The organism is Paenibacillus canaveralius (assembly GCF_047238265.1).
GTDB lineage: Bacteria > Bacillota > Bacilli > Paenibacillales > NBRC-103111 > Paenibacillus_F.
Genome location: NZ_JBDFMM010000003.1, coordinates 1 through 55,059, shown reverse-complemented (window position 1 = coordinate 55,059; position 55,059 = coordinate 1). Strand labels below are relative to the sequence as shown.

The window sequence follows — 55,059 nt, the reverse complement described above, 5'->3', positions numbered from 1 at the left end:
AGCGGCAATGAGCGGAATGCCTTAGGTTTTGAGGAGCAGATCTGCCGCCGGCTTGCCATCGTGTAGCATATGGAGTTTTCAAAGAGCAGAACATCCGTATTTCGAAGTGGTCAAAGCCACGATTAACCTCACCGGTTCTTGAAGTGCAAAGGTCTGCCGGATTGTTCCGGATGGACTTCTCGAAAGAGAAGTCCACCTTTGCGCGGAGAGGTTCGGTGTGGTTGGCTGACATGACCAATTCGAAAAAATCCGGATGTGATCGTAGAAAACAATAGGAGCGAAACTGCAGCATGGCCATACTTCTGCGAGGCAATCCGTTGGTTTTTAAGGAATTTAGTAGTTTGATTTTGTTCTTTCGAGAGGGTTTGCTTCGATGAACGAGCTTCGCGGCCGTAGCATAGCGGAGGCCACAGGTGAATCAGAAGTCACCGCCCCGCGGCGGTGACTTCCATAAGGCGCAAAAAAAAGAGCTGCGGCTGCAGCTCTTTCTTGTTAGCGATGGTACCGATCTTTTATCTTCCCGGTTAGCTGTAGAAAAGCTGCTGGTAAAAGTAAAAGTACCATTTTAGGGGACACGTAAAATGATCGCCAGACAAATATTTTTTTCTCTATCCAAGGGAATGAACGGGACAGTTCTGCCTTTCCTACATAGTCCCCTTCAACCGTAATTGCACGGTCTGCTGGCCGTATGCGAAGTTTCTCGATTGGAAACACGGATAACGGTAAAACGACTTTGTAGAATCTGGGCGTTGCCTCGGACCAATGAGAAAACCAAAATGATCTCATTGTTGGTTCCTCCGAACCCTTATGCTCAGAAAGATGAAACCAGATGAATTTTTTGGAACGGTCTTTCCGGGGCATGGAATAATTTGATTCCCGGCTGCCGTTTGCGATAAGATGAACCGTTCCCGTCTGTTCTTGGTTCAAAGCGTCATGATCGGAAAGGTAATCTGTGTAATGAATGAGATTATGGCCAGCATACTTACTATATTCATCAACTGTCATTGGCCGAATGTAGTAAGCGCCGCGGTGTATATAAAGCAGAGCACCCATAATGATATAAGCGAGAAAAAGAAATACCGTACCAAGAACAAACCAAACAACTCCGTAGAGACTATAGAGCAACTGGAGATTGAAGCAAATCCAATAACTGCAAACCATACAAATGATTAAGATGATAAATAGGTTAGTGAATATACCTAACCCCATCAATAAGTTTCGAACAACCCCTACTCCACCTCGAAGCTTTTTTTGTCTTTTCCTCTCCGTTTCGATTGCACTTTCCCCCTTACTTTTTATTACTATATAACGGTCATTTCGGTGAATTTATAGAGAGTTCGTTTGGGGACTGATCAATGGCTGCCAAGGATAAATATGCTCTCGGCAGCCAACGGCTTACATTCGTTTAAATGGCAAATGCAGCTTGTCCATCTGCCATCAGCACATTTTCCTCTAATCGTTTGTTCTGATTTGACCTAGTCGTCAAAAAAAGTCTTGGATATCTCCCCAGCAAGATTAGCATATTTTCGCTCATCCCTCTTTCGGGGCCGGAGACGAGCCGGCCCTGTATTTAGTTGCCCATTTGTTTGCAAAATTCCGGATCAAGAAGACGAAGACGACGAATCGCATTGTCGAGCGCAACCCTTGGCATCCGCAGTCTGATACCCAAAACGACCGGCTGCCTTCAGTTCATCCAAGCGATTTAAGCGAAAAATATAATTATTCCACGCGTTTTCCCAGGTTTCGACCGGTGAACTCACGCGGACGGTGGTTTTCTTTTGTCTTGGGATCCTAATCACTTCCTATCTTGGTTTTGTTGGCTTCGCGGGCTTCACAGACAGCCCCCAATCGGGGAAGGGGCCCCGGTTGGGGGCCGCGCTTCCTCGCCGGTTACGCTGCATCTTCAAAAGTCACGCCCAGTTTATAATCAGCGGCCTTTTGTGCCTGGCTGGCCGCCTGCACAATGAACCGGTTATCATCCTTCAGCTTTCGGAGCCAGCTGGCCACGTAGGCAGCGCTATTGTCGATCGTGCTGTTGTCGATGCCGGCTAAGCCGCACAGCATCGCCGCGCCGATTTCCGCGACTAGCTCTTCTTTGCTGTAATTCTCGTCCCCGAATTGACCGAACTCCGTAATTCCAGGCCGTTTTAAACGCGTGGCATGGCCGGTACTATGCACGAGTTCGTGGAAGAGCGTAGAATAATATTCCTCGGCCTTCGGGTAGTCACAGATCGGCGGCACGCTTACAAAATCCTGCGAAGGCCGGTAGAAGGCACGTCCGGACGCAAAGCGTACCGGCGGCGCACCGGGATAGCTCTTGCAAATGCGCTCGGCTGCCTCAATCGGGTCATGCTCGAAAGTCGTATCGCCTCGTTTACTTGTCAGTCCCTCGCACTGCTTATTGATTTCGAACACGGTGTAATAGCGCAAGAACGGGATTTTTTCTAGCTCCCCCGTTTTCTCATCCTCCTTCTCGATCCAGGTCCAGAAAACAACCATATGCCCTTTTTCACCCTTTTTTACTTTGCCGCCGGCCTCCGTTACTTGCTTGAATGAAGCATACTCGCCCGGTTCCAACAAAATCGTATTGATTCCGCGGTACGGCTTTTGGGATTTCCAATTTACCGCACCGCCGACTGCCCACGGCCTACGCCACGGAACAACGCCTTGTTCTAAAAGGTGAATCATACGGGATGTAATGATGTCGTAAATTTTTTCGCTCATATGGTAGTTCCTCCTGGTCGTCAGATGATGTATGATGGAGGGGCGAAGGCTCCAAAATCTTCGCCCCGGCCGGATTGCTCCCAATTAGCAGCCCGGCCTTTTAATAATCTTCAGGAAGTAAAAATGTGGTTACGCTCCGGTCAGCTTCCGTAATGATCCAAAACTTTACACCCGAAGCGCTGGTATAGGACGACAGAATCCGATATCCTTCCTCTAAGGCTTCGTTGTTGCTTTCCCTATCCTCGGGCGTTACATCGCCCCAATCGCCGTTATGATGCCGTGTAAGAGCTGAAATGCGGTCATCTTCGGTCGTCTTTTCCATTGCACCCGGTGTACTAACAATGATTCCAAGAGGAAATTTTCCGATAAATGTATGAGTCATGCGTTTACTCGCTCCTTCGTGTAGGTATTTAGCAAACCATCCAACTTTTGCGATTGCGCAATCACCTGCGGCGCGGCCGGCCCGTACAGGCTGGCCAGCGCGTTCAGCTTGGCACGTTCAATCTCGATTTGCTCTAAAAGATTTTTCATCCATGCAATCCCTCCCTCATGCTTTTTTGATTGTTCAATCCGCATGGCATTGTGTCCCGAAAAGGCGAAAAAGCGATCCAATAAAAAAGAACCGGCCCCGGTCGGTTCTATCCATCTTCAATCTTTTGTTTGGCTTCGGAACGCAAAGGAGGAAAAGAGGACCAATGGAACGTACCGGGACTTGGCTGGGCCGGTCTTGCCCAGGTTAGTCCCGGTCGGTCGCTTGGTCCTCCCGACTGAACGAGCTGGGGGATCCAAAGTATCTTGAAATAATGCCTTGAACATGCCTGGAAGAACCATGTACATCTTGCTGCTGAAGCCAGGAAGAAGGTATGCTGATCTCAAAAGAGAAAAAAGGAGGATCATCCTTATGGACGAAGAAATGAAGGACATACCAGGCTACGAAGGGTTGTACGCGGTGACGGAAAGTGGCCGCATTTACAGCCACTCGAAGAAAAACTTTAAAATCAGAAACGGAAGTCCCTATGGCTTTAAGCATGTGCATCTGTACAAAGCCGGTAAAAAGAAGCTGTTTAAAACAGGGTTGCTCTGGGAATCCCTTTTTAAGAATTTACCAAAAATCGCCTACAAGGGTATGTGACGGCAAATAAGGCAGCTCTTCCATTGAAGAGTTGCCTTTCGTCGTGAATAAGAAAAGAATCCGTGTATTTGTGATCTGTTAAAACTTGGACTACTGACACTCCGGTCTCCCTCCTGAAACAAATGTTTAGTATCCATCCCTTTCTATTTGGATTCGGATAGGTACATTAATAAACTAATGCAAGCTCTATCTGAGACGCGGACTCGTTCCATTCTTCATACTGACTTTGAAACCTGGCGTTGTAGGCAATGCAGTCATCGCCGTTCCATCCTTGGGGAGCTTTGACTTGCTTCGGCGTTGTAAGAATCTTAAACTTCCGTCCCAGCAACCAGGTTGATGAATCCGAACTAAAGAATGGGAACTCAAGGATCAGCGGGGAGCCGCATCCCAGCAAGTGAAACAACTGGCCAGGAAAACGGTCAAACAACTCCGTGAAATACTCCCTTTTTTTCTTTTCGGAAAGCCCAACTGTCCCTCCAATCCCGATAACTTCTTGATCTGCAGATACCATTTTTTTCAGCTCAGACCAATCGCTTCCGTAGTGAAACACCTCAATAGGACTAAAACCCTTGGCTCGTAAATATTCGGTGTTTTCTCTGGAAGCATCGGCATTCCCGATTACGTCAAGCGTAAAAGCACCATAAATTAAGTGTTGGAAGCGATCAAGGAAGGATGCATATTCCTCGACTAGCAACAATGGCACGTCTTTCCCTTTCTTTATCGCTTGGTCAACGGTGTATGCCCCACTATCGATAAGTAGCTTAATTCCGTAGAGCTTGGCAAGCTTTTCGAAATGAGCGTACCAGTTCTTCCGGAATCGTACATGTGCATAAGACACCAGGAAAAAGCGGGCACCGTTGGCTACTGCCAGATGCAAATCCTTTGGAGATCTCACAGCGCCACTAAAAAAATGCCGAACCGATTTTAACGTAATTCGCATTAACCCACCTTTCGTTGCTTTATGAATTCGAGACATATTTATGAATATTGCACGCAATAAACCAAGCATCGCGCTATTAAATTTGCACTTGAACATTGTTGCCAGCTCTTTTCGGGTTACTGTACGGCGATAAAACAAAAAGGTCATTGCCTTTCTCAGCATGCTACGTTTGATACGCTGAGGTGCTTTACTTTTTTTCGTCAAAAATAAAACTTCCGAACGGGTAACCTCTACAATTACATTCTTCATCCCTCGCCCGGTCAGGTACTCTCGGTTATGCAGTTTTCGAAAAAAAGCTCTTTCCTTCTTGGCTGCTTTTATCGCATAGTGATTCATATGTTCCTCCGTTCGCTTGGGTTGATTAAAATCCGGCTTCGTGTGCTGGTCTAGCCTAAGCGGCGATGAGCGGATTGCTTCGGGACTTGAAGAGCAGATCTGCCACCAGCTGGGCCAGAGTGTGTCACATAGAGTTTTCAAAGAGCAGGAACATCCGTATTTCGGAGCCGTCATAGCCATGTTTGACCGTGCCGGTTCTCGCAGCGCATTGGTTTGCCCGGCGGAGCCGGGATGGCGTTCTCAAGGAGAACGACCACCATTGCGCGGAGAGGTTCGACATGGTTGGCTAGGATGACGGATACGAAATACGAACGGATGTGGCTCGATGAAAACGACAGAAGCGAAGCGCCAGTGCTGCAGACACTCTGCGAATGAAGTCCGTTGCTTTTTCTTCCTGATTTCACTAACAAGGGTTGGTTAGGTTTTATCTTTCGAGAGGGTTTTCTTCGTGGAGATACATCGCACGGCCAGAAGGCCCGAGTGGGCGCGTGTAATGCGGCCGCCGGGCCTGCCGGCCACATAATAATCAGAAGGCACCGCCCGGGGCGGTGGCATCCTTTAGCCGGTTTTTGGCTAGGAGCCGCACATCAATGCAGCTCCGGACGCAAGTCTAATCCAAATAAAAAGAGCCCTCACCTAGGGCTCTTCATTGGATCATTTTTTAAAAGTCAGGAAAATAGTAATGTGTTTCAAGGTCCAGCTTGCTCCAGCCTTCTTTATATTTCTCAAGTTTAGCCGCCGCCAGCTTGTTCAGGCGCTCAGATCCGATTTTATCATTACGGGAGTACAAGTCCCCCTTTGAATACAGGATAATTATTTTGTCACTGTGGTAGGTTGGGATTTCAAAAACGCGGCAGAAAGCTTCATTTTCTTCAAAGTCAATGAAGATTACCGCGTTGCCGCACCAATTATTAAACTCTAACCGAGCTGTTTCAAGGCCGACGAATGTTTCAGTCATGTTCATTCTCCTTCTCCTTTATACGGGGATTCGGTTGATTGCGAACGATGACCCAGTCCCTGCCTATTTTGCTGGCCTGGATCTTTCCGGAAGAGCAAAGGTTCTTCACGGATCCAGGGTTTTCGTAACCCCAGAGTTTAGCTGCTTCCTCAACACTCATGATGTTATGTAATGTATTCTGCTGGCTGTAATAGCTATGCAGGTAATTGTCTTTTAAAGGTTCGTCCGTGAATTGTTCGATATCCATATTCGCAAGGATCTCCCCGAACATGTCCATCAAGTGCACTTCAGTTTCCCCGAACTTGTGAGCATACTCCATCAGCTCTTCATGTATTTTTTGAAAGGTCTTGGCGGGCGATCGTCTGTATCGCTCCAGGTATTTCGACGTGATATTAGGCTTGTCTCTTTCAAATAGTCGCTCCCCGAGTACATTGGCGATGGCTAGAAGCCGACCAAAGGAAACGTCGCGGTTAGTGGTCATCTTAATCGTTCCCTCCTTGATATGCGCATGCGCATCTTCTACTATAAATATACCATATGCGCATGCGCATATCAAGAATAATTTCTAGTTTCTAGGAGGATAATCCGTATGCGCGGAGTACGTCCCTCCGTTGAATAAAAAAAGAAACCCTGTTAGGGGTTGTCATGACATTTTTCTCTTATCCATAAGCCGGGGTCCATGTATCACTTATTTTGTTTTGATTAGGGCCGAGTGGGCGGCGTGTAATGCGGCCGCAGCTCCTTCCGGCCACATAATAATTCAGAGGCACTGCCCCGGCGGTTGCCCTCCTTTTGGCAGGTTTTTGGGCTGAAAAATAGGAGCCGCACAATGGTGCAGCTCCTGACTTTTTCAACTTGTTTTAAACCTTGACTAATTTCTCCATGCAGTCCTCCAACTTTTCTTCACCATTACAGCAGTAGGACCAGATAATCTGATGATACTCGCTTGCTGGCACTCCCGTTTTTAGTTTCATTATCGTGCATTGTCCATGATCCGAGTATTTTTCAGGAAGGGAGGGAACTTTCCAAGCATCATGACTATCCAAGAATGCTCTGGTAGTTCTTTTTGCATACTCAATGATCTCTTCCAAGTCTGAACTGATCAATACACTTTCGACGTTAAGATTCTCAAGATAGAAAAGATATTGATATTCTTCCTTCTGAACTTCCACATTCGCTATTTTGTTCATGCTAATCCTCCAGTCGCGTAATGTCTTCAATTGCCGTTCCACAAAGTCGATTCCGATCATATTCGATGAGTTCTGCACCAGTCATAATGCGGACTTCACTCCGCCAGATCCCAAAAAAACAATGAGTGATTTCTACCTGGTAGCGCTCGGTTCTACCCACGATATCTATATCCTCCTTACTCCGGAACAATGATTTTAAAAGCGCAGGATGCACAGCAATAAATCTCAGCCGCTTGATCATCTGGTAATTCCCTGATGTCCCCCATTGATTCGCATTCGATAATTCTAGTGTCTTTCTCATGCTTCATTTCGGTTTGGCAATTTGGACACTCGATTTTAATTCCCACTATTTCTACACCTCACGAACATATTGTCATTGCTTTACAAAAGCTGTTTTGCCGGGGAGCCCCCGGCTTTTGTGGTAGAGTCACATGACCATAAAATTCTCATTAATCACGCCATACTGCCCCGAATCTTCGATGTAATACACATACCTCCGATTGGCTGTCGAGCCATACGAAGCCATTGAGAGATCAGCACTCGTAATATAATTTTCTTGCACAGAGTGGATGTTAATATCTTTAAGGCTAAAAGGTAGTTCTTCATTTACAGAGTAATTGCTACAAGTAAAAGTCTGCACATATTCAGAAATTGTACTAAAAAGATCTACGACCTGTGCAAGAACTAACCAATCAGAAAATGTAATTCGTTTAGGTACGATTCGTTCAGTATCCCAAAAAGTAGATACAGTAAATGCCCGATCCTCAGCAGGTTGACCAGCCACAAGTATGTCATCGACATACTTCAACCCTTCGTATGGTGTACCTTTTAGAAGAGCGTTGATGACAATTTTTGTCGTCAACTCATACATGTCTTCGCTTTTGTTATCCCACAAGAAAATATCAAGTACTGACACTCAAACCAACTCCTTATATTAAATTTGTGGCGCTGGTGGCTTAAAGCCACCACGCGCATCTTCCAGCCGTAAAGATCATTTCATCGAGAAAAGTTTCATCTTCTCCATCCAATTCAGGCAATTCAATAACGGGTTCTTTCTCTAACGATTCATTATTCATAGCTGATTCATCACCTTCTGATAATTTTTTGGTTGATTTTTTGCCTTAATCGAACATCCGGCTTCGCGTGCCGGTCTAGCCCGAGCGGCGATGAGCGGAATGCTTTAGGACTTGATGAGCAGATCCGCTGCCAGCTGGCCAGCGTGTAGCGTATGGAGTTTTCAAAGAGCAGAACATCCGTATTTCGGAGCCGTCATAGCCACGTTTAACCATGCCGGTTCTCGCAGCGCAATGGTCTGCCCGGCAGAGCCGGGATGGCGTTCTCGAAGAGAACGACCACCATTGCGCGGAGAGGTTCGACATGGTTGGCTAGGATGACGGAACCGAAATACACACGGATGTGGCTCGATGAAAACGACAGAAGCGAAACGCCAGTGCTGCAGACACTCTGCGAAAGAAGTCCGTTGCCCTTTCTTCCTGATTGGACTAACAAGGGTTTACGGTTCGGTTTTGTCTTTCGAGAGGGTTTTCTTCGTGGAGTTACTTCGCACGGCCAGAAGGGCCGAGTGGCCGCGTGTAATGCGGCCGCCGGTCCTGCCGGCCACAAACATTCCGAAGGCACCGCCACGCGGCGGTGACATCCATTAAAAAGTTTTGGACCGGTTCAAAGGGCTTGCTTATCTTCGAATATTTTGAGCCAGCGATTTTTAGGTTATGTTATAATTTGTTAAAAACGTCTATGGGAGTTGCTACTGTTTGCTATTTCACAGAATCCTCAAGGAATCATTTCCTGTCTCTTTCCTACAGCTCCATCCATATGATGTACTTGAGAATATGAAGGAATGGGACAACGCATTCAATTGGACGGTTTATTTTGGCTTAACTGGCTTCGAAGTGTATAAGATGGTCATTAAGGGTAATGATGATATACAAGGGGCCATCGCATTGGAGCGAAAGGAAGATCATGTGTTTGTGCATCTGATAGAAAGTGCCCCTCGTAATCGCTTCGATAAGGTATTTGAGCGTGTAGGTCTTAATCTCGTGGCTTTTGCCTGCAAGCGGAGTAAGGAGCTTGGACATGAGGGTTTTGTATTGTTTCAATCCAAGACAAAACTTATTCAATACTATGAGAAAAATATGTTTGCTCAACATATTGGAGGAGGCAACATGATTATATCCGATGTTGCCGCTAATCGATTGATTGAGTTATACTTAACGGAGGGGTGATGCACAATGATTAAAAAGTATCCAGCAGCTGATCTTGATGTAGTTGCCCGCCGGCTCACAAACGGAAATTATGTAGTCCAACCTGGACTGATTCCCGATCCCGCACGTGACAAGATGGTCAGTGATGCCATCGCAAAAATGAAAGCTGAACGTAAAACAGTCGAAGCTCGCCAATGAGGCGGGCTTTTTTTGTATGAGTTTTAAGCTTGACTGCAGTAAGGTCTACTACAAAATGGGTTCAAAAATTGCCTCTTTCGAGAGGGTTTACTTCCGAATTTGCTTCGTACGGACAGAAGGGCCGAGTGGCCTCGTGTAATGCGGCCGCCGTTCCTGCCGGCCACAGGTTAATCCGAAGGCATCGCCACGCGGCGGTGGCATCCATTGTGGTGGGCTTACCATTTATAAAGGAACCGCTGACGTAGCGGTTCCTGATATGAAGGGCGTATTTCTTACACAGAAGGGTATAAGTGCTCGTACAGTTCTTCTAATTCTTCATAGGCGTTATCCCAGCCCTCAAAAACTTCCCAGCGAATAAACCTGTTCTCCAAATAAATACGTACGATAGATTTAAAATTACGCTGATGATCTCGGTAGATAGTGTCATAATAACAATCCTCATTTTTATCATTCCTCGAAAGACCTTCCTTATCAAAATGGTTCTGATTCTGGACCTCAAAGGCTTGGCAATAAGAAAGAAAATCTTGATAGGTTCGTCTCATTTTATAAGGGTCCCATACCTTCCACATTTTTTGCTTAAGACAGCATTTTCTTCACTTGCCCGTAAATATATCCACTCAGAGGTCGTGTAGTCATACTCCAGGAAAAATTCAATTATGGACCTATAGCCGAGCTCAGTAAGTAATTTTCGAAACCAAGGCTTCGTCACTTCAAAGGTTATGCCGAAGTCACTGCCAGTATCCGGATCATACGTACCGTAAGTCCAGATTTCGATTTTGTCCCTCTTTTTAATTTTTTTATGTTTCATCGAAATGCCCTCCTTTTTCCTTACGCGGAGAACGAACCATGAAGCCCTGGCAATGCAAGACTAGACGAAATGAAACAAAGGGATTGATCCGGGCATTGTCCGGATCGCCCCGTCGTGGAATGCTTTTCGGCTACCCCTTTAGGGGCTTGGCCTTGCATTGTAAAAAGGGCGAAGTGGTAAGGTCGGAGCGTAAGGATTAAAAAAGTCGTCAAATCAAAAAAGAGCTGCATGCAGCTCTTCTCCATTGTTTTATAGGTTTAGGGTTTACATCGGAACGCAAAGGAGGAAAAGCAGTCCAATGGAATCTACCGGCTCTTGGGAGCAAAGCTCCTTAGAGCCGGTGAGTCGCTTGGATTGCCCGACTGTACGAGCTGGGGGAACAGAGCCTCCTCGCGTACCGAATCAATTAGCCCAACCCATGAACTCAGTCTTTACATGGGTTGGAGTCGATATGTTAACAAAGAACAAATTAGAGAGTAGGCAACAGCCCAGAAGCGTAAAAAAGCGCTTTGTCCGGATAGGACAATGAAAGGAAACATTTATCACATTAAATCTGATTTATAAAACCAAACAATTTTTGAAACTCCTTCTATTTTAACTCCAACATTTTCTGGCGCTTTCTCTGAGAATTCCTTTACAATTCCAAATTTACTACAGTAACCGTCTTTAGAATTGATCAAGACTATGTCATTTATTTTCATATCGTCATTCCTCCATTACCCAATGGCAAACGGCCCTTAGAAGCGCATTTATGGCCCTTAGATTGCAAGTCATGTCCCATTCTCAAGCTGAATATACTCGGCTAAAATGTTCAATCGTCGGCAGGGTATAGATTTCTTCGATCAATCGATCTTTGTCATACATCAAAATGATATCAGCACCCGGCATCCCTTGATAAAGAGACTCCAGGAGCATACATAGCTCAATGTGATCGCTTCTGTTGTAGTAGCAGCGGTAAAGCTGGCTTCCTTTGCAGGCATAAGGAGGGTCCAAGTAAATCGTTGTCTTGTCGCGCCAGTAATACTCTTCAATTAATTCGCAAGCATCCATGTTATGCAGGGTGATCCGGTCACTTACACGATGGATGCGAGTGATCCGTCTGCACAAGTCATCCGAGTTCCACCTGGATAATAAGTCATTCTTGCTCCCCATTCGGCCACCTAGCGGATTAGCCTTATAAATACCCGAGTAAGCAAGCCGGTTCACAAGCAGCTGCGCCCAGGCTGCATCAAAAATGTTGCAAGAAGCGTAGTCGGACTTCAAGACTGCTTGAGCTGCAAAAAAATCTTCATGAGTAGGTGAAGCACTTTGAATTCTTTGCAGCAGCTCAAAGGGCGCATGCTTGATTGTCCAGAACAACGCGTAGATGCCAAAATCAAGATCATTTAGAATAAGCTCGTCTATAATGCCGGCCATCAACAAAGCCAGCTCCACGCTTGCGCCGCCGGCATATGCACCTACCAACGTCCGTGTGGCCTCCGGTTGTAAAAGAGATAAGATAAGCGGGATGATTTTGGACTTTCCACCTGGATACCGAAGAGGAGACGCCCGCTTGTTCAAACGTATTTTACTTTGAGGCAAGGGGGAATTTTTCCCCTGTCCATCTTCAAGAATGAGTGTGAAACGATGTATGTGAGCCGGTTCCGGATCAAGATAACTGTACCCGTCACAGCAGGAACACCAGAACCCATTATTTATTGGATCATATTCAGCATCGGACGAATCCTCATGATTTTCACAAAAGCGGCAGATAAATAGCAGGGGGCTCTCTCCTTTCAAAACCGGGTACAGCTACTTATTTCAATGAGTGCTGTTTTGCTCGGCCCATGAGCTTAAAAACAAGTGGGGCATGCTTAATTTTCCGCCTCTACGATAAGAATGGTTGATCCAGCATGATCTTCTCCAAGGATATCTATGTCATCCTCCGGACCCTCTATACGGCGTTTTGTATAATCATCGTAGGTAACTCCGGTGTAATCGAGGAAGGCAGCTTTAGCTTTCTCTTCGGCGAGAGGACCCATAAAAGCAGAGACGTCTTGCAAGGAATCTTGATCGAAGCGAAGCATAAGAGCGATTTTCATTAGGTAGATTTCCCCTTTCGGATATCGCCGGGAATTATGGTCCCGGCTGCCGCAAAGCGATGTGCAAGAAAGAAGCTAAACAACGTATTCTATAGTTAATCGATGAAAGGCTTGTGATGCAGCTGCTTTCACTTCGGGATCGTCAGCGTACTCCATAACAGCTCGAAAAGCTGAAATATCATCTACATCGTCTGAAAGGCAATTGAGCTCCCATGAGATATCATGGCGGAAGTTAGGTTCCGGCGCATTATCGGTCCGACATGGAAACCATTTCTTCTTGTAAGCGGAAGTCGCTTGTACGATGGCGTCATCGTAGGAACATGCAAGCATGGGATAGGACTCCAAATTGTTATATCCGTGAAGCCAAATGACATAGATGAACGTTTTATTGCCTTCAGCGGCTGCCGATTGTGTTTGCCGTTTTGTTTGCTCTTCCATTTAAATATCCTCCCACTGTTTACGTCCGCTTTTTTGATCCCACAACTCCCAAAAATCCGAACCCGTCTCTTTTGCTTCAATAAGTGTTTCGATAGCAACTCTGGCCTCGATGGTGGAGCAAAACCAAGTGGCTCCGGGCATGACGTTTACAATACCGTCTGTCACCACGTAACCGCGGCGAATATCATTCCCCCGAACGATCCAATGGAGTTTCCCAAAGTCGAGTTTGGGCTTGATAGTATAGCCCTTATATTCAATACGGATATCCGGAACGTTCATGATTCCGTTGCTGATCAAAGGTGCTTTTTCTTTTTTCATGTCTGGGCACTCTCCTTGTGGTTTTGCCAGCTGGAGCCGGTGAATCCGGCTCTCAGCTGGCCGCATTTCGCAGCTTTATACTCCCCAATAGCTTTTAGCTACCTGGCAGCTGACATCGTAAAGGCAACCTTTCGCATCCGATGCACAAGTAAGCTCCCAGGATAGATCATGCTGGATGATCGGTTCAGGTGTAGCTTCCGGATGATCCGGAAACTGTTCCTCCCGGTATGTACTTATGGCAAGGTTTGCAGCCTCGTCGTAATTAGGTGCAATCTTTGCATAGGACTCCAGTCCATTGAGGCCATCCAGTGTAATGACGAAGAGAAAATTATCTTCCATCGTAGGTCCTCCATTTCTTTTGATTAAACAGAAGCTAAGAGACTGACCAATCATAACTCTGCAAATCTTTAAAGATATCAGCAATGGCATCAAGCAGAATCCATGCACATCCTTTTTTATTTGCGTAGGTTAAGACGGCTTTAAGATCACTGGGGAGGGTTTTTAATAAGGCGGGATCATCTGGAACAGATATGACAAAACTCATATCCCCGGCTCCATAAACCATAAGGCTGAATGGTTTTTGGACTCTACGGCAAAGCTCCAAAAGCTGATAACTTGTCTCTCGCGAAAGATGAAAGAGGGAGACATCGAGCAGCTTGTAAATGGGCAGCTCCTGTGTATCCACAGCAGTGACTTCTAAGTTGGCCTGGCTCACAGGTCTTTCTAGTTGTAAAACCTCGCCGTCCGGACCAGCGGACATTCTTTTTGTTGTCATAACAATTCTCCTTTCTCGGTAAGAAAACCATACTTTTTCTTCTCTTCTTCGCTGGCTTTCAGCAAATAATGATGCGGATTTGTGGGACTATTCTCTCCTGGAATATGGACAATCCTCTTGCAGAAGCAGCATTTATACGGCTTGAGGTTCAATTTTCCTTACTCCTTTCATGACCGAATCCGACGTTGAACATAACTGGGTCATTGCGGCGAAGCCAGCTTCCATATTTGCAGTTATCCGGTATGCGCCCGCCGTTTGACTTCTTCTCATCATCCGACATGCTGAGCTCGTTGAGGTACTGCTCAAACTCTTTTCGGGTCAAAATCGCCTCCGAATGATCCCCTATAGGCTTTCGTACGAATCGGTGAATAGCGCCAGGGCTTCCTTGCGCGTGCTGCCGGAGGCAACCTTTCCTCTCATTTCAAAGATCCCCTGGATCGTTTTCGTTTCCGGGTTGTAATGGCCGACCAGCAACCCACAGCGCGTCTCGACCCGGTATCCGAGCTCTGTATTCAGCTTTTTCGTGATCCGTAATCTGGACATTCAGCACCACTCCCTCCTAAATGGGGTATTGTTCGATATTACCTTCGTAAAAGGGCAAACTCTTGTAGATAGAAGCATCTGTGTCCAGGTTAATCCAATCGCAGCCATAGGCTTTTGCCAACTCGAACACGCGTTTTAAATCCTCCGGAATAACTTTCAACACTTCGTCGTAATCTTCTTGTTCTGCGGGAACGACAATAAAGAAACCGTAAATAAATTTTTCGTAACAAACAATCGGATGGCCCTCCTCAACACAGTTGTCAAGAAACTCCACCGTGTCCGCTGTAACATGGCCCAGCGAGATATCCAACATTTTAAAGATCGTCACGTTATTTTCTGACATACTTTTCCCTCATCTCAGAAGTATTTTTCTGGCCGAAGCAAGGCAACTCCGGCCAGGCTGCTTCAATCGTATGAAAGCTGCTCCCTTGAAAATGGCTCAAAAGCTTCGCCGTGAGTAATCTCGCATTGGTTTAGATGGTCGTCACCCTGAAAGAGATAACGCTGAAACAAGTGACAAACCCGCAAACAAACTTCCGCGAGGCTTATTTGCTCTACTCCTGGCCACGATGAAATCGTAAATTGTATCGTAAAAAAATCCGCGCCGGGTATCGCGTCCGGATGTAGATATAAGGAAACTTGGAAAAAATCATTGTCTGAGTCCTTATAAAAGTAGGCAGTATCTGCAAAAGTACTTTCAAGGATGACGCTGTAAACGTCCTCATTCCCCGCATCTGCAAAAGGCAGATCAGTTTGGGGCATCCACCATTTGGTGATAGTGCCAAGACTCATAAGAAATCACTCCTTGTCTGGTTTTATTGAATATTCGGACGAAGTTATGCAGGTCTAGCCCGAGCGGCAATGAGCGGAAAGTCTTTGTCGGTTTGATGAGCAGTTTCCCCTCTGCGTTGCTGCGGCGTAGCGTATGAGGTTATCAAGGAACAGAACATTCGTGGTCGTTAGCAGTCATAGCCCGTTTAACCATGCCGGTTCTCGCAGCGCAATGGTTTGCCCGGCAAAGCCGGGATGGCGTTCTCAAAGAGAATGCCACCATTGAGCAAAGAGGTTCGGCATGGTTGGCTAGAATGACTGATACCGACCGCGCCCGAATGTGAGCCCGCCGATAACTCAATAGCGAAGCAGCTGCAGACGGTTTAAAATGCGATTCAAGCCGGCGCGCTTTTGAATTTGCCTTTGGGTCCTTGCTTGTATCTTTCGAGAGGATCTTCTACTTCCTTGAATTCGCTTCGCGCGGCCGGAAGGGCCGAGTGGACGCGTGTTAGGCGTCCGCCGGCTCTGCAGGCCACAAGTTAATCCGAAGGCACCGCCACGGGGCGGTGGCATCCTTTGGGCTGCAAAATAAAAAAAGGAACCGCTCAAGTAGCCGGTTCCTTGTAGCGCCTGTCATAACTGGCAAGCGTTATATTTGTTAAATTTCATTTTTGTCCGTTGCTTCTGCAATGTACCTATACAAAAAACAGTTGTCATGATTAACAACGTGTATACCGTCGCGGGTCTTTCTGACTGAGCGCCGCTGTTGTTTGTCACTGATAAATTCGTTTGCGATTGGCTTTTGATCCTCGACCTTGATTTCTCGTATCTCAACACTTTTATCCGTAGTCTTAACGATTTGAAAAGCAGCCCGTATAGTATCGCTTGTACTCCATTTTAAAACTACAACCTCACCAACATTAAACGAATTTGGTTCAGCTTCTTTTTTATCTGTCCATCCCTCGGGTATTTTCATTTCTTGAATTTCGGCGTATGGATAGTAGCAGTAACACCCTTTTAAATGCTGTTCAATGTAATTGCCACTAACCTTCTTCGGATTTGCCTTTAAAACAGTTGCCCAGCGCCCTCTTACTTTTATCAAATAGCCTGCTTTTACAGTATCCTTGTTGTATTCAACACCGCCAATTTCATCCATGCGGTTCTGGAAAAACGCAAGTTTATCGACTTCATATTCCATTTGATCTAACAATCTTTGGAGCCACTCCTCATCATTTCTTTCTTCTGCCTTGACAATATACTTTTCAAGGCTACGAATTTCCTTTTGGCACTCCTCTATCCTATTATTGAGGTAAGGCTTACTATTAAGTTCTGTTTGGTTAGCGGTTGCATGCGCAATTTCTGCTCGTTCCTTGAAATATTCGCTTTTTCGATATTCCTCGAATCCTTTACGGTAACGCTCTAAAACCCTATTTCTTTGATTAGTGAAAGCTCTGCCGCGACTGCTGTTTATATTCGGTTGCGTCACCCATGACCAGTCTTTTCGCAATTCGTTAAACTCTTTTTGCAAACCTTCCGCCCGATTGGCTGCATTATCTGCGTATCCTTCATAGCGTTCCGCCCTACGTTCGGCTTTCTCGACTTTCCGTTCTAGCTGTTCAGCAAATGACAAACGCTCGCCTTCCTGTCCTCCGTTTGTAAAACCTAACTGTTCAGCAACCCGAAGGGCTGAATAATGATTATTCGTTGATTTCGAGACCCAAGCTCCTGCGTGCCTTGACCATGAAAAAAATCGCTTTAACTCTTTTTTCTGCTCTTCTGGCATGGTTTTGTATTCATCCTTAGTAAAGCGCAATTCAATCTTCTGTGTTTCACGATTTAAAACGTATTGATTCGGCATATGTGTTTTCCTCCTGAAATTTTGATCGATTTTGACACTTCACTTCACTTTTGACCTGGTTTAATTGAATATTCGGACGAAGTTATGCAGGTCTAGCCCGAGCGGCAATGAGCGGAAAGTCTTTGTCGGTTTGATGAGCAGTTTCCCCTCTGCGTTGCTGCGGCGTAGCGTATGAGGTTATCAAGGAACAGAACATTCGTGGTCGTTAGCAGTCATAGCCCGTTTAACCATGCCGGTTCTCGCAGCGCAATGGTTTGCCCGGCAAAGCCGGGATGGCGTTCTCAAAGAGAATGCCACCATTGCGCAAAGAGGTTCGGCATGGTTGGCTTGGATGACTGATACCGATCACGCCCGAATGTGAGTCCGCTGATAACCACAATAGCGAAGCAACTGCAGACGGTTTAAAATGCGATTCAAGCCGGCGCGCTTTTGAACTTGCCTTTGGGCCCTTGCCTGTATCTTTCGAGAGGATCTTCTGCTTCCTTGAATACTCTTCGTACGGCCGGAAGGGCCGAGTGGCGCGTATTAGGCGTCCGCCGGCTCTGCAGGCCACAAGTTAATCCGAAGGCACCGCCACGGGGCGGTGACATCCTTTAGGCCGTAAAATAAAAAAGAAACCGCTCACGGTAGCCGGTTTCTTTTGCAGGTACTGATTTCAAAACGGTTTAACTTACATAAAAGGATTTTGAAGCCCTAAATCTTTCGATCATATTACTTAATGTATTTAGACTCACTCTGCCGTTATCGCATGGTTTATAGGAATACTTAAAAAATGCAAGTACTTCAATCCAATCATCAACTTTACGGACATAGCCAACCTCTACACCGTCAACGTACAACGTGTGTAAATTAAACATATTTAACGGTGTTGTTGTTACTCCTTTCAGCTTATTAATCTCCTCAATCATCGTCTTCTCACTCATGCTTAACACACTCCTCATGAAATTAAAAATTTGATCGGTGAGCAGTTCGTCCGCTGCTGTTGTTGCATCGTAGCGTATGAGGTTATCAAGGAACAGTACATTCGTGGTTGTTAGCAGTCATAGCCCGTTTAACCGTGCCGGTTCTTGCAGTACAAGGCTGCCCGAAGGGATGAAAAGTTTTGATGCAATTGCAAACTTTTCACCTTGTACGAAAAGGTTCGGCATGGTTGGCTAGGATGACTGATACCGACCACGGTGAGTCCGCTGATAACCACAATAGCGAAGCAGCTGCAGACGGTTTAAAATGCGATTTATGCCGGCGCGCTTTTGAACGTGCCTTTGGTTTCTTGCCTGTATCTTTCGAGAGGGTTTTCTGCTTCCTTGAATTCGCTTCGCACGGCCGGAAGGGCCGAGTGGATGCGTGTTAGGCGTCCGCCGGCTCTGCTGGCCACAAGTTGATCCGAAGGCACCGCCACGGGGCGGTGGCATCCTTTGGGGGGTTGAGTCTTCTGGGCAATAAAAAAACACCAGGGATTCTCCCTGGTGCTTGTTCCGCGCTATTATTGTTTATCTTCGCTGTAAGCTGCTACCTGATCCATTCCGGCTCTTTGTTCCAGAATAATCTGGGCAACTGCTTCGACCGCCTCATTTAAGCCATAAGTTCGGATGAATTGAAAATCAATTTCAAGCAATTTTTCCGGAAGGATGGAACCGATCGGCTTTTCATCAAACCATTTCCGGCTGGCTGGAAAGGTTTGTCCGATGCTTGCGTAGCTGTCGTGATCTAGCCAAAAATAATTTTCTCTTTCCAAGGGGACAAATGAAGCTTTAATATCCCTGTTTTCCTTTCTAGCCTTGTCTACCTCTGCTTTTGCTGTTGTGATTGGGATGACTACGGCCGTATGATTGCCCAGATCGGGAGAATCATGGTCATGGACCATAATAAACCAATGTTCCCCGCTTAGTACAAAACTGGGCTTTGGAGCCCTCAGATCGTCTTTGAACTCCGGTATGTAACCGCGAAAAACTTCCCCTCGTTTAAACCTTTCCAGAATTATCCCTCCCAGATGCTTAAAAAAAATCCACCAACCTAAAATTAGTGGATGTTTTCCTCTATTTGTTTTGTGGCTATCTTCATGGTTTCTTTCTTCATGGCGCGGGCTACGCGTTCATTCGTTTCTTGTTTATTTCCGGTAAATCCCATGTAATCGCTAAATGAAACGCCCATCCGGGCTTCAATGGCTTTCATCGCTGCAAGCGCCGGGTTTGCTTGTTGAGGGAACGCCAGTACTTTGGCCATGTTCATTCCTCCATTCATGTTACTATCATTTTACCACATTTTTGCAACCATTGCATCACTTCCTTTACATAATCTACGGGGAACCTTTAACCGGCATTTTTATAATAAATCCCCCGTACATGCCGCCGTAGAAACCCTTCTGCCTCCAGCTCTTGCAGCGTTCTTCGAATCGTCGCTTCTGGGGTTTTCGTCTTATAGAGCTTCGAAGGAAACTTGACCTTCACCTCTTCGAATATGCTACCCGGCGTAATTTCCTCCAGTCCCCTTGCGATAACCTTCACAGCTGTTCTCCACGTTATATAAGCATCGCTGTCAATTTTGCGGTATTGTCCGGGTACCAGTACCCACAAATCACCGCCCGGCTTGTAATCGGTTTTGAATAAAATCAAATGTTCCGTGACTACAGGAATGAAGTTGTTGGATCTGTATGTTGTTCGAAAGCTTTTTGCGTTATGCTGTATTTTTGTGAAATGCCGCACCGGAGAACCCACCCACGCCATTTCCCGCTGAATGCTTTTAATATATCCCTTGCCTTTCACGACCATATCCCCAACCAGGACCGCGACATAACGACTATGAGCAGCTGCTTTATAATTCACATGGCTGACAGCCTGAATAAATTCCTTCCATTCCATCCGGCTCATGTCTTTCCCTTGCAGATGAGCCGGCAGGTTATGCGCGTAATCAATCATGTTCCAGTACGGATAATGAAGCATCGTCAGGTCAAAACCTGTGTCATGAAATTCATCGTTAACAACATCGAACCCGTTATGAATGTCATCCCCGATATAAGGAAGCTCCAGGTATTCGCAAACATCCCGGCTTGTTTTCCCTCCCTCCATCGGGTCGTAGATATACGGGTTTTTCATGCCCGTACGGCGAAGGTATGCTACAAGCTTGGTCAACACCTCACCAGCGTAGTTTCCCCGGTAAGAAGCATCCCCAAAGGGGCCACGCTCCGGAACGCTGATAAGGGTAGTCAGATTGTCTTTATAGTGATCGGCACCATGTATCATTGCGTTTTCCTTCCTCCTTAAAATTGGGATGAATCATGATCGGTTTGAGCCATGACATCCTCACGGAAGTCACGCATGCTCTTACCGGCGTAATACAAAACCTGCGAGCAGGTTTTCCGCTCATATTTTTCATAGCTCATCAGCGCGACGATAAACGGTTGATCGTTTGTGTTGTCTGGGAGGTTCATACGGGCGATAACCGATTGGCACATGCTCTCATAGTTTCTCTCGGCTTCCGCAGCTGCCACCGCTTTTTGAAATTCCTCCGGCGGCCATTTAACAACGTCTTGACGGGTATCGGCTGTCCAGAATATGATTTCCTCATCGCGCCACTCTTCGCAGTGGGAGTAACCGCGGTATTGAAGCAAGTGAGATACGCCTTCCGAGTCCCAGACGCGGTAAATTTCATCTGCTCGGAGAGTTTTGTAATTCGTATATTCGTAAATATAAATACCTCCGTATCAAGTTTGAACCAATATAATATGGCTCAACATAAATTTTTATTTAGATCCTTATTCCAAGAAGTTTTTCGTCGATCTCAACATTTGTATCCAAATCATACCATTCCGTTGATTTATCGCATTTTGGGCAGTAATCGTTTGCTTTATCCAAGAAAATTACAATACCGCATGTAAGACATTTGCTTTTGTCAGCGAGAATTTTCACAGTTTCGCCTCCCTATTAAACATGTTTGTCTATACATCAAGGCAAACTTCACCAAGATGCTAGTTCAGCGGCGGCCGTTAGGCCGCCGATTCTTTCTCATTCAGTACTACTTCCAAATCATCAATGAGTTTGACGGCTGCTTTCTGAATAGCCTCTCCGGCTTTGCCGATATGTTCAGCTCCCAGGGAGCCATTCCAGCCTGCTACATAGGAAAAGCTGTATTCGCTCGTATCAAAACCGAAGTAATTCAGTACCACGAATGCCGTACCCTCGGCCTCCACTTCCCTTAACTCCCGGGGTTTATCCGTTTCCGTGTGGAGCATGGCGTGCGCTATTTCATGTATAATCGTCTTACACTTCTGCAACGCGGCCATTCCCTTTTTAATTGAAATAGTTTGCGTTGTGTAATTATAGGAACCTTTCATATTGCCCTTTAAAGTGACTTCCTGTATCGGTGCTGGACTGATCGACTTGGCTATTTCGTAAAATCTGCGTAGGGTCGGCGTATCTTTCGTCAATTCGTATGACAGGGACGGCAATTCCTTGCCGCCTGTCTGGCTGATGTCAAATACAGAGGCTTGATGGAACCCAGTAAGCACCTTTTTTTCTTCTTTCGTTTTCTCGTCTATCTCCCGGCGGTGATTCGGGCCTAGAATCTTAATTGACGTTTCCCCCAGCTTCACATGCCTTCCAAGCTTTTTCCAATCTTCAAATCCGGCTACCTGAGTAGCATGCGGACACTGCATATAAATTAAAAGGGTGTTCCGGAACGAGTACCGATGAAATCGTGCCTGTACCGTTAAAAATTCCTTCCACCGATCCGAAGAGTAAAATTCCTCAACACCCGTTTTAAGCTTCTTGTACAATTCATTGACTTTTTTGTTCAGTTTCATGGTGGGGACACACTCCTAAGATGAGATTTATCAATATATAAGGGCCAATGGCCCGGTTATTAACGGCTAAGAAGCGAACCCTGAACCGTCAGGTTTTTTAAGGCTTGAAGACGAACAATACGGGATTGAGCAATGACCAATTGAGATTTAGACATACAATCAGCTCCTTAAATAATGTTGAGTTCTCCCCTTTTATCCGGATTCGTCTGGGCGGTCTAGCCCGAGCGGCGATGAGCGGAATCTTTTAGGGTTTGAGAACAAAGTTCTTCACTTGCGAAACGTGCTGACTTGCGTATGTAGTTTTCAAAGAGCTTTCATCCGTTTTTCGCTGGCGTCAAAGGCCGATTAATCATGCCGGTTCTTGGAGGGCAAAGGTCTGCCCGGAGGGATAAAAAAAGATTTTGGCGGTCTTGGCCAAAACCTTTTTTTACCTTTGCCCGGAAAGGTTCGGTATGATTGCCTACAATGACGACAGCGAAAAACCGATCGGATGAAAGCGAAAGAAAACTACAGAAGCAAGGCAGCTTCGCACAAAAGAAGGACGTGTGATCAGACCCTTGCTTTTGAACTTTCTTTTGAACTTGTCCTTGAACTTTCTTTTGAACTTGAGGGCCCTTCATGGCCTTGTGAGGATTTTTTCTTTCGAGAGGGGTTTACTTCGGAACGCAAGGAGGAAAAGCAGTCCAATGGAATCTACCGACTCTTAGGAGCACAGCGACTTAGAGCCGGTGAGTCGCTTGGATTGCCCGACTGACGAGCTGGGGGATCCGAAAACATCTTTAAGGGTTTTTATGGATATGCCGTATAATAGTTCCTACAAAGGCAGCAAAAAAAGCCGAGCAAAATTTTTTCGGACAAGTGTTAGTTTTTACCTATCCCGACTGCTATAGGGGTAAGAACAAAAATTGGAGGCTAAGTACAATGAAAAATTTAGCGAACCAAAGCTAAGAAGGTGGAGTCTAAAGATGAGCGAAATGCAAGCGAATCAGCAGAAGAAAAAGTACGCGGACCGATTTACCGATTTACTCGCTTATATGAAGGGCGAGACCAAAGAATTAAGAAAGGAGCGAATTGTTGAGTATGTAGAAATCCTCAAAAGAATGATTCGAAAGCGATGCCCAAAGGCCGCGCCGGAGGATGTACAGTCTATCGTAAACGAGGCATTTGCTGAGGTGCTTGTACAGGTAAGAAGAAACAAAATTCAAGATATTCTAAGTTTTGCTCATTTTGCTGTCAGTCGTGCAGTACAGAAATACCACCAGGAAGCTGAAAAGCGTCATTCGATTGAAATTCCGACTGATTATGATGTCCATCAGCTGGCCGTCACAAAGAGTGCGGAACATTCGGTTTTGAAGCTTGAGCTAGATAAGGAAATCAAGGCAGCAGTCTTAAGCCTGAAAACCGAATACCGCGAAATTATCATACGTTATTACATCGAGAATGAATCGCTGGTGGATATCGCAGCAGCGCTTGGAATACCAGAGAATCAGATGAGTCAGAAACGAAAACGAGCCATTCAGCTCATCCGGGACAAGCTCAACATACAGGTCCCCGAAGTGAACGCGAAAAGCAAGAAGCGAAAATCCATTTAAGAAATAGAACTTGTACTTTCAGACAACTAAATAATTTGATACCTCGCGGGACTCCAGCTGGAGTCCCCCAATAAAACATTGAGTGAGGTTGCGGGGGATAGTATGGATAAATTAAATGATAAATTAAATGATAAATTAAATGATAAATTAAATGATTTAATAAGTTTAGATAGGTATATCAAACATAACAAAGATGACATTTTTGCGGATCTAATTGCTGAAAGAAATCAGATAAACTACTTAAAGTCCTTAATAGATATGCCACTAGATCAGTTGGAAGAAAAGGTGTACGGGGAAAAGAATTACGATCTGCCTGAGGATCGGATACCATTGTGTGATCTACTACAATCAAAGCTTGGTTCAGAAATTGAGGAAGATGCAGAATTAAAAGAAGTTGTATTATGTGAAACCTACATTTGGGAACTAAGTGCAAAGAAAGTTGCTTCACTCTTTAATCGGATCGGCTTGGACGTAAAGGTTGCTGAAGAAAAAATAAAAAGCCAGTTTATCTTCTCGGCACGATCGAACACCGTAATGGCGCGTTCTCATGCCTCCACATCGATTCAAGAAATGGAGGATTCACTAACTGTTTTTCAAATTAAAAAAGAAGAAAATAAAAGAGATCAGTTTTTAAAAGCACTAAAAGAAGAGTTAAATAAAGCCTAGTTGTTGACTATAAACAACATTTTCAAAATCGTTTTATATAATCCGATGTTTTGTAAGCTGGATCGATAACATTTCGTTGCTGACATTAAATACTGCTGCCATAGTTGCAATGTTGCTTAATTCCATCTTTTTTAGTACCTGACTTGGAACTAATAGTTCCGCTGCAAACTCATCTGCTTCCTGTTCGACAGGACTATTTGCCTTATTTCTATTGGATTGAACGTCGTTAAAAGCACCATGGGCATGGCCCAATAGATAGTGCCCCAATTCATGGCCAAGCGTAAAACGCTGCCGCGTAATCGAATGATTGGCATTCACAGCGATAACCTTATCGGTGATATCTGCTAACGCGGAAACTGAATTATCCAAATCAGTCAAATACATGACGGTAAAACCGTAATGCTTCAAAACATCTTCAATCGGGACAGGAATGGTTAAGGATAGTGTTTTGTGACATTTTCGTGCAACTTCCCTTGCAAAACCTATCCTGGCCTTAAACTCAAATTCCATAGGATGTATTCCTTTCATTCTATTAAGGGGGTGGTTGTTTTCTTAACATGCTTTTGTTCATTGTAGTCCGTCGGTATTCAAAAAAAAGACGTAGCATCTGCAAATGCCACGCCTTTTGCCCTTGTAACAAGGGCCGTTGAGGTAATCGAACTGATGCTATTATAGCATGTACCTCCGGCCGAAAGCACATCAAATTATAATATCTGGAGGTCTTTTAAAATGACAACTATCCCTACTCTTACTGTTTCTAACCCGATTGACATTCGCTGGAGCCATGTAAGCTGCACAGTGCTGTCCAGCTCGAAATACGGCCTGGAATACGACCGCGTGAAAGTACTCCATGAAATTGGTCTGAGCTCCCCACTGCCCCAGGACGAAAGCTTCTACGCGCCGCCGGCAAACCGGGCAATCGATGTCCGCACTGTTTTCCCAGATGGGAACATCGTCAGCTTTGTTGGCCAGCGATTCTCGGACCTGCAGGATGAGCTCTCAAAGTACGGACAAGCTGTGGCAGAAGGCAATGTAGCCGAAATGAACCGGATTCATGATTTGATGAAATCGACTACCATGCTCTCCCCGGTGCTTTTTAAAGCCGGCACACAAGTCCTTACGTTCGAATACGAGCTTGCACTTCACCCAACGGAGGGGACGACGTCTGATTTTGAGTTGACTCTTCTGGCCCCGATGCCGTCCTTCCGTCCAAGCGGGCAAAGCCAAATTACCGTACTGGTTGAGCTGCCGAGCTCGAATAACCTGGCGTTTAATGCGCAGGTTCTGGAGGCAGTGGGGTATCAATTCGACCCTACGACCGGTGCGGTAACCGGCGAAGTCCCTAAAATGGTAGACGGAGACTACGGTCTTCGGAGAGTGATTGTCTGGAACTGGCAAGTAGACCCGTTCTTCCGGATTCAGTACCGGTATCAATAATTCAAGAACAAAAAAATCAGCCGCGGAATTTGCGGCTGGTTTTTTTTGTTCCTATTTTTTCTCGATTTCAATTTTCACATGAAATCTCCCCTCTTCCCCTTCAAGCAGGGCAAGAATCGATTTGAATTTTCTCTGCAGAAGGTCTGGATCACCGCTAAATTCAAAGTTGTAATATGTATTGCTGTTTGAGTCTTCGATTGTTTTTCGGCTTGGGGAAGTATCGGGATGTACATGCGCGTCGATGTCGATGACATACGGGCTATATTCTTTCATGACCGGTTCAGACTCTTTAATTTTTTCGTGTTTAGGCTTATTTTCAGTTAGTCCAAGCCTTTGTAAATGGTAATAGTAATTTCCGGTATGCATATTTCCCCAAAATATTCGGATGTCTTTATCGCTGTAGTTTTTTCGCCAATGTCTTAGTAACGCCGCCTTGGTTTCCTTATCTTTATATTTCTTAAACTCATCTATAGACATCAAATTATCTTTATGAGCTTCGAAAAATCGTTGATCCATAGGCTCCTCCTTATTATTCCTCCTGAATTTTGAACAAATCACCGATGCATGTTTCGCACACATATTTTTCTTTGAACTCGTTGATATCTTCTTCACTGCCGCAAAAATGGCAGAATTGCTTATAGGGTTGGATAACAATGTATTCACCTTCAAGATAAACCTCTGCTGGAGTGCCGCTGGACAAACCTAATGATCTGCGCAGCTCCCGCGGCACGGTTACCCGCCCTAATCCATCGGTTGGCCTGACTATGCCGGTGGAAACGATCCTTCTCACTTTTCCCATGACTGATGTAGGGCTCTTAAGCGTTTCAATCAGCTGTAAAATTTGTTCTCGATCTCTCAATCTATCCATATTGTTCAGTGATTTTTCGAGAATAGCTACTATCATAAGCTTCATCGTATGTGCATCCGTTGGGTATAGCGGGCCACTGTTTGAATTGTCTTGGTGCTTCATTGCATAGCCTCCCTCTCAATAACCCGATTATATTCGATCTGAGAAGTCTTGGAAATATTTTTATAAGACTAACATTGGAATAACTACCTGGAGCACGACCGCGGCGATCGCCGCGGCCGCACTGTTTACTCCTCCTGGACGGATCCGGATGACGGTGGCTCTGCCGGACGTGCCTATCCTGCAGCTGATCGCATCGACTGCACCGGCCGGCAAAGAGGCCGGTCCGGCCTGGCATGCCCCGGGACCTCCCGGGCTGCACTCCCCCTGTAGCTGCTCGGGCCGGTTGGCTTCAGCCGGCCGGCCAGCATGAGCTCTGCCCGCGGGGGCACCGCCGCCGTTCTGCTCCTCTACAGGCAGACCGGATGGTGACAGCCTGCCGGATTAGCCTATCCCTGCAGCTGAGGCATAGACTGCATCCCCCAGTGATGGACAGCGATCGCCGCGGTCACAGTTTGCTCCTCCCGGACGGATCCGGATGACGGCGGTTCTGCCGGACTTGCCTATCCCTGCAGCTTCTCGGGCCGGTTGGCCTCGGACGACCAGCATGAGCTCCGCCCGCGGGGGCACCCTCGTCGTTCTACTCCTCCCCAGGCGAATCGGGATGCCCGGGATCTCCCAAGCCGCACCTATCTCTACAGCTGCTCGGACCGGTTGGCCTTAGTCGGCCAGCATGGGCTCTGCCCGCTGGAGTACCGCCGTCGTTCCGTTCCTCCCCGGACGGATCCGGATGCCCGGGATCTCCCGGACTGCATTCTCTCTGCAGCTACTCGGGCCGGTTGGCCTTGGTCGGCCAGCATGGGCTCCGCCCGCCGGAGTACCACCGTCGTTCCGTTCCTCCCCGGGCGGATCCGGATGCCCCGGATCTCCCGAGCCGCATTCTCTCTGCAGCTATTTGAGACGGTTGGCCTCAGCCGGCCAGCATGGGCCCCGCCCGCGGGGAAACCCTCGTCGTTCTGCTCCTCTGCAGGCAGACCGAATGCCCAGAACCTCCCGGGCTGCACTTCCCCTGCAGTTGCTCGGGCCGATTGGCCTTGGCCGGCCAGGTTGAGCTCTGCCCGCGGGGGCACCGCCGCCGTTCTGCTCCTCTGCAGGCAGACCGGATGCCCGGGATCTCTCAGGCCGCACCTCTCTCTGCAGCTGCCCGAGCCGATTGGCCTTGGCGGGCCAGCATGGGCTCCGCCCGCGGGGCACCGCCGTCGTTCTGCTCTTCCCGGGCGGATCCGGATGCCCGGGGTCTCCCAGGCCGCACCTCTCTCTGCAGCTGCCCGGGCCGGTTGGCCTTAGTCGGCCAGCATGGGCTCCGCCCGCCGGAGCACCGCCGTCGTTCTGTTCCTCCCCGGACGGATCCGGATGCCCGGGATCTCCCGGGCCGCATTCTCTCTGCAGCTACTCGGGCCGGTCGGCCTTGGTCGGCCAGCATGGGCTCCGCCCGCGGGGAAACCCTCATCGTTTCGTTCCTCCCCGGGCGAATCCGGATGCCCGGGATCTCCCGGGCCGCATTCTCTCTGCAGCTATTTGAGACGGTTGGCCTTGGTCGGCCAGCATGGGCTCCGCCCGCGGGGAAACCCTCATCGTTTCGTTCCTCCCCGGGCGAATCCGGATGCCCGGGATCTCCCGGGCCGCATTCTCTCTGCAGCTATTTGAGACGGTTGGCCTCAGCCGGCCAGCATGGGCCCCGCCCGCGGGGAAACCCTCGTCGTTCTGCTCCTCTGCAGGCAGACCGAATGCCCAGAACCTCCCGGGCTGCACTTCCCCTGCAGTTGCTCGGGCCGATTGGCCTTGGCCGGCCAGGTTGAGCTCTGCCCGCGGGGGCACCGCCGCCGTTCTGCTCCTCTGCAGGCAGACCGGATGCCCGGGATCTCTCAGGCCGCACCTCTCTCTGCAGCTGCCCGAGCCGATTGGCCTTGGCGGGCCAGCATGGGCTCCGCCCGCGGGGCACCGCCGTCGTTCTGCTCTTCCCGGGCGGATCCGGATGCCCGGGGTCTCCCAGGCCGCACCTCTCTCTGCAGCTGCCCGGGCCGGTTGGCCTTAGTCGGCCAGCATGGGCTCCGCCCGCCGGAGCACCGCCGTCGTTCTGTTCCTCCCCGGACGGATCCGGATGCCCGGGATCTCCCGGGCCGCATTCTCTCTGCAGCTACTCGGGCCGGTCGGCCTTGGTCGGCCAGCATGGGCTCCGCCCGCGGGGAAACCCTCATCGTTTCGTTCCTCCCCGGGCGAATCCGGATGCCCGGGATCTCCCGGGCCGCATTCTCTCTGCAGCTATTTGAGACGGTTGGCCTTGGTCGGCCAGCATGGGCTCCGCCCGCGGGGAAACCCTCATCGTTTCGTTCCTCCCCGGGCGAATCCGGATGCCCGGGATCTCCCGGGCCGCATTCTCTCTGCAGCTATTTGAGACGGTTGGCCTCAGCCGGCCAGCATGGGCCCCGCCCGCGGGGAAACCCTCGTCGTTCTACTCCTCTGCAGGCAGACCGAATGCCCAGAACCTCCCGGGCTGCACTTCCCCTGCAATTGCTCGGGCCGATTGGCCTTGGCAGGCCAGGATGGGCTCTGCCCGCGGGGGCACCGCCGCCGTTCTGCTCCTCTGCAGGCAGACCGGATGCCCGGGATCTCCCAAGCCGCACCTCTCTCTGCAGACTGCCTGAGACGATTGGCCTTGGCGGGCCAGCATGGGCTCTGCCCGCGGGGGCACCGCCGCCGTTCTTCTCCTCTGCAGGCAGACCGGATGCCCGGGATCTCCCAGGCCGTACCTATCTCTGCAGCTGCCCGAGCCGATTGGCCTTGGCGGGCCAGCATGGGCTCCGCCCGCGGGCACCTATCTCTGCAGCTTCCCGGGCCGGTTGGCCTTAGTCGGCCAGCATGGGCTCCGCCCGCCGGAGCACCGCCGTCGTTCTGTTCCTCACCGGACGGATCCGGATGCCCGGGATCTCCCGGGCCGCATTCTCTCTGCAGCTACTTGGGCCGATTGGCCTTGGTCGGCCAGCATGGGCTCCGCCCGCGGGGAAACCCTCGTCGTTCTGCTCCTCTGCAGGCAGACCGAATGCCCAGAACCTCCCGGGCTGCACTTCCCCTGCAGTTGCTCGGGCCGATTGGCCTTGGCCGGCCAGAATGAGCTCCGCCCGCGGGGGCACACTCATCGTTCTGCTCCTCCCGGGCGGATCCGGATGCCCGGGATCTCCCAGGCTGCACTTCCCCTGCAGCAGCCCGTTCCCAGTGACCTCGGCCGGTCGGTATGGTCTCTGCCCGCGGGGCACCGCCGCCGTTCTGCTCCTCTGCAGGCAGACCGGATGGTGACAGCGGATCTGCCGGATTAGCCTCTCCCTGCAGCTGATCGCATCAACTCGACTTCACCGGCCATCGGTGGTCAGCGATCGCCGCCACAGTTTGCTCCTCCCGGACGGATCCGGATGACGGCGGGTCTCCCCGATTAGCTTTGTGTGATAAATTTCTAAAAAAAAGGAACAGCTTGTTAGGCTGCTCTTTTTTGTCGAACTTTTCAGTTGTAATTTGCATAATGTAAGGCGTTATATCCTCTTCTTCCGATTGGAAAGATCATAAAATAATTCTGTTTCCCCGTTAGTATTCAGGTCTTGTAGATGATTCAATAATTGGCTGATAGTCCAGTGCCCTAGACCTATTTCTTCAAATTGCATCAGTTCTTTCATTTGCAATGAATTTCTAAGAAAATGTTCCGTTGTATTTCCAACGCGGTCAACATACTGGAGCTTACTGTTTAAATCGCTCATGAAACCACCCTATTTTAATTACTTCGTTGTAGTAACAACTTCCGGTCTTGCTTCGCGCTTATCGAGCGCGTATTATAACTCACTGTTAACAATAATAACGATTCCGCCACCTTCTGCGTCGTATAACGTCTTAACTCGTCGTGATCGGAGATACTCATGAACACGTGCGTCTTTGTCGAATAGTAATTTGGGTGGGTTTTCCTCCTGAGCTTCTTCATAGATGATAATATTCGTTTGCGCAGGTTCAAGGTAATTCTCCAGTAAGTGACCCAGAGAGCCTGTATTGTACTGTTTCTTCATAGGGCTCTTTATTTCGTCATTCAACGGCTTCAAACTTTCGACGACTAGCTTATTGATCTTATGGGTAATGCTTTTAAGTTGGCTATCCGTCAGCACATGAAACATTAGCGTTGTCTTTGACTCTCGTAACCTTTCTAGAAATTCTGCCTTTTCACCTAGCGTAAGCCCTTGTTTATTAGCCTGCTCTTCAAGCGGGGGAGCGAATGGGCCATATCCAAATTCTACAATTGTTTTTGACTCTGACATGCCGTAGACTGTCTTATTCATCGCAATCATTGTTCCAGCGTTCCGGCTCGGTATATTGAACACTTATTACGCCTTCTCGATAGCTGACTAGTTCCACCTCAACGACTACATAATCCTCGCCAAGCTGGTCCTTTATAAAGTTCTCCGCAATTTCTCTTGTCGGAAGGAAGTGGTTGAAGGACGGAAATTTCATATCGTCTTCTTCAATCGCAAGATTATAAAAAAATTCTTGGTTATATTGGTCTGCTAAAGCGTACAAAATCGGGTTTGTCATTGTAGATACCTCCCATGTATTTCTGTGTTACTGAATTACTTCGTTGTAGTAACAACCTCATACTCGCCTTCGCATTCTTCGTCTGTCATTTCTGCCAATACCGATTCGGGGTAATTAAAACCCTTCAAAAGTTCACGATAATCCATTTTTAATATCTCCTTCCGTTGTTCTCGTTCGATCTCGTTCCAGCACCGGATATGATACCTATCATGAGTGGATCTATAATGGTTCCGGTTTCTGTGAATTGGTTTCTTGCAGTGAGCGCATATCCAATTGCTCATGAGTAGATACCTCTCCCATGTATTTCAGTGTTATGATGTTGCAACGCTAGGACGGCTCTCTATCAGATCATGTATGCGAGCCATTTCCTCGGGCGTCCTGCACGGATATTTACAAGCTGTTTTACATTTTGATAATTTGCAGTCACATTCGGCGCATACACCGTAAACATTAACGCATTGGAGCATTGACCCGCAGTCTTTGCACTCCTTCATACCTTCACCCCGGAACATCCAGATACTTGCCCTTTATCGATTGCCATGCGATCTATTCGGTTTACAAAGCCTGCCATCGTTACCGTTTTCCCTTGGTTGATGCACTCCTGCACATAAAACTTAAAACCTTCACCGATCTCCGCTAACCAATCAGCCCCGTAGCCGCCGCCATACGCAGACTGCTCATACGCTTCTAATCTTTCAAGTAGCTTTTCAGCTTTCACGGTGTATTCCCTCTCATGTATTCTGTGTTATCAAAAACCGTCAATAGTCCGTGAAATCATCTGCCGGAAACCAAGCTGTTTCAGCTCCATTTTCAAACTGAACGCGGATATCTTGCTCTCCAGTTATGTCACATATTTTAGTGTCGATTACTGTGCCGATATCTCCCGGATTGTGACCTCCGTCCACAAAACTATCGGACAACAATTCAACGCGATCATCAGTTTCAAATTCCTGCAAGTCTCTCACTCCTATTTTCAAATAATTGCAGCGCTTCGTCCTTTCCAAATAAGTTATCTCACGAAAGAATATCGATTCTGCGCTGGGTCATACCCAAGAGCTGTGTCAAAACTCCCGGTTTTTCCTCCTTTGAAACCTTCAAGTTTATCCGATTTTCCGTTCTTTAAGATTTTCTTCATTTGCGAAGAAGTTATTTTAACGCCTAAAAATTCTTTTCCCAGACGAAATTTACAACCTGTAGTTTTCCATGTGCTGCAGCTGTAATTCGTTGCTGTTTCCACCACAGGATTCTTACAAAGTGGACAAGCACCTACGGTGTTATCTGCCGCAGAAGGGAATCTACTTTGAATCTGACCATTTTTAAGAAAAACGACCAGGTCATAATTTTTCTTACTTGGATCAGTAGGAGGTATGTTCTGTAATAGTACTTCTTTTCCGACGAGAAGTGTTTTTATTGCTTTTTTGGGCAAATCAATATTTCTATACTGCTTCCAGATAGAAAACTTGCACCCCTCTCTGTAACCGCTGCAGCTGTAGCTTTTATCTTTTTCCGTTACGGGCTTACCACAGGAAGGACAATCCCCTACAGAATTGTCCTCCAGGGAAGGAAACCGATTTTGTAAGTTGCCTTCTACTAAAAAGAGAACAAGATCATATGGTTTTTTCCCCTCGACACTTGGAGGGACGTCCTTTAGCAGAATCTCTTTTCCTTGGAGGAGATCCCTAACCTGCTTTTCCCGCAGTTTAACATTCCGAAATTCTTTCCAAATCGTAAATTTACACCCGTCTTTGTAGCCACTGCACCCGTATCCTTTGGACCCCTCAATAACAGGTTTACCGCATAATGGACAACTCCCTATCTCCTCAATATTGGAGAATAGCGAAAGCTTTTTGTTTCCTTGCATCATGGCTGTAATCCGCTGATCCATTATATTTTCCAAGCTAAGAATCTGGTTTGCAAATGCTTTGAATTCCTCAAGAAGTGATTCTGCAGATCGAACCCCATCCGCGATATCATTGAGTTTCCTTTCGAACTCACCGGTTAATTCGATGGAAGCTAGTGGATGTTCATAAATAAGCTCCATAAAATGTTTTCCTTTATCTGTGAGGTAGACAAGGTTTTTTGAATCGATTTCAATATACTTTTGGTGTGCTAAAGTATTGATGGTTTCTGTTCGAGTTGCAGGCGTACCAATACCAGCTTTTAGATATTCCATGATTTCCTCACCTGCAGCCTCTTCGTCAACGAGACGGCCAGCAAACTCCATAGCTCTTTGAAGATCGGAATCATAAAAACGCTTCGGTTTACTGGTTTTGCCGGAAAGAGCTTCTATTTTGTTTACTGATGCAGATTGCCCTTCCTGGAGCTGAGGTATCTTTTGGAGAATAGCTTGCTGGTTTTCTTCGAGATCGTCTTTTTGATTGTCTGCTTCCTGTTCGACCTTCATGATTTTGCGCCATCCAGGGACAAGGACTGCAACAGACTTGGAGTAAAAATTTTCATCTACCACGGATGTTACGACTTCGGTTTCTTTATCAATTCCTTCGGGATGAAAGGCAGCCAAAGTATGCCTCAGAATGAGCTCATACAGTTTCTCTTCGTCTGAGGTAAGTTTGTACATTTCATGATCCTTAAAGTGATCCGGATCTTGATCGGTGGGAACAATAGCATGGTGTTCCATTACCTTTGAATTGTCTACAAAGCGTTTTTTTCCTTTGATCGATTCGATAGATCGCGGAAAATAGTGCTGATATTTACTTGTCGCTTTCAGTTTGTTCAACCATTCAACTAATTGATCTGCAGCGTTTTCGCTCATATGTCGACTGCTTGTGCGTGGATAGGAGCAAAAGTGTTTATCATATACCGCTTGTAACACCTTAGTCGTCTTTTTAAGACTGAATCCAAGCTGTTTACGCGCCTCGGCCTTCAACGCCCCCTCACTTAATAGTTGAGGCGCTTGTCGTTTTACTTCCTTCTCAACATACCGGATAACAGAGCCCGTATTGCCTTGAACCTTTCTTCGAATCCCATCGGCTTTTTCTTGCGTGTCAAACCGATAAATTGGATTGCCTTCCTCATCTACACGGAACCACTGCCCAGTATACTTTCCCGAAGAGGTTTGAAACTCGCTGATAAGGTAGTAAAAAGGCTGCGGTTTAAAGTTTTGGATGGCCATTTCACGGTCATAAACAATTCTCAAGGTCGGTGTCTGCACGCGGCCGGCGGACAAGATGGTTCTTTCTTTCGTGATGGCTTGAACCTTTAATGTGAAAAAACGTGTTGCCGTTATACCCATCCAATAATCTGCTGTGGATCTTACTTGTGCAGCAGCTGCCAGGTTATCGTAAAAACTGGCAGGCTTCATATTGGCATAAGCTTTCTGAATGGTATCCGGAGTAAGGTCCGCAACCCAGAGTCTTAGAGCCCGGCCCGTTTCAGTTACTGGATACCCGCACTCCTGGAGCACGAGACGGGCAATATGTTCCCCTTCCCTCCCTGCATCTGTTGCGATCACGACGCATTTTGCTTTATTTACAAGCTCACGAATTGCCTTCATTTGATCCTTTTTTGCTGGATCTACCTCAGTAAGTACTGGGTCAGGAACAAAGGGAAGGCTTTCAAGCGTCCATTCCGCGTACTGTGGATAGGTTTTGGGTTCTTTAAGTTGAATTACATGACCAATTGCCCATGTAACTACATCGCCATTATGTAAAACATGATAGTGCCGGCCTTTACTTTTTAGCCCGAGAGCCTGAGCTATATTCAAGCCCATGTCCGGTTTTTCGGTTAGAATGACTCTGTTGTACATGTATTTCCCTCCAAGTAGGCAAACTCAGTCTTTTCTCTCATTAATAATTTTTAGAAGAATTTTACCTATCTTTCGCATGACTGGATCGGGCAACATACTAAGAGTTATAAAAAACAGGACCCATCTTGCAAAAGTGTCAAAAGGTAATATAACAAGAAAATTAGCCAGCACTGCCAATGGTAGAAAGGTCGTTTGAATAAGCGAAGCAAATAGGGCTACAATATACTGCTTTTTACTTGGTGGCTTCTGATTTATGTATGCCATCAAGAAAAGCATACATATAAAAAAGAAGGCCATGATCCAAGAGGCATTAAGAATGATTTCTAAGGGTTCCATTTCTGTTTGAAAGAATAAAATCATTTCATGCCCATACCAGCACCAACCTAGAAACATCATAGTACACAACACTGCTATCAATACTGTGAGCCAGATTGAACGCACTTTGTATTTTTTTAAAAATGTATTAAATTTCTCATAGTTATCCTGAACAAAGCGAATGAGGTCTCTTGGTTTTTTTCGAATTTGATTCATATGCATTACCTGCTAAATGGATTTTTACGAATAACCGGCTTTTTCCCCGGAGTTTCATTTGCTTGTCTAGGAGTTCGCGTGCGGTACTCCATTGGTTTTGTTTTTTGCTTTTCCGACCCTTCTTCCGGTTCTAAGTTGGCACTTAGTATTTGGTCTATTCGGCTCTTTTTGGGGGCCAATGTCTTTTCATTTTGAACATCTGCATCTGCATCTGCCTTTGTTTCGTTTTCACTTATTGGTTCTTCATGCTGCGAAGGATCATACTCAATAACGATAGTTTCTTGAGTTACAGTAGTTTTATCATCATCTACTTCCAATTCGTTATTGGGATTTGTTAATGAAGATGTATCTGGGTTAATTGTTTCTTCTGGCAACAATAATTGAAAAACATTCTTATCATCAGTTTGCTCTTCTACTTGAGAAAACACGATCGGTTGCTCAATTTCCTTTTCATAGATTTTCACATTGTCAGGAATAGTATTGTAAGTATCCAGACCATATTCGGTTACCTGGTTTTTACCCTGGCTCTTTGACCGATACATAGCACTGTCCGCTTGTTTGATAAACTCTTCTGCATCGGTAACACCGGATTTTAAACGGCTGTAACCCACACTTACAGTCATCGGAACCAATCCGTCTTCTTTCGATCGCACTTCAATTGCAGCACGGTAATTTTCTGCGATTACGGCAGGGTCGCTGTTAACGTCTGTAATAAGAGCCACCATTTCTTCCCCGCCATAGCGACCGCATACCCCGACCCCTTCGCAAACTTCCTTCAAAGTTTTAGCTGCAAATTTAAGCATAATATCTCCGGTTTGATGTCCCTCCGTATCATTTAATCGCTTAAAATTGTCGATATCGCTAAAGATAATCGCGCAAGGTTCGGCCTCTTTTATGGCGGCATTTACTTTTTTGAGGAAATATTGCTTGTTTATAAGACCGGTAAATCCATCGGTTGTTGATGAGTAAGAGACAGCTTGCATGAGATCAAGTATGCGCTCAAAAAACAATGTGAACATAACTGCATAAGTTAAAGCAGCTATAATGAGCGCAAAATACACGAGGAAGTGGATATCCAATGCCATGGAAAGAAAAGCACTAAGAGAAGATATAATGTGGAGCCCCCAAACAGCCATCTGCATGCTTTTTTTTTGCAGCCGGGGTAAAATCAAGAGAAACATATACGCACAGAAACATATGCTCATAATGAGTGCTACAAGCGAGGAGATAACGATATTTGTTAGTAGTGTGCCCATTCCGATAACAACAGAGCCCATTCCGATGTACAATAATGCTTTTCCCTTTTTAGTATCCTTTGGATTAAATAAATGAATAATCCCTATTTGAAGCGCGATAAAAGAAAATAAATTTGTCATTGAGAACGCATCAAATCCACTGGTAATCATTGAGAGGTCTAGAAACTGAATCAGTTGAATAATGGTTCCTGTGACCATAGAAATAAGCAAAGCGAAATACGATCTACTCCTCCACCGACGAAATAAAAGAAATCCGACCAAGCTCATCATTGCCAATATGGTACTGCTTATTAAACCTGGAATCACAGTCATGTTCATTTCTTACCACCCTGAATCAAAATTTATTTGTAGCAATTGCATTTACGTCTGCCGTTCGCGGCAGCTGCCTTGTATCCATCAAACCTGATGGCCCCTGCTTTGGATGCTATCTTCCGGCCATGTTCACAGCTCAAGTCATGAAATACAAGAGATCCTTCACTTGAATAGAAAATACCACTCTCTCCTCCCCTAATAGAATCTTTATTTCTGTTATAGAGATACATGTTATCGATTAATTTCTCGCGATCCCATAGTTCAATCCCCAATTGCTCTGCAGTTTCTTTTACTTGTTTTGTAAATCCGCGGTTTGTAATAATCCATGCCTTGTCACAATTCCACAAAGTTTTTGCTGTAAAAATTTGCTGTACCGCATCAAAGGTCACATTCTTGCTCCAGCATTTCGCCTGGACGCAAATACGTGTACCAGATGAAGGATCGATAAGAATTTTATCAGCTCCCCTATCCCCTTTCCCACCAGTATCTTCTACCTTGTAGTTCAAATCTTGAAAAAAGACTGTAAGATAAGCTTCAAATTCTGTACCACTCATCCTATCTATTTTATAAATCCCAGAAATACGCAGTTCCTTTTTACGACGAGTTTTTCTGATTTTTTTAAGAACCGGTTGCCAGAAAAAAATAAATAGAAGTAAAACCAGTGGAACTAAAAACATATACACCTTCAAATTATGCAAAAGAGGAAGAAGCTCCTCCTTTTGAGGACCCATTTTGGGTTTCACCAAGTTAATAAAGACCGAACTAAAAATAAAAAGACCAAAAAACAGTAGAATCATTTTGTTTCCATGAGGTTTTCTATATTTCCTTTTTCCCATAATTTCATCAATCCTCTACTAGCTTTGATTTTGAAACACTGATGATCCTTCTCGAAAGAATAATGCTAAATACCCGAAAAAAAAGAATAGCCCTATTACGGGCGATACGGCGCTATTTTTCTGATATTAATATAGTGTCCGTACTCCATGTTCCTGTAAGTTCTTTTGGCCAAGGATAGGGATTCCGGGGCTGCCTCAAATCCAACATGACCACAACGATCTTTACTGCAGATGTTGATCCCGATAGCAGGTGTGTGTTCTGGAAGTAATCGTGAAAAGTGAAAATGCATAGGCCCTTCTTTAAGTTCAAAATATCCCACGCATTCTAAGATGCCTGTACTACATTTTGGGCAGTTCATACATTTTCCTCCGTATGTCTTCATCTGAATAATAGTTTGTCTTTCATTGCGTATAACTCTTCTATCCCATGCCGGCAAGAAATTTACTGTATTTCAATCTTCGATTCACCTGTTTTTCTCTTCTCCTGTTTCTTTAAGTAATTGCCCCAGTAACAACGATGGCCTTCCTGAACGAGTTGCAGTTCCTGATGAAGATTTAAAATTTCGGAGGTAATTACTTCACCATCTTTCTGGCGCGCTTGCTGGTCTAATGCTTTTAGTAATTCGATCTCTTTAAGCAGAATCTCGATCATGTCAGTTCTGTTATTCCTTAAATTTCGAAGCATGATGGCATTCCACTTTTCTAGCTTCACTTTACACCCTCTTTTCTTTCTCTAGGTAAAAGTTCGACGATTATTTTGGCTAATAACTCTCTCGACGAATTACAACTTGTTTTTGAAAAAATTTTACCTAAATGATTGTTTACCGTTTTGACACTCAGTTTTAAGGCACCACCAAGTTCATCATTGCTATACCCGTGTATAGCCATGCTCGACAAAATTTTAGTTTCACTCTCTGTCAGATTATACTGGCTTGCAAATTTTGCAATCCGCTCGGAACTTACTTTCATTTGTTTTCCCTCTCCTTTTCGACAATAAACAATCCTTATTCAGATAAAATTTGTAGTCTATTATATAAATAATTATACCATAATTTGCCGTCAAAATTCAATGAATCAATCAATAAAATAGCCTATTAAATAAAGGTTTTTTTATATTATACAGCATTCTTTTTTCTATCTTTTTATAGATATTAACTCGATTTCTTCCAACAAAATACCCCGGCTTTTGGCCGAGGCTTGAAGGTTAATTATTTTTCACGTGAGGGGCATTCAATCTTCTGGCTTCGATGTTCTCTACTTCCAATTGGTTCTTTGCAAATTCCCGCATTTCATTTGCATTCATTCCTGAATTTGCAATTTCCGAAATACACAGCATAAGGCGTTTAGTTTTATCTTGGTAATATTTTAAACGTTCAAAACTCTCCTTTTCCTTTATAGCGGTATCTTTCATTATCATAGACTCCCTTCCTTGCCGCCTGGGCTTAACGTATGGTATTTTTTTGTTTTTCGCCTGAAGTACTCGAACGTTTCTGGATCATTACAAATAATTTCTTGGAATACGGCCGGCACCTTTCCGGCCTTCACGGTGAATGAATACGGTTCTTCTCCCAATGCAGCCGCTAATCGAATTAAAACTTCTTCTGACGGTGGTGGAACTTTTCCTTTTTCTATTCGACTGAGGAATGGCGCAGCAATATCCGCAGCTTGAGCTAATTGCAATTGTTTCAAACTTTTAGCCGTTCGTAAAGACCGTATATAATCGCCAAAAATCATAGAATGCCTCCCGCGTTTCTGTATGGCTTTAACGAAATTATACTTGATATGACAACCGACTTCTATACGCCTGGAGGTTTCCCAACAAGAGAAATAAAGAAGAAGATTCCGAGAACCACGGCGCAGAAATATAAGGCGACCAATAAGACAAGACAAAGAAACCTTTTTGCGGCTAGATAAAAACAAAATGCCAATAGACGAAGAAACAACACATTCTACTACCTCAGATCAGGTAATTTAGTAACTATATGTCATTATACAAAACATTTCATGTATGGTGAATACCTAATTTTAATACCATATGTGTACATGTTTAATTACATAAAGTTTGTCTACACTAATAATTAGGAGTGTGGACTATGAAGAAAAATATCATGATACGGCGGCTGCTCGGGGCTGAAATCAAAAAAGTGAGGAAGCGTCGAGGGCTGACGCAAGAGAAACTAGCGGAATTAATGCAGTCAAGTTCTTCCTATGTAACTCGTTTGGAAAGCGGAGCAATAAATATAACGGTAGATACGCTACATAGGATTGCTACTATTATGAATGTAACTATCCAAGAGCTTTTTTCATTTGAAGAGTTTGTATCCCAAGAGGATCCAAGCGATCCCTTAATTAAGATACTTGTTCTCCTACAAAAACAAGAACCATCCGAAACCGAAAAGGTCTACAGGATGCTCCATGAGTTTTTCAAATAATTATAAATCCTCTACGTTCACGGGGGGAGATTTAGAGAGTATAAAATGATCGTTATCATTCTCCAATACGATGGCTTTTATATTTTCTCCTAAGTATCTCCTCTTACGGATGTCAACCTCAGCTTCTATAAAACTCCAGAGTAAACTTAAATCATTTCGGTACCCGCGGCACAAATAACTCGCGTGCACACCGGTTTCCCTCTTCTCCTGTTGAATAATTTTAATCCCCTTTAAACGAAAGAATTGTTTTATTGTCGTAATTTCTTTTGTTGCGAGATCCATTGCTCTTTTTATCGCATCGACATAAGCGCCAGGAGATCGCACGGAAGAGTTTATGATCTTCGTATCACGTTCAAATACACTCAAAACCATAGGTATAAGTAAAAATTCTTTTATGACTCTTAATTCAGCCGCTGTTGCATACCTCGGTTTATTCAAGAAACTCGCCTCCGAATAGGAACTTATGTTTGTATATTTTATCATTTAACGTTTTTATTGCCTAGTGGCCAAACCGGTAGACAAAAAGCCTAGTATCAGATTCATTGGATCTAGGCTTATTTCAATCCACGAATGACGAGTGATAGAATAAAAAACGACAATTTATTACCATTGACTTCCATGTAAATTATTGGTAGTATTTCATTGTGTAGTATTTTAATAGTGCGATAATGTCGATTATGTGTTATTAAATACTCTTACCAAAACCGTTATAAAGGGAGAGAAGAGTCATGAAGAAAACCATTTTATCCACACTTTCCGCCGCACTTATTGTCACCGCAATTCCGTACAATGCTTTAGCAGTTTCCCCTACCCCCAACCATGAGGCAACGTCATCTACTTCAAAAGTGGATGAAAACACAACGGAATCACCCGGCGCTAATACGGATATCATAACAAAAGATGGAGTGAGTGTTACCATCGCCGCTGGATCAGAGGATTCTGACATCCTTCAAGAAAATTCAAGTGTACGGGCCGAGGCAGAGAAATTCTTGGCTAATCGTCACAATGCTAAAACGGTGACTAACCCTGATAGCTACTCCCCTAAATCCGATCCAATTTGGGGGAATGAAACTATTGTATTGAGCAGGAAGTCAAACGACTATAAAAATGCTGTTAAAAAGGATGTTATTACTTTTGTCTCAGCGGCTGTTACTAATACGATTGGACTCATTGGCGGTATTTTAACCAAGAATGTATATACAACAGCCGCCATTGGAAGTTTCACCACTACTGTATCTGGCTGGGTTAACAATCATGTAGATTGGAAGTATACTTATACAACATTTTACAAAACGTATAGTGATTACTATGGGAGAGATGTATACTACTATGTAGAGGATATTTATGCAGACCCTTACCGGACGATTTTGAAAAAAACTGTAATTAGTGAGCCCCACGTGGACTTAGGCTCTAAAGTTTATCTCACTACTAAAGATTACTATGGTAATTAGTTTTTGAAATAAGTAGTAAGGCGGTGGACGTAATGAAAACTCGCACCCAAAGAATACTTCTGGCCGTCCCTTTTTTAATTGCAGTCATTTTTATTTCAACGAAACTGGATACATTTTTATCCATGATTGTTAATTTTGTTTTTATTTGGCTTGTTGGCACATGGATTCTTAAAGGAACTAAAGAGGATTAGGTTAACACTCTGTACATTAGGCAATAAATATATCTAAAAAAGCCAGGGTCCCGATTTATCGGAGATCCCGGCTTTTTTAATTCCGAGTGTGACCGCTCGGAATTGGATTATTTTCGACCGCATATCAATTTCAAAATTTCGAGTAGCCGTTTCCTTTCTTCTACATTCTCCCCATCCAATAACGCTACAACTGCCGCGATAGTCTCATCCTGCGACCTGTATAGCTGTATCATATCAAGGGTATCCATGTTAAGCGCCTCGGCGATTTCGTCCAGCGTCCGGATGGTTACATTTTTTGCTCCGCGTTCTATGTCGCTAATGTAGCCCCGCTCTTTCCCGCTGGCTTCGGCGAGATCTTCCTGTGTTAGCCTTGCATTCATACGGGCCGCGCGTATCGCTTGGCCTATCTCATACAATGTATTTTTTTCCATAGCACCCCGACCCTTTGTTGTTACTAAAGAGTCTAGTCAAAATTCAAATGATTATGCACTCCATTTAAATAACACAAATTTTTAAAAAATGTAGTATTAAAATGTTTCACTGCATGGTACAATCAGTATATTGTTCTTAATTTTACATAGATCATCTGTGTGGAGAGCGTGCCATGATAGAGAGATATAATGGAGTTATCCTATTAAGCACAAAAGAAATGCCTGGCGAATGTAAATACGCCAGGCATTTCTTCTTGTCCGGATACTTCTTTTACGAATTGTTTTTTAAAGATCTTCAATTAGCCCAGCCGTTCTTTCAGCTGGCGGATTCGTGTATAAACTGATGTACCTCTTGCTACGATGACGCAGCAACCTCTCCAAATCCTGCTCGGTTACGCCGGGCTTTTTGGCGATTTCGTTCGCAAACGTGTGTCTTAAATCATGAGGGCACAAGGGAGAAATGTGCCTGGCTGGATCTTGAATTTCATTATCATGCCATTGGCCAATTTGCTCCAATATCTTATTAATCGTTCGTGGATGTAGCCGACCTTTATCTTTACGTTTTGGCCGCCCGGATGTGCTTAAAAAGAGCGCCGTTGTTTCTCCCTCTACGGCATCAACCCCACGTTCATGTTCTAGGTAATCAGCGAGAGCACTTCTTGCCTCCGCTGATAAGTACTCGGTTCCCTCAGTCTTACCTTTCCCCCGGATCTTAACAATACGAGCGCTTCTTGCTTGGCGTAGTAGTTCCGGATCAGACGGAACCACTTGGTCAATATCGATCATAACGAGCTCTTCGCGGCGCAACCCCGTAGATAAAAAGACATATACAATTGCTCTATCTCTGTTCGGACGTGCATATTTTTTTAGCTCGATCGTCTTTGCAGCTCGCCGGCGATCTTTTTTGGCATGAAATCGTTCAAGGCGGTCACAAATATTTTTAAGGGACAGGATTTGCTGAGGGGTTAAAGTCCGGGGTTCTGGATCCGGAAGCATAATCTCGCGAATACCCTTCATGGGGTCTTTTGGCATCAGATGCGGAGCAGCTGCACGAAGCCATTTTATAAATCCGGCCAACGCGGAATGGTGACTATTCACATATGAGGCTGCGTATCCAGCTCCTCCGTCCTTTTCGGGTTTGTAGAGAAAACTCAGCCAGTCCTGGATGTCTCGTTTTACAATCCCTGAAACCTTATCATGTTCATAACGCTCTAAATAAAAATGATAGAACCGGTTTAGACATCGCTCGATCTTTTTAGGGTCCTGGTTATCTTCATAAACTGTTTTGAGGTATGCAGATAACCATTGCTCTAGATGATCATCTTCAATTAAACTTAAGACTTTTTTACGTGTTGTTTCCATCTGCATCCTCCTTATGTATTCTCAAAGAGAACCTACACTTTATCGTCCTGCAAAGAGGTGGACGAATCCGGATGCCAGGGGATCTGCCGGGCCCACCTATCTCTGCAGATGCTCGCACTGGCTGCAGCCGGATGGCAAAGAACAACTCCATCACTATATGTTTATTGGTGGAATGCATGTACTCCCATCAGGATTTATGTATCTCCAATCATGCTCAAAATCCTCGTACATTCTTTCCTTCCAGTTATCGTAAGCAATTTGAATATCCTGTTCGGAAGTCCCTTTTGGGAATTGAACATCTTCTCTTTGTACAATTCTTCCGGAGCGCGCTTTTATAGTGAATTCGACTTTTATGTATTCCATGACTCCTACCACTCGCCTTCTGCATAATGTACGATCAGTAAATTTCCCGTGCAACATGGCCGGCAAAAGTGGCCCCGCCGTTTTGCTTCTCCCAAGACGGATTCGGATAACGGACGATTTATCGTGCGCAACAGTCTCTCAACCGCTCGCACCGGATGCCATTGGCCGGCTCAAGACACCGCCGCGACGATCCCGCCGTTTTGCTTTTTCTGGACGGACCCAGTTGCCGGATTTCCGGACGTCTCTAGCTCTGCAGACTGCTCGTACCGGATGCCGGCGACGAGCGAAGGACAGCCGAGTATGTTCTTTATCCATGAGCCTTTCATAAAGTCCCCCTATTCCGGCTGATAGTCATTTCACCAACTTTTAGTGATCGATTTGGCCTGGGAAATCGTACATGCTAATACACTCTCCTATTCAATTTGTTTCTTTAGGCCAAACAAGAACTTTCTTCACGCTCTTCAGAACCCTCGGATCTGCAAGCGGTGTAACTGGTCCAACCCCTACTTGGCCTATGAAATTGCAAGGATGGCATATATAGAATTTTGGGTTTACATCGTTTCTATCCTGCAATAAGTGAACTGGATTTTCACAAATGGGGCAAAATGATTTCTCGGTTAAGATAACCTCATACATCTAATTCACACCTTTCTGTTCAATGTAATGTATTACTCAATACCAATCCGGTCTAAGAGCTGCCATACTTCCTTATGTGTGTACAAGTGAGTATCGCTTATCAATTCAACTGGAACTTCAATGCCAAATTCTTTCTCACACCAGATCTTTACTGTTTTTAATTCTCTCCCTTCGCCTACTGTTCCAAATAAAAAATTGTACTGTGTATTTTCCCGGTAATTATTCATGAAACAAATCCCCCGTTAATCTTCCGTGCCTTAATTTGTCATCCTTATAGCTATAGAAAAGAAACCCTTTAGGAATATTATAACACATTTCAAGGCACAGAAGGGACATTCTGTGCCTTGTTTTGGAAAAGTACTGGATTGTGCAAACCGGGACCCCGGAGTTCTACCTTCGGTAGTCAGCCCCAGCTGCGCCGCCCACGCCGGTTCCTGGTCCCCCAAACCTCCTGCAGCCTCAACCTTCGATCGCAAGTTTCCGATCGGGACGCACTTGTCTGGCCAGGCCGACTTATAACCTCCCGATAGGGTAAATTACAAGTCACCACATATCACGGGTTAACTTTTTGAATATAATGTAACACAAGACGATATGCCCAATTAAACCGAGTGCAAACCAAAAAAGAGCTGCGTAATCTTCCTTAGAAGTCGGAGGAATATTTGGAATGTAAAACAGAACTTTCATAAGTTCATCCATTATCAAATCACCCCTTAAATTTTACTCCCTTTTACTTTATTGTGGCAAAACAGTATTTTCTCCCTCTGTCATGTTTCCATCAAAATCAACAAATACCTTGTGGGTAATTTTTTCGTCCTTTGTAACATGAAACTCATATCGTCTTAGGCCATTGTTAATCGTAGGTATTACAGCGAGCTTTGCGGATTGACCTGGGTATTTCTCTTCGATCGACTTTTCCCAAGCATCTATTTGTTGCTTTTTTAAGTTCTCAATTTCATTATTAGCAACTTCAACTTTGTCTTTATAATCATTCCAGGTAGTAAGCCCCCACCATATTCCAACAATTAAAAAAAGCAAATATAAAATGCACTTTATTATCATCAATCTTCTCTCCGTTTTATCCAAAAACAAAGCAATTCCTCCTTTTCTATTGAAAGTAATAACTCTTATTTTATCGGCTTCACAAGCCCTTTTGCTGAGTGTGTTATCCTGTTCCTTTATATTTAGGGTTTCTGCAAAGACATACAACGATACACAAACTTACCTGCCCATATAGGGTTCTAACTGCTGAGGCGTCGCCGTAAGTCCAGCTGCTTGCTCAATCATCTGATTTTTTAGCTGCTTAGAGAGATTCTGGATCTTCTCCAGGCGAATATTATGGACTTGTTCTTGTCCTTTTAACTGGAACATGAGAGACTCCTTTCCGTTTGCCTTGGAAATTGCATACTTTTTTACGGGAGCATTTAAGATAGCGGAATCGACATCAAATGCATTATCCATTGCCGGCAGGCCATCTGTTTTTTTTAATACATCTTTGAGAAGTAATTCTTTCTTAGGCTCGATCCATTTCCTCTCATGGATTGTTTCTTTACCTTTCTTCTCTTCCACCTGTTTTTCTACAACTTTTATTTTTTCAGATGTTATCGTACGTTTTATGACATTCACTAAGCTTTCCAATTTGTTAGGATCATCCGTTTCTTTCACCGCGGCCATGTATTCTTGTTTCGGCACTGCCGACCAATCCAGTGTATAACCGGCGGCCCTCGATAATTCTTCAAAGAAAGTCCGAATGCTCCTTCCATTGCCTTCTCGAAAGTAATGACCAAAATTAATTTCCTGATAATAAAAAGCTGCTTTTTTAGAGAACTCATCGACATTGAGATTTCGCAAGAAATTGTCTTCTTTTAATTGACCAAAAACATAGTAAGTATGTCGATCAAATTCAAGAGGATTACAAAAACTGAATCCGTTTTTTCCGATATTTACTGTTCGGACCTCTCCAGCAAAAGGATATACATCTTGAAATAGATGCTTGTGTATCCCTTTCAAATGATCTAAATCAAAGTTCCCCTTTATTTTCACCACACCAAGTTCAATCTCCGCATGCCGGTAAGCAACTCTCGCTCGCTCAAAGTCATGTAGTTCTTGCGGATCCCGAATATCTGCCTTATTGATCAGTACATTCGTTCCGGGATATGTATAGATGACGCTCATTACCCCTTCCCTCTCCCCTTCATAAAAGCCTGATTATACTCTTCATCTGTTATTTCACCATTAATCCGTTTAAATAGAAGTTCTTTCTCTTCTTCGTTTAGTTCAGCATCCTCATAAGACCAGGATGCATTCATTTTTTTGAACGATTTATTGAACTGTTCTCGTGTTACCTTGTTATTCTTTTCCAACCTAGTCACTCCCTTTATTTTTGCTTATCAAAAAAATCATGTAGTAGCGACTCACCCGTATCACGACCAAGTATCCCGGAAGCCCCCCCATACAACTTAATATTCAATATGTATCATTGTTTCCTATCGATATAATTGCTCCAAGTGTGTATCACATTCTTTCTTTAGATCCCATATTTTACTTTTCAATTCGGGATCTTCTACTTTATCTCTTAATTCAATAATAAGGGATGAGACCATTCCTAATTTCGCTCTTGCTGTACGTGTATCAATCTTAGGAGCTAAATCACCGTTAAGTTTGCTTAAAGTATTATTTACAATAATATCAATAACGTCTTTAAAATCTTCCAATTTAATAACCATTCAGAATCATCCTCTCTTACACTGATTTATTCATTTTGATACACTGACTACGCTGCCGTTTTGTCCGTTACTCGTAGATCCACCTACAATATCCCCAATCAAAATTATTCGATCATGCTCATCATAATCAAAGGAAAAATGATGAGTACAGATAGGGCATCGTAAGTATTGAATCAAGGAATACTTATCGCCGTCAGTCTGTTTCAATTTTCTTTGAGCCGGAACACCGTCATATCCAATACGCCGTTGCTCTCGATAGAAAAATTCTTCACTTAATACCAATTCACAACCACAATGACAAACGGGCTTTTCATAAGCCACAACAGCACTACCTCCTATTCATTTTGTTGTATGGTTTAAGCCACAAAATGGGCACCATTCTTCTTCATATGCCTTGGTCATATCTGGTTTTATTTCTCCTAAACAATCAGGACATTTTTTAATAACTACACCTTCATGCAAAAATTGTCCAAGTTCCCTTTTCATTGATTTTCCTCCTACTAGGTACGCAGTGTATTCAATTAGTATCTTGGTTCCAATGTAGTCGTTCCGTCCGTGTACTCAATGATGTAAAATTCGCAGCCGTTCACTTGGCAAGTGACGATGCCTCGGGTATCATCTTCGGGATCATTGATCTCGGATCCGGTGCTTGTCGTCTCTCCGCAGCAAGGGCAAATTACGTCCTTGATGCCAGCGGCCAGTTCCTTGATTTTTGCTTCAAGCGCTTTCTTAATGTCGCTCATTTACAATACACCGTCCTATTTATTTGGGTTTTCTTTGATGTTGAGCTTTATCCAAAATTGGCTGATGATACTTAGCCTCGGCTCTCTCTCGCGCTAGGATCGCGGAATCTAAATCGTCAAAGTTTCCTAGCCGGTATGTTTTTCCTCCGACCGAAATAAACGCTCTGTACCTCTTCGTGCCTTTCTTGGTGTACGCCACATTCACCCCTTTTACTCCAGTTGATGTATTCGCACGAGTTTTTCTAATAAGTGCAGAAGGTATTATGCCATCAACACGGTTGGAATCGAGTGTTTTTTTAGCTTTATTTATCCGACCTTTTCTGCATGCGCTAGACTTACAGGACGTAATCCGACCCCTCCGTAAAAGATTCATGGAGCAGATCCTTTCAGTTTCACATAAAACGCAACGGCATAAGAACATACGAGTATAGTCTGTACCTGGCTCAACTTCTTTTAATACCAGCATTGTTCCGAATTGCTGACCTCTAATGTCTAACCGTTTTTTACCAGGCAATTTCAACCGTCCTTTCTAATAGGAAAATTGATATTCACTCAGATGCTTCATCACCCTTGCAGCCATCTTAGTTTGATCCATCTAAAGCGAATCGAATCAAAGGATCGCGCCGATCTGGATAGTCAGCAGACTCTGGTAGGACATCTTCCACTTCTTGAAAACAAAAGAACTCCTCCGAATCTATGGACTCGGCAACTCCTGGTAACCGTTCTTTGAATGAATAAGGATGAACTATGACAGACGAAATTTTTGCCCAAAACCCATTTTCTTCTGTCTCCTGGAGTTGAGCCATGTAAATACGTTCAGGCAGTGTTTCAGTAGCGTAAAGGAAGCTTGTCGCCACAATTTTGATATTGTCACCTTCTTTAAATGAAAACTCTTTTTCTTTGATAGCTGCTTTATATTTGACTTTCATTCGAGCCACGCTCCCTATTCTTCAGATACTTCGCCAAAGAAAACTAACCGCTCTGTTCTGATTATGCGCTCTTCTCCCTAGTGCTCCGATTAGATATCTTCCCCACCAAAAAAAAGCCATTCAAAAGTGGAAAGCAGAAAAACTACAATCATAACTAATCCTAGCGAGCCGACTAAGGTCCATATAGTTAACAATCCCTTTAGACTTGCCACTAAAATAAAAATGGGAAACAAAACTGTAACAATTCTAATCGCAATTCTAAATACGTTGATCAAAATCCTCCCCTTAGAGCGAATTACTTCGCCATGTCCGGCAATAACTTTATGTAATCCTCAGTTTAATTTCATAAATTTAATCCAGTAATAATAAGCAAGCGGGATACCAGCTAAAAAAATAGCAGACACAACAAACCACCAAATCAGGTTAATCCAATCTCCCCTAAAGAGTGCCAGTAGAAACCAAATTAATGATCCAATACAAACACCTGACATATATGCAGTCGCAACAGCTCTTCTTAAGTCGTTATATAAGCGCATTCCAATCTCCCTTCATCATGTCGCTGATTATCCAGAGCGCCGGAGCTCATCAAAACAATTCTATCTAAGAAATATCATATTTTCCCAATGCCTTCATTCTTTAAAATTTATCGTTTGTTGCCGGTAAATCTCTTGCGCTCTCTTGAGCAGCTGGTCGTGCTGTTTAATGGTCAACCCAGAATAAAACTGATCAAACATTGCCAGCAAATACGCCGTTGTTTCTCCCTCGGTCGCTATTTTGAGCGTGTCCTTAACTCCTCCAAACTTCTGCTTTACTGGACTGTTTACGTCAATCCTACGACGGTCCATTATCTTCCTCCTCACAGGGGACATTTCTGCTGATTTATGGGCCATTCGCCATAAAAATGGGCCATTCAAAAATTCTACTTAGCAGCCGCAATCTGTTCACTTGCTTTACGCATTTTACGCTGAATAAGGTACTTTTCAATTGTTCCAATGTCATAATTATCGAGCTCTTGGTACAACTTAAACTCTGCGAACGACTGGTTACTGGCCTTCATTATTCCTTCGAAGGCAACGGATCCATACTGCTGCAAGAATTCCGCTGGATCTATATTATCCGGAAGCCGCACAACACGAGTATTTATTCCTTGATCCATCAGAAGTTGTCCTGTTATAAGGGTCCCTTCATGCCCTCCACGATCCCCATCGTATATAATAACGACGTGGGACACTCCTTTTCTTTTTAGTAATTTGGCATGTGTCAAGGAAAATTTCATCGATCCTCCAGGATCAACACCATTTTTGATTCCATGACTTTCCGCGACAAGTCGGTCGATTGCAGACTCGAATATTATCACGACCCTCTTAGGATTAATCTGATCGACTCCGCCGAGCTGATCCCCATATAAATACAAATGTTTCTGGCCGGCCTTTTTGTCATCTACGGATCGACCATACAGATCGACCACCTTACCATTCAAATATACAGGCAAGATTGCCCGGTAAAAATGAAAATCTAAACCTTTGTGATTAATCAGCCGCCATTCCTTTAATTCTTCTTTCGTGAAGCCATACGCTTCGAGATGCCGGCGCAGCACAGGACCTCCAGGTGCATAACCAGCATTGTGGGTTTTCATTACGTCTTCTCTGATTCCGCGAGAAAGCAGGTATTCTTTACCGGGCTGTGACGCATAGAACTCAGCTGCAAGCTTTAACGCCTGCTCTTTTCTACGAATTTTTTCAGCCTTTACAGGATCAGCTTCGGGGATAGACTCGCCGGCTTCTGCAGCAAGAAAACGAATAGCCTCGTCGTACGTTTTTCCTGCATACTCCCGCAAAAAGTGGATCGCATTCTTACCACCTTGCTCCCGCGGCATGCAGCTGTTGCACTTATAAGTTCCTTTGTTTTTATCGATCCTACCATTGTCATAGTCCTCTTTCTTACAGCACCAAGAAATGTAATAATCATTTTTGCCGGCACCGCGCTTTACATCTATGCCGTGAAATTCCATAATGTCAGTCAAATTAACGGCCTTTAATAGCTTGTCTACAAATTCTCTGGAGTACTCGACTCTCATTTCCCCTTCACCTCCATCGATTTTACTTTTCGGATTAAATAATTGAATGCCGCCTTGTCATTCATCAAAATCTGCTGAAATTCTGTCGGCACTCTCCCAGCCTGAACAGTTATCAAGAAAGGGTCTTCTCCGAGAGCTTTTGCCAACCGGATACAAATTTCCTCCGATGGAGGATCCTCTTTCCCTCTCTCAAGCTTGCTTATATATGTAAAGCTTACACCGACTTTTTCTGCGAGCTCATTCTGCGTCATTTCTGTTTTTGTTCTGGCCTCTTTTAACCAGTCACCAAATTTTTTTCTCATAGTATCTCCTTAATAAATTACATTGAGACTCAAGTTAATTACCTATAACCAGTATACCAAAACTTGAGAGATTACTCAAGTTTTTTGCCCCTATTTAGGAGAAATTTAACAAAAAAAAACAGAGGCTTCTCAGCCCCCATTTTATAATGCTTTTGTCGATTTTAAGAAGCGATATAACATGAGCGTTGTCTGTGCTCTGGATCCGTACGATTGCGGTGACAACGTTGTATCCGATGTGCCGGTTATAAGACCATTACTCACTGCTGCAGCAAATGATTCAACCGCCCAGCTGCTAATCTGCCGAGTATCGGTGAATCGTTTTAAAACTTGTTCTGATTGCTTCGGATCCGTAAGAACGTGAGCAGTGTTCAGGAGCCGGTTAAAGATAACCGCAATTTCTTCCCGGCTAATAAAATCGTCCGGACGAAATTTGTTGTTCGCACCTTCAACGATCTTGAGTTCGGCAGCTGTCTTCACGGCCGCGTAGTACCAGGCACTCTTGGACACATCATCAAAATCAGCCGATCCAGTGCCCGCGGTATTTTGAGCCGGCAGCAAAGCGTTTATGATCAAGGTAACAAATTCAGACCTAGTAATCGGAACATCTGGCCGAAACGTATAATCTTCGTAACCATTTACGTACATTTTATTGGCCATATAAGTGACTTCCGAGCTTGCCCAGTGTCCATACATATCTGAAAATCTGCGGTCCATAGAACCAATGGCAACATCAGCAGAGCCTGTTATTGAAAAATCTTTTGTCCGCTTAGAATCTTTCTGGGATGTACCCGTTGTACTTTTGATTTTTTCCCCGTTCAAAAAAACCATGGCCAAATCCGCATCGACCGGCGACAAATTGGTCAATATCGAAACCCGGGATGTAACCGGCTGTCCATCATGCTCGATCGTGATTTTTATGCTTGGAATGATGACTTGAAAGCCTTTCGGGAGAGACTGTCCGGTTTCATAGGCTTTCTTGATGGTTAGCTTAACAGGACCCGCCGGCAGATTATCAGGCTCAACAACCAAAGATACACTTTCTGTTTGAATAAGCAAAGGTTTGCGCTTTTGTTTTAAAAATTCGCTCATTTCTTTGCTCAAATTCAGTGTATTGGTCATCCCTCTATTCTCACCAATTTCTCCAACGCGGAAGATGAGCGCTTTATCATTCCCATGTTTTTCGAGAGAAGATTTTATTTCTTGAAGTATAGGTGAAAATTCAGAATAAATAGGATCCGGATTCGCCGTAAAGACCAGGTTATTACCGCTTACGACCCCTCCTTGGTTTTGCCCGGTACCCGTGCTTCCTGGAGTAGAACCATTTACATCTGCTCGTGTCACATAGATCGTGTAGGTTGTCGTTTGATTGCTATTGTTATAGGCATAAACAGTAAATGTGTTCTGACCAACATTCAGGGGCAGTGCCTCTGTAAATCCCTTGCTAATAATACTTCCATTCATGACAGCGTAAGACGAGCCATGCGGAGTAATCCGCATCATAACCTGGGACGTCGCATAAGGTACAGCTGCTGTATAAACGGTCCTTGCCGGATCAAACGTTTCGTTAAACAAAACAGGTTGTCCGGATGTGTTAACAGATGATCCATTTTGGGATGTCTGCAAACTATCTAAAGCAAGTGCCCAAAGTAGCGGGCGATCGGACGAAAAACTTCTGGAAACATTAATAGTGTAGGTATTGCTCGAAGAATCAGGACCCATGACATCAATACGAATAAGATTTGTACCGGCAGTCAGGTTAACCGTAGAGGAATTACCTGAAACAACCGCGTTCCCGTTCACTTTTACGGTAGAATAGCTGTTTGCCACCGGAACAACGGTCAGCGCATAGCGATCGAATGGAACATTTGCCGTGTAGCCGTAACGGGCAGAAGAAAACGATTCGTTCAAAGGAATATCACCAATAGATAATGAGATTAAACTAGCGCCTGACGAAACATTCTGACGTGTAATTTCCAGTGTGTAAGACTTTGAGCTGTTATCTTCCCCTGTTGCAAGCACCGTTATCGTGTTGAGGCCGACATATAACGGGACAGTAATACTATTTCCGTTTGATACGATGGTTCCGTTAATTTTCACGATAGCCTTAGATTCGCTAACCGGTAAAATAGCAAGACTGCTGACCCCATTGGCCACGGTAGCCGTGTAACTGCTTTTAGTCGGGTCAAATGACTTGTCCAAAGTCGCGCCTGTAACAATCAAATTATTGATTGGATTCTTTGTCGATGCCGGCATGTACAAACCAATTCGATACTTGCTTCCGGCTCCGCCACTGCCTGTAACGACTTGAATCTCAATGGTTGTGGTTTGCCCTGGAACAAGTGTAATTGAAGAAGATGGACTCCCACTTGCCACTGTCTGGCCGTTAATCATAATCCTAGAGGCAGGATCCGAAACCGGTGTCAGAGTGATCGGTGTGGATGTATAAGAAGGAAAGGAAAAAGAGTAGGTGGTTGTATATCCGGAAAAATTGTTTGTCAAATACGAATTAAGCAAAGGATCATTAGATGTAAGAGCGGATAGCTTGTCGCTCGTCTGCTCGCCCGGTGTATAAACTGTAGTCACCGATAACCCTGGCTGGCCCAATCGATTGTATGCTGTCACCTGAAAAGTATACGTCTGATTAGCTTGCAGCCCATATATCGTGTACTGGTTCGCACCTGCCGGCAAGCTATCGACCATTATCCCATTTCGTTGCACCTGCAGACTCGATAGATCCGTCGCGCCCGCGGGTAGTGTCCAGCTAATTTGTGCAGCTGTAGAAGATATGCCAACGGCTTTCAGACTTGCAACACTCGGAACGTTTTTTCGGCTGATTGAAAATGTATATGTCCGCTCTCCCCCGTCGGGATTTGCGACAACGATCAGAACCTGTGTCGTGCTTGGAGTGTCCACACCCGGCTTCGTTAAGGATATAGGGTCCGAAGACTGACCGCTCGACACCGTTCCACCATTCACCCGAATAATCGAAGATGCGGACTGCGCGACTGGATGTGCAATCGTTTGCTGCACATCACTATTAACCGATGCCGTGTAATTAAACACTCCTGGGTTGAATGCTTGATCCAAAGATATCCCGTCGAAAGTTATCTGGCTTAACTTATCAGCTTCCGCAGCTGACGCATTTCTCGAAAGAAAAGGAAAAGTGAGAACTAAAATTAGTAGAAACACTAGGTATTTTTTCACAAAGGGTCCTCCTTATTATCATGAAAAGGGTGCCCCCGTAGAGACACCCGGCTTCACATTACTGATTTAGCAATCCTGCTTGTTCTAATTGTGCTTTCAATTTTTTGTTTTCTTCTCTGAGCTTATATTTTTCTTCTTGCTCAAGCTCAATAAGCTTTTCGTAGCTATAGAACGGTTGCCATCCGATCCAGAG

72 protein-coding genes are annotated in these 55,059 nt (G+C 44.9%); 9 read left to right on the top strand and 63 right to left on the bottom strand.

What is annotated here, in order from left to right; all coding sequences use genetic code 11:
- Positions 1–413 precede the first annotated feature (413 nt).
- A complete protein-coding gene (locus ABC395_RS27195) occupies positions 414–569 on the top strand; it encodes a hypothetical protein (RefSeq protein ID WP_413006975.1) in 156 nt (51 codons plus the stop codon).
- A 1,321-nt stretch (positions 570–1,890) separates the two neighbouring features.
- On the opposite strand, the gene ABC395_RS27190 is transcribed toward ABC395_RS27195, so the two are convergent.
- From ABC395_RS27190 to ABC395_RS27180, 3 genes are all read right to left on the bottom strand, one after another.
- Complete coding sequence (locus tag ABC395_RS27190) at positions 1,891–2,724, bottom strand: ArdC family protein (protein WP_413006974.1); 834 nt, start codon at positions 2,722–2,724, stop codon at positions 1,891–1,893.
- Positions 2,725–2,824: 100 nt separating this feature from the next.
- Positions 2,825–3,106: a hypothetical protein gene (locus ABC395_RS27185; protein WP_413006973.1), complete on the bottom strand. Its 282-nt coding sequence runs from the start codon at positions 3,104–3,106 to the stop codon at positions 2,825–2,827.
- Positions 3,103–3,255: a Spo0E family sporulation regulatory protein-aspartic acid phosphatase gene (locus tag ABC395_RS27180; protein ID WP_413006972.1), complete on the bottom strand. Its 153-nt coding sequence runs from the start codon at positions 3,253–3,255 to the stop codon at positions 3,103–3,105. The genes ABC395_RS27185 and ABC395_RS27180 overlap by 4 nt, the downstream gene beginning before the upstream one ends.
- A 370-nt stretch (positions 3,256–3,625) precedes the next feature.
- On the opposite strand from ABC395_RS27180, the gene ABC395_RS27175 reads away from it, so the two are divergent.
- Complete coding sequence (locus ABC395_RS27175; protein ID WP_413006971.1) at positions 3,626–3,856, top strand: NUMOD4 domain-containing protein; 231 nt, start codon at positions 3,626–3,628, stop codon at positions 3,854–3,856.
- A gap of 166 nt (positions 3,857–4,022) precedes the next feature.
- On the opposite strand, the gene ABC395_RS27170 is transcribed toward ABC395_RS27175, so the two are convergent.
- The 5 genes from ABC395_RS27170 to ABC395_RS27150 all read right to left on the bottom strand — a co-directional run bounded on the left by ABC395_RS27170 (position 4,023) and on the right by ABC395_RS27150 (position 8,196).
- Positions 4,023–5,132, bottom strand: coding sequence for a hypothetical protein (locus ABC395_RS27170; RefSeq protein ID WP_413006970.1), 1,110 nt, complete (start codon positions 5,130–5,132; stop codon positions 4,023–4,025).
- A 661-nt stretch (positions 5,133–5,793) separates the two neighbouring features.
- Positions 5,794–6,090 (bottom strand): hypothetical protein, encoded by a 297-nt coding sequence (locus ABC395_RS27165; RefSeq protein ID WP_413006969.1) that lies wholly within the window; start codon positions 6,088–6,090, stop codon positions 5,794–5,796.
- The gene (locus ABC395_RS27160) at positions 6,083–6,571 is read right to left on the bottom strand and encodes a helix-turn-helix domain-containing protein (RefSeq protein ID WP_413006968.1); all 489 of its coding nucleotides are present in this window, start codon (positions 6,569–6,571) and stop codon (positions 6,083–6,085) included. Before ABC395_RS27160 ends, ABC395_RS27165 begins: the two co-directional genes overlap by 8 nt.
- Before the next feature lie 379 nt (positions 6,572–6,950).
- Positions 6,951–7,280, bottom strand: coding sequence for a hypothetical protein (locus tag ABC395_RS27155; protein ID WP_413006967.1), 330 nt, complete (start codon positions 7,278–7,280; stop codon positions 6,951–6,953).
- A 427-nt stretch (positions 7,281–7,707) separates the two neighbouring features.
- Positions 7,708–8,196 carry a hypothetical protein gene (locus ABC395_RS27150; RefSeq protein ID WP_413006966.1) on the bottom strand — a complete coding sequence of 163 codons (489 nt, stop codon included), beginning with the start codon at positions 8,194–8,196 and terminating at the stop codon, positions 7,708–7,710.
- 856 nt (positions 8,197–9,052) lie between these two features.
- Here ABC395_RS27150 and ABC395_RS27145 point away from each other — a divergent pair.
- Together ABC395_RS27145 and ABC395_RS27140 are read left to right on the top strand one after the other, a co-directional pair.
- Positions 9,053–9,523: a hypothetical protein gene (locus ABC395_RS27145; RefSeq protein ID WP_413006965.1), complete on the top strand. Its 471-nt coding sequence runs from the start codon at positions 9,053–9,055 to the stop codon at positions 9,521–9,523.
- 6 nt (positions 9,524–9,529) lie between these two features.
- Positions 9,530–9,700: a hypothetical protein gene (locus tag ABC395_RS27140; protein WP_413006964.1), complete on the top strand. Its 171-nt coding sequence runs from the start codon at positions 9,530–9,532 to the stop codon at positions 9,698–9,700.
- 538 nt (positions 9,701–10,238) lie between these two features.
- Here the strand turns inward: ABC395_RS27140 and ABC395_RS27135 are convergent.
- The 20 genes from ABC395_RS27135 to ABC395_RS27040 form a co-directional block, all read right to left on the bottom strand.
- Positions 10,239–10,508, bottom strand: a complete 270-nt coding sequence (locus ABC395_RS27135; RefSeq protein WP_413006963.1) for a hypothetical protein — start codon at positions 10,506–10,508, stop codon at positions 10,239–10,241.
- A gap of 542 nt (positions 10,509–11,050) precedes the next feature.
- Positions 11,051–11,209, bottom strand: a complete 159-nt coding sequence (locus tag ABC395_RS27130; RefSeq protein WP_413006962.1) for a hypothetical protein — start codon at positions 11,207–11,209, stop codon at positions 11,051–11,053.
- A gap of 82 nt (positions 11,210–11,291) precedes the next feature.
- Entirely contained in the window at positions 11,292–12,068 is a 777-nt protein-coding gene (locus ABC395_RS27125) for a DNA adenine methylase (RefSeq protein ID WP_413007017.1), read from the bottom strand.
- A gap of 293 nt (positions 12,069–12,361) precedes the next feature.
- The gene (locus tag ABC395_RS27120) at positions 12,362–12,589 is read right to left on the bottom strand and encodes a hypothetical protein (protein WP_413006961.1); all 228 of its coding nucleotides are present in this window, start codon (positions 12,587–12,589) and stop codon (positions 12,362–12,364) included.
- Positions 12,590–12,664: 75 nt separating this feature from the next.
- Positions 12,665–13,027, bottom strand: coding sequence for a hypothetical protein (locus ABC395_RS27115; protein ID WP_413006960.1), 363 nt, complete (start codon positions 13,025–13,027; stop codon positions 12,665–12,667).
- Positions 13,028–13,345, bottom strand: a complete 318-nt coding sequence (locus ABC395_RS27110; protein WP_413006959.1) for a hypothetical protein — start codon at positions 13,343–13,345, stop codon at positions 13,028–13,030. It abuts the gene before it with no gap.
- A 75-nt stretch (positions 13,346–13,420) separates the two neighbouring features.
- Positions 13,421–13,684 carry a hypothetical protein gene (locus ABC395_RS27105; RefSeq protein WP_413006958.1) on the bottom strand — a complete coding sequence of 88 codons (264 nt, stop codon included), beginning with the start codon at positions 13,682–13,684 and terminating at the stop codon, positions 13,421–13,423.
- 34 nt (positions 13,685–13,718) lie between these two features.
- Entirely contained in the window at positions 13,719–14,120 is a 402-nt protein-coding gene (locus ABC395_RS27100) for a DUF5983 family protein (RefSeq protein ID WP_413006957.1), read from the bottom strand.
- Between the two features lie 148 nt (positions 14,121–14,268).
- On the bottom strand, positions 14,269–14,442 hold the full coding sequence (locus tag ABC395_RS27095; RefSeq protein WP_413006956.1) for a hypothetical protein: 174 nt from the start codon (positions 14,440–14,442) through the stop codon (positions 14,269–14,271).
- Positions 14,443–14,462: 20 nt separating this feature from the next.
- Positions 14,463–14,663 carry a hypothetical protein gene (locus ABC395_RS27090; RefSeq protein WP_413006955.1) on the bottom strand — a complete coding sequence of 67 codons (201 nt, stop codon included), beginning with the start codon at positions 14,661–14,663 and terminating at the stop codon, positions 14,463–14,465.
- Positions 14,664–14,679: 16 nt separating this feature from the next.
- Positions 14,680–15,006 (bottom strand): DUF5983 family protein, encoded by a 327-nt coding sequence (locus ABC395_RS27085; protein ID WP_413006954.1) that lies wholly within the window; start codon positions 15,004–15,006, stop codon positions 14,680–14,682.
- Positions 15,007–15,068: 62 nt separating this feature from the next.
- Positions 15,069–15,455 carry a hypothetical protein gene (locus ABC395_RS27080; RefSeq protein ID WP_413006953.1) on the bottom strand — a complete coding sequence of 129 codons (387 nt, stop codon included), beginning with the start codon at positions 15,453–15,455 and terminating at the stop codon, positions 15,069–15,071.
- A gap of 637 nt (positions 15,456–16,092) precedes the next feature.
- Entirely contained in the window at positions 16,093–17,292 is a 1,200-nt protein-coding gene (locus ABC395_RS27075; RefSeq protein WP_413006952.1) for a DUF3560 domain-containing protein, read from the bottom strand.
- 665 nt (positions 17,293–17,957) lie between these two features.
- Positions 17,958–18,215, bottom strand: a complete 258-nt coding sequence (locus tag ABC395_RS27070) for a hypothetical protein (RefSeq protein WP_413006951.1) — start codon at positions 18,213–18,215, stop codon at positions 17,958–17,960.
- 560 nt (positions 18,216–18,775) lie between these two features.
- The gene (locus tag ABC395_RS27065; protein WP_413006950.1) at positions 18,776–19,156 is read right to left on the bottom strand and encodes a hypothetical protein; all 381 of its coding nucleotides are present in this window, start codon (positions 19,154–19,156) and stop codon (positions 18,776–18,778) included.
- Between the two features lie 155 nt (positions 19,157–19,311).
- Positions 19,312–19,515 carry a hypothetical protein gene (locus ABC395_RS27060; RefSeq protein ID WP_413006949.1) on the bottom strand — a complete coding sequence of 68 codons (204 nt, stop codon included), beginning with the start codon at positions 19,513–19,515 and terminating at the stop codon, positions 19,312–19,314.
- 86 nt (positions 19,516–19,601) lie between these two features.
- Positions 19,602–20,531 (bottom strand): hypothetical protein, encoded by a 930-nt coding sequence (locus ABC395_RS27055; protein WP_413006948.1) that lies wholly within the window; start codon positions 20,529–20,531, stop codon positions 19,602–19,604.
- A gap of 17 nt (positions 20,532–20,548) precedes the next feature.
- Positions 20,549–20,899 (bottom strand): hypothetical protein, encoded by a 351-nt coding sequence (locus ABC395_RS27050; RefSeq protein WP_413006947.1) that lies wholly within the window; start codon positions 20,897–20,899, stop codon positions 20,549–20,551.
- Positions 20,900–21,035: 136 nt separating this feature from the next.
- Positions 21,036–21,197, bottom strand: a complete 162-nt coding sequence (locus ABC395_RS27045; RefSeq protein WP_413006946.1) for a hypothetical protein — start codon at positions 21,195–21,197, stop codon at positions 21,036–21,038.
- A gap of 77 nt (positions 21,198–21,274) precedes the next feature.
- Positions 21,275–22,090 carry an ArdC-like ssDNA-binding domain-containing protein gene (locus tag ABC395_RS27040; protein ID WP_413006945.1) on the bottom strand — a complete coding sequence of 272 codons (816 nt, stop codon included), beginning with the start codon at positions 22,088–22,090 and terminating at the stop codon, positions 21,275–21,277.
- Between the two features lie 965 nt (positions 22,091–23,055).
- On the opposite strand from ABC395_RS27040, the gene ABC395_RS27035 reads away from it, so the two are divergent.
- Together ABC395_RS27035 and ABC395_RS27030 are read left to right on the top strand one after the other, a co-directional pair.
- Complete coding sequence (locus ABC395_RS27035) at positions 23,056–23,682, top strand: sigma-70 family RNA polymerase sigma factor (RefSeq protein ID WP_413006944.1); 627 nt, start codon at positions 23,056–23,058, stop codon at positions 23,680–23,682.
- Positions 23,683–23,784: 102 nt separating this feature from the next.
- Positions 23,785–24,348, top strand: coding sequence for a hypothetical protein (locus ABC395_RS27030; protein WP_413006943.1), 564 nt, complete (start codon positions 23,785–23,787; stop codon positions 24,346–24,348).
- A 33-nt stretch (positions 24,349–24,381) separates the two neighbouring features.
- Here the strand turns inward: ABC395_RS27030 and ABC395_RS27025 are convergent, their stop codons facing one another.
- A complete protein-coding gene (locus ABC395_RS27025; RefSeq protein ID WP_413006942.1) occupies positions 24,382–24,858 on the bottom strand; it encodes an ImmA/IrrE family metallo-endopeptidase in 477 nt (158 codons plus the stop codon).
- Between the two features lie 219 nt (positions 24,859–25,077).
- Here ABC395_RS27025 and ABC395_RS27020 point away from each other — a divergent pair, with 219 nt between their 5' ends.
- The gene (locus ABC395_RS27020; RefSeq protein WP_413006941.1) at positions 25,078–25,785 is read left to right on the top strand and encodes a hypothetical protein; all 708 of its coding nucleotides are present in this window, start codon (positions 25,078–25,080) and stop codon (positions 25,783–25,785) included.
- Positions 25,786–25,836: 51 nt separating this feature from the next.
- Here the strand turns inward: ABC395_RS27020 and ABC395_RS27015 are convergent, their stop codons facing one another.
- From ABC395_RS27015 to ABC395_RS26940, 16 genes are all read right to left on the bottom strand, one after another.
- Complete coding sequence (locus ABC395_RS27015) at positions 25,837–26,301, bottom strand: hypothetical protein (RefSeq protein ID WP_413006940.1); 465 nt, start codon at positions 26,299–26,301, stop codon at positions 25,837–25,839.
- A 13-nt stretch (positions 26,302–26,314) separates the two neighbouring features.
- Positions 26,315–26,755 carry an AbrB/MazE/SpoVT family DNA-binding domain-containing protein gene (locus ABC395_RS27010; RefSeq protein ID WP_413006939.1) on the bottom strand — a complete coding sequence of 147 codons (441 nt, stop codon included), beginning with the start codon at positions 26,753–26,755 and terminating at the stop codon, positions 26,315–26,317.
- A 2,843-nt stretch (positions 26,756–29,598) separates the two neighbouring features.
- Positions 29,599–29,889 carry a hypothetical protein gene (locus tag ABC395_RS27005; RefSeq protein WP_413006938.1) on the bottom strand — a complete coding sequence of 97 codons (291 nt, stop codon included), beginning with the start codon at positions 29,887–29,889 and terminating at the stop codon, positions 29,599–29,601.
- Positions 29,890–30,276: 387 nt separating this feature from the next.
- Positions 30,277–30,498 (bottom strand): hypothetical protein, encoded by a 222-nt coding sequence (locus ABC395_RS27000; RefSeq protein ID WP_413006937.1) that lies wholly within the window; start codon positions 30,496–30,498, stop codon positions 30,277–30,279.
- A gap of 72 nt (positions 30,499–30,570) precedes the next feature.
- Positions 30,571–31,074 carry a hypothetical protein gene (locus ABC395_RS26995; RefSeq protein ID WP_413006936.1) on the bottom strand — a complete coding sequence of 168 codons (504 nt, stop codon included), beginning with the start codon at positions 31,072–31,074 and terminating at the stop codon, positions 30,571–30,573.
- Entirely contained in the window at positions 31,058–31,318 is a 261-nt protein-coding gene (locus ABC395_RS26990) for a hypothetical protein (protein WP_413006935.1), read from the bottom strand. Before ABC395_RS26990 ends, ABC395_RS26995 begins: the two co-directional genes overlap by 17 nt.
- Before the next feature lie 490 nt (positions 31,319–31,808).
- On the bottom strand, positions 31,809–32,036 hold the full coding sequence (locus tag ABC395_RS26985) for a hypothetical protein (protein ID WP_413006934.1): 228 nt from the start codon (positions 32,034–32,036) through the stop codon (positions 31,809–31,811).
- Positions 32,037–32,076: 40 nt separating this feature from the next.
- Positions 32,077–32,274 carry a hypothetical protein gene (locus tag ABC395_RS26980; protein WP_413006933.1) on the bottom strand — a complete coding sequence of 66 codons (198 nt, stop codon included), beginning with the start codon at positions 32,272–32,274 and terminating at the stop codon, positions 32,077–32,079.
- 53 nt (positions 32,275–32,327) lie between these two features.
- Complete coding sequence (locus tag ABC395_RS26975) at positions 32,328–35,084, bottom strand: DNA topoisomerase (RefSeq protein ID WP_413006932.1); 2,757 nt, start codon at positions 35,082–35,084, stop codon at positions 32,328–32,330.
- A gap of 24 nt (positions 35,085–35,108) precedes the next feature.
- Positions 35,109–35,615 (bottom strand): hypothetical protein, encoded by a 507-nt coding sequence (locus tag ABC395_RS26970; protein ID WP_413006931.1) that lies wholly within the window; start codon positions 35,613–35,615, stop codon positions 35,109–35,111.
- Between the two features lie 5 nt (positions 35,616–35,620).
- A complete protein-coding gene (locus ABC395_RS26965) occupies positions 35,621–37,189 on the bottom strand; it encodes a GGDEF domain-containing protein (RefSeq protein ID WP_413006930.1) in 1,569 nt (522 codons plus the stop codon).
- A gap of 23 nt (positions 37,190–37,212) precedes the next feature.
- Complete coding sequence (locus ABC395_RS26960; RefSeq protein WP_413006929.1) at positions 37,213–38,019, bottom strand: restriction endonuclease; 807 nt, start codon at positions 38,017–38,019, stop codon at positions 37,213–37,215.
- 442 nt (positions 38,020–38,461) lie between these two features.
- Positions 38,462–38,731, bottom strand: coding sequence for a hypothetical protein (locus ABC395_RS26955; protein ID WP_413006928.1), 270 nt, complete (start codon positions 38,729–38,731; stop codon positions 38,462–38,464).
- Complete coding sequence (locus tag ABC395_RS26950) at positions 38,728–38,988, bottom strand: helix-turn-helix transcriptional regulator (RefSeq protein ID WP_413006927.1); 261 nt, start codon at positions 38,986–38,988, stop codon at positions 38,728–38,730. The genes ABC395_RS26955 and ABC395_RS26950 overlap by 4 nt, the downstream gene beginning before the upstream one ends.
- A gap of 235 nt (positions 38,989–39,223) precedes the next feature.
- Complete coding sequence (locus ABC395_RS26945) at positions 39,224–39,430, bottom strand: hypothetical protein (RefSeq protein WP_413006926.1); 207 nt, start codon at positions 39,428–39,430, stop codon at positions 39,224–39,226.
- 2 nt (positions 39,431–39,432) lie between these two features.
- Entirely contained in the window at positions 39,433–39,753 is a 321-nt protein-coding gene (locus ABC395_RS26940; RefSeq protein ID WP_413006925.1) for a helix-turn-helix domain-containing protein, read from the bottom strand.
- 359 nt (positions 39,754–40,112) lie between these two features.
- Between ABC395_RS26940 and ABC395_RS26935 the strand changes: the two genes are divergently transcribed.
- On the top strand, positions 40,113–40,451 hold the full coding sequence (locus ABC395_RS26935; protein WP_413006924.1) for a helix-turn-helix domain-containing protein: 339 nt from the start codon (positions 40,113–40,115) through the stop codon (positions 40,449–40,451).
- On the opposite strand, the gene ABC395_RS26930 is transcribed toward ABC395_RS26935, so the two are convergent.
- A complete protein-coding gene (locus ABC395_RS26930; RefSeq protein WP_413006923.1) occupies positions 40,452–40,889 on the bottom strand; it encodes a YhjD family protein in 438 nt (145 codons plus the stop codon).
- Positions 40,890–41,179: 290 nt separating this feature from the next.
- Here ABC395_RS26930 and ABC395_RS26925 point away from each other — a divergent pair, with 290 nt between their 5' ends.
- A complete protein-coding gene (locus ABC395_RS26925; protein ID WP_413006922.1) occupies positions 41,180–41,902 on the top strand; it encodes a hypothetical protein in 723 nt (240 codons plus the stop codon).
- Positions 41,903–42,200: 298 nt separating this feature from the next.
- On the opposite strand, the gene ABC395_RS26920 is transcribed toward ABC395_RS26925, so the two are convergent.
- From ABC395_RS26920 to ABC395_RS26840, 17 genes are all read right to left on the bottom strand, one after another.
- Positions 42,201–42,524: a helix-turn-helix domain-containing protein gene (locus ABC395_RS26920; RefSeq protein ID WP_413006921.1), complete on the bottom strand. Its 324-nt coding sequence runs from the start codon at positions 42,522–42,524 to the stop codon at positions 42,201–42,203.
- Between the two features lie 285 nt (positions 42,525–42,809).
- The gene (locus ABC395_RS26915; RefSeq protein WP_413006920.1) at positions 42,810–43,886 is read right to left on the bottom strand and encodes a tyrosine-type recombinase/integrase; all 1,077 of its coding nucleotides are present in this window, start codon (positions 43,884–43,886) and stop codon (positions 42,810–42,812) included.
- A 533-nt stretch (positions 43,887–44,419) separates the two neighbouring features.
- Positions 44,420–44,575: a hypothetical protein gene (locus ABC395_RS26910; RefSeq protein WP_413006919.1), complete on the bottom strand. Its 156-nt coding sequence runs from the start codon at positions 44,573–44,575 to the stop codon at positions 44,420–44,422.
- 342 nt (positions 44,576–44,917) lie between these two features.
- Positions 44,918–45,112, bottom strand: coding sequence for a hypothetical protein (locus ABC395_RS26905; protein WP_413006918.1), 195 nt, complete (start codon positions 45,110–45,112; stop codon positions 44,918–44,920).
- 508 nt (positions 45,113–45,620) lie between these two features.
- Complete coding sequence (locus tag ABC395_RS26900) at positions 45,621–45,977, bottom strand: hypothetical protein (protein WP_218231620.1); 357 nt, start codon at positions 45,975–45,977, stop codon at positions 45,621–45,623.
- Between the two features lie 129 nt (positions 45,978–46,106).
- Positions 46,107–47,060 carry a Fic/DOC family protein gene (locus ABC395_RS26895; RefSeq protein ID WP_413006917.1) on the bottom strand — a complete coding sequence of 318 codons (954 nt, stop codon included), beginning with the start codon at positions 47,058–47,060 and terminating at the stop codon, positions 46,107–46,109.
- Positions 47,060–47,248 (bottom strand): hypothetical protein, encoded by a 189-nt coding sequence (locus ABC395_RS26890; RefSeq protein ID WP_413006916.1) that lies wholly within the window; start codon positions 47,246–47,248, stop codon positions 47,060–47,062. The genes ABC395_RS26895 and ABC395_RS26890 overlap by 1 nt, the downstream gene beginning before the upstream one ends.
- Before the next feature lie 123 nt (positions 47,249–47,371).
- The gene (locus ABC395_RS26885) at positions 47,372–47,611 is read right to left on the bottom strand and encodes a hypothetical protein (RefSeq protein ID WP_413006915.1); all 240 of its coding nucleotides are present in this window, start codon (positions 47,609–47,611) and stop codon (positions 47,372–47,374) included.
- A 30-nt stretch (positions 47,612–47,641) separates the two neighbouring features.
- Entirely contained in the window at positions 47,642–47,932 is a 291-nt protein-coding gene (locus tag ABC395_RS26880; protein ID WP_413006914.1) for a hypothetical protein, read from the bottom strand.
- 18 nt (positions 47,933–47,950) lie between these two features.
- Complete coding sequence (locus tag ABC395_RS26875; RefSeq protein WP_413006913.1) at positions 47,951–48,097, bottom strand: hypothetical protein; 147 nt, start codon at positions 48,095–48,097, stop codon at positions 47,951–47,953.
- Positions 48,098–48,132: 35 nt separating this feature from the next.
- Positions 48,133–48,354: a hypothetical protein gene (locus ABC395_RS26870; RefSeq protein ID WP_413006912.1), complete on the bottom strand. Its 222-nt coding sequence runs from the start codon at positions 48,352–48,354 to the stop codon at positions 48,133–48,135.
- Positions 48,355–48,935: 581 nt separating this feature from the next.
- Positions 48,936–49,283, bottom strand: a complete 348-nt coding sequence (locus ABC395_RS26865) for a hypothetical protein (protein WP_413006911.1) — start codon at positions 49,281–49,283, stop codon at positions 48,936–48,938.
- 332 nt (positions 49,284–49,615) lie between these two features.
- Positions 49,616–49,819 (bottom strand): hypothetical protein, encoded by a 204-nt coding sequence (locus ABC395_RS26860; protein WP_413006910.1) that lies wholly within the window; start codon positions 49,817–49,819, stop codon positions 49,616–49,618.
- A 93-nt stretch (positions 49,820–49,912) separates the two neighbouring features.
- Positions 49,913–50,128, bottom strand: a complete 216-nt coding sequence (locus ABC395_RS26855) for a hypothetical protein (RefSeq protein WP_413006909.1) — start codon at positions 50,126–50,128, stop codon at positions 49,913–49,915.
- Positions 50,129–50,202: 74 nt separating this feature from the next.
- Positions 50,203–51,360, bottom strand: a complete 1,158-nt coding sequence (locus ABC395_RS26850; RefSeq protein ID WP_413006908.1) for a toprim domain-containing protein — start codon at positions 51,358–51,360, stop codon at positions 50,203–50,205.
- On the bottom strand, positions 51,357–51,662 hold the full coding sequence (locus ABC395_RS26845; RefSeq protein ID WP_413006907.1) for a helix-turn-helix transcriptional regulator: 306 nt from the start codon (positions 51,660–51,662) through the stop codon (positions 51,357–51,359). The genes ABC395_RS26850 and ABC395_RS26845 overlap by 4 nt, the downstream gene beginning before the upstream one ends.
- Positions 51,663–51,803: 141 nt before the next feature.
- Positions 51,804–54,866, bottom strand: a complete 3,063-nt coding sequence (locus ABC395_RS26840) for a cadherin-like beta sandwich domain-containing protein (RefSeq protein WP_413006906.1) — start codon at positions 54,864–54,866, stop codon at positions 51,804–51,806.
- Positions 54,867–55,059: the final 193 nt, after the last annotated feature.

Coding starts and splice junctions, on each gene's coding strand:
- ABC395_RS26995 (WP_413006936.1), bottom strand. CDS start 31,074: ATGATTGCGATGAATAAGACAGTCTACGGCATGTCAGAGTCAAAAACA.
- ABC395_RS27020 (WP_413006941.1), top strand. CDS start 25,078: ATGACAACTATCCCTACTCTTACTGTTTCTAACCCGATTGACATTCGC.
- ABC395_RS27035 (WP_413006944.1), top strand. CDS start 23,056: ATGAGCGAAATGCAAGCGAATCAGCAGAAGAAAAAGTACGCGGACCGA.
- ABC395_RS26855 (WP_413006909.1), bottom strand. CDS start 50,128: ATGGACCGTCGTAGGATTGACGTAAACAGTCCAGTAAAGCAGAAGTTT.
- ABC395_RS27170 (WP_413006970.1), bottom strand. CDS start 5,132: ATGAATCACTATGCGATAAAAGCAGCCAAGAAGGAAAGAGCTTTTTTT.
- ABC395_RS27030 (WP_413006943.1), top strand. CDS start 23,785: ATGGATAAATTAAATGATAAATTAAATGATAAATTAAATGATAAATTA.
- ABC395_RS27005 (WP_413006938.1), bottom strand. CDS start 29,889: ATGAGTGTGCCCCCGCGGGCGGAGCTCATTCTGGCCGGCCAAGGCCAA.
- ABC395_RS27100 (WP_413006957.1), bottom strand. CDS start 14,120: ATGACAACAAAAAGAATGTCCGCTGGTCCGGACGGCGAGGTTTTACAA.
- ABC395_RS27165 (WP_413006969.1), bottom strand. CDS start 6,090: ATGACTGAAACATTCGTCGGCCTTGAAACAGCTCGGTTAGAGTTTAAT.
- ABC395_RS26865 (WP_413006911.1), bottom strand. CDS start 49,283: ATGAAAGTCAAATATAAAGCAGCTATCAAAGAAAAAGAGTTTTCATTT.
- ABC395_RS26990 (WP_413006935.1), bottom strand. CDS start 31,318: ATGACAAACCCGATTTTGTACGCTTTAGCAGACCAATATAACCAAGAA.
- ABC395_RS27185 (WP_413006973.1), bottom strand. CDS start 3,106: ATGACTCATACATTTATCGGAAAATTTCCTCTTGGAATCATTGTTAGT.
- ABC395_RS26960 (WP_413006929.1), bottom strand. CDS start 38,019: ATGGGAAAAAGGAAATATAGAAAACCTCATGGAAACAAAATGATTCTA.
- ABC395_RS26950 (WP_413006927.1), bottom strand. CDS start 38,988: ATGAAAGTAAGTTCCGAGCGGATTGCAAAATTTGCAAGCCAGTATAAT.
- ABC395_RS27070 (WP_413006951.1), bottom strand. CDS start 18,215: ATGAGTGAGAAGACGATGATTGAGGAGATTAATAAGCTGAAAGGAGTA.
- ABC395_RS27060 (WP_413006949.1), bottom strand. CDS start 19,515: ATGGCCAAAGTACTGGCGTTCCCTCAACAAGCAAACCCGGCGCTTGCA.
- ABC395_RS27090 (WP_413006955.1), bottom strand. CDS start 14,663: ATGTCCAGATTACGGATCACGAAAAAGCTGAATACAGAGCTCGGATAC.
- ABC395_RS27065 (WP_413006950.1), bottom strand. CDS start 19,156: ATGGTCCATGACCATGATTCTCCCGATCTGGGCAATCATACGGCCGTA.
- ABC395_RS27040 (WP_413006945.1), bottom strand. CDS start 22,090: ATGAAACTGAACAAAAAAGTCAATGAATTGTACAAGAAGCTTAAAACG.
- ABC395_RS26945 (WP_413006926.1), bottom strand. CDS start 39,430: ATGAAAGATACCGCTATAAAGGAAAAGGAGAGTTTTGAACGTTTAAAA.
- ABC395_RS26915 (WP_413006920.1), bottom strand. CDS start 43,886: ATGGAAACAACACGTAAAAAAGTCTTAAGTTTAATTGAAGATGATCAT.
- ABC395_RS27190 (WP_413006974.1), bottom strand. CDS start 2,724: ATGAGCGAAAAAATTTACGACATCATTACATCCCGTATGATTCACCTT.
- ABC395_RS26975 (WP_413006932.1), bottom strand. CDS start 35,084: ATGTACAACAGAGTCATTCTAACCGAAAAACCGGACATGGGCTTGAAT.
- ABC395_RS27085 (WP_413006954.1), bottom strand. CDS start 15,006: ATGTCAGAAAATAACGTGACGATCTTTAAAATGTTGGATATCTCGCTG.
- ABC395_RS26860 (WP_413006910.1), bottom strand. CDS start 49,819: ATGCGCTTATATAACGACTTAAGAAGAGCTGTTGCGACTGCATATATG.
- ABC395_RS27080 (WP_413006953.1), bottom strand. CDS start 15,455: ATGAGTCTTGGCACTATCACCAAATGGTGGATGCCCCAAACTGATCTG.
- ABC395_RS27180 (WP_413006972.1), bottom strand. CDS start 3,255: ATGAAAAATCTTTTAGAGCAAATCGAGATTGAACGTGCCAAGCTGAAC.
- ABC395_RS26905 (WP_413006918.1), bottom strand. CDS start 45,112: ATGAATAATTACCGGGAAAATACACAGTACAATTTTTTATTTGGAACA.
- ABC395_RS27110 (WP_413006959.1), bottom strand. CDS start 13,345: ATGAAAAAAGAAAAAGCACCTTTGATCAGCAACGGAATCATGAACGTT.
- ABC395_RS27130 (WP_413006962.1), bottom strand. CDS start 11,209: ATGAAAATAAATGACATAGTCTTGATCAATTCTAAAGACGGTTACTGT.
- ABC395_RS26920 (WP_413006921.1), bottom strand. CDS start 42,524: ATGGAAAAAAATACATTGTATGAGATAGGCCAAGCGATACGCGCGGCC.
- ABC395_RS27155 (WP_413006967.1), bottom strand. CDS start 7,280: ATGAACAAAATAGCGAATGTGGAAGTTCAGAAGGAAGAATATCAATAT.
- ABC395_RS26895 (WP_413006917.1), bottom strand. CDS start 47,060: ATGAGCGTCATCTATACATATCCCGGAACGAATGTACTGATCAATAAG.
- ABC395_RS26940 (WP_413006925.1), bottom strand. CDS start 39,753: ATGATTTTTGGCGATTATATACGGTCTTTACGAACGGCTAAAAGTTTG.
- ABC395_RS26910 (WP_413006919.1), bottom strand. CDS start 44,575: ATGAAAGGCTCATGGATAAAGAACATACTCGGCTGTCCTTCGCTCGTC.
- ABC395_RS27140 (WP_413006964.1), top strand. CDS start 9,530: ATGATTAAAAAGTATCCAGCAGCTGATCTTGATGTAGTTGCCCGCCGG.
- ABC395_RS26970 (WP_413006931.1), bottom strand. CDS start 35,615: ATGAATCAAATTCGAAAAAAACCAAGAGACCTCATTCGCTTTGTTCAG.
- ABC395_RS27055 (WP_413006948.1), bottom strand. CDS start 20,531: ATGATACATGGTGCCGATCACTATAAAGACAATCTGACTACCCTTATC.
- ABC395_RS27015 (WP_413006940.1), bottom strand. CDS start 26,301: ATGGATCAACGATTTTTCGAAGCTCATAAAGATAATTTGATGTCTATA.
- ABC395_RS26885 (WP_413006915.1), bottom strand. CDS start 47,611: ATGGTTATTAAATTGGAAGATTTTAAAGACGTTATTGATATTATTGTA.
- ABC395_RS26935 (WP_413006924.1), top strand. CDS start 40,113: ATGAAGAAAAATATCATGATACGGCGGCTGCTCGGGGCTGAAATCAAA.
- ABC395_RS27115 (WP_413006960.1), bottom strand. CDS start 13,027: ATGGAAGAGCAAACAAAACGGCAAACACAATCGGCAGCCGCTGAAGGC.
- ABC395_RS26850 (WP_413006908.1), bottom strand. CDS start 51,360: ATGAGAGTCGAGTACTCCAGAGAATTTGTAGACAAGCTATTAAAGGCC.
- ABC395_RS27075 (WP_413006952.1), bottom strand. CDS start 17,292: ATGCCGAATCAATACGTTTTAAATCGTGAAACACAGAAGATTGAATTG.
- ABC395_RS27175 (WP_413006971.1), top strand. CDS start 3,626: ATGGACGAAGAAATGAAGGACATACCAGGCTACGAAGGGTTGTACGCG.
- ABC395_RS27000 (WP_413006937.1), bottom strand. CDS start 30,498: ATGAGCGATTTAAACAGTAAGCTCCAGTATGTTGACCGCGTTGGAAAT.
- ABC395_RS27010 (WP_413006939.1), bottom strand. CDS start 26,755: ATGAAGCACCAAGACAATTCAAACAGTGGCCCGCTATACCCAACGGAT.
- ABC395_RS27120 (WP_413006961.1), bottom strand. CDS start 12,589: ATGAAAATCGCTCTTATGCTTCGCTTCGATCAAGATTCCTTGCAAGAC.
- ABC395_RS26925 (WP_413006922.1), top strand. CDS start 41,180: ATGAAGAAAACCATTTTATCCACACTTTCCGCCGCACTTATTGTCACC.
- ABC395_RS27105 (WP_413006958.1), bottom strand. CDS start 13,684: ATGGAAGATAATTTTCTCTTCGTCATTACACTGGATGGCCTCAATGGA.
- ABC395_RS26845 (WP_413006907.1), bottom strand. CDS start 51,662: ATGAGAAAAAAATTTGGTGACTGGTTAAAAGAGGCCAGAACAAAAACA.
- ABC395_RS26870 (WP_413006912.1), bottom strand. CDS start 48,354: ATGAGCGACATTAAGAAAGCGCTTGAAGCAAAAATCAAGGAACTGGCC.
- ABC395_RS27160 (WP_413006968.1), bottom strand. CDS start 6,571: ATGACCACTAACCGCGACGTTTCCTTTGGTCGGCTTCTAGCCATCGCC.
- ABC395_RS26875 (WP_413006913.1), bottom strand. CDS start 48,097: ATGAAAAGGGAACTTGGACAATTTTTGCATGAAGGTGTAGTTATTAAA.
- ABC395_RS27135 (WP_413006963.1), bottom strand. CDS start 10,508: ATGAAACATAAAAAAATTAAAAAGAGGGACAAAATCGAAATCTGGACT.
- ABC395_RS26965 (WP_413006930.1), bottom strand. CDS start 37,189: ATGAACATGACTGTGATTCCAGGTTTAATAAGCAGTACCATATTGGCA.
- ABC395_RS27025 (WP_413006942.1), bottom strand. CDS start 24,858: ATGGAATTTGAGTTTAAGGCCAGGATAGGTTTTGCAAGGGAAGTTGCA.